Raw genomic sequence first — 57522 nt, forward strand, 5'->3', positions numbered from 1 at the left:
ACCAACTGAGCTAATCGCCCAATCTCAATTCTTATCTACACTGCGAGTCTACCGAAGTAGATGGTGGGTGATGACGGGCTCGAACCGCCGACCCCCTCCGTGTAAAGGAGATGCTCTACCAACTGAGCTAATCACCCCCGCTGTGTGGAGTCGCATTATAGGGAGAGTTGAAAATGAGTCAACGCATTTTCTAAAGTTTTTATTCGTTCGTCGTAAAATTAAACAAAACGATCGCAAAACGGGCGGTGGCGCATGATTTCTAAACAAAAACAGCAAACTCCGCCACGATAAAGGGATCGACATTGAGGAATCCCCCCACAGTGATAGAATATTGCCCATCTTTTTTTCCCCGGGATTTGCCGATTGCCGGCATCTTTATAACGTAAGGCCATTTCATGAAAATCAAAACTCGCTTCGCGCCGAGCCCGACAGGCTATCTGCACGTCGGTGGTGCTCGTACTGCTCTCTATTCCTGGCTTTTTGCACGCCACAACCAAGGTGAGTTCGTGCTGCGTATAGAAGATACCGATCTTGAGCGCTCCACGCCGGAAGCAATTGAAGCCATTATGGATGGTATGAACTGGCTGAACCTGCAGTGGGACGAAGGCCCGTATTTCCAGACCAAACGTTTTGACCGCTATAACGCTGTTATTGATGAGATGCTTGTCGCGGGCACGGCGTATAAGTGCTACTGCTCCAAAGAGCGTCTGGATGCGCTGCGTGAAGAGCAGATGGCGAACGGTGAAAAACCGCGCTATGACGGCCGCTGCCGCCACGACCACAGCGAGCATGCCGCTGATGAGCCATGCGTGGTGCGTTTTGCTAACCCGCAGGATGGCTCGGTGATTTTCGACGACCAGATCCGTGGCCCGATCGAATTCAGCAACCAGGAGCTGGACGATCTGATCATACGCCGTACCGACGGTTCCCCAACCTATAACTTCTGCGTCGTGGTTGATGACTGGGATATGGAAATTACCCACGTTATCCGTGGTGAAGACCATATCAACAATACCCCACGCCAGATCAACATCCTGAAAGCGCTGAATGCACCTGTTCCGGTCTATGCGCACGTCTCCATGATCAACGGCGACGACGGTAAAAAGCTGTCTAAACGTCACGGTGCGGTCAGCGTCATGCAGTATCGCGACGACGGCTATCTGCCGGAAGCGCTGCTGAACTATCTGGTGCGTCTGGGCTGGGCTCACGGCGACCAGGAGATCTTCAGCCGCGAAGAGATGATCGAACTGTTCTCTCTGAGCTCTGTGAGCAAATCTGCCAGCGCATTCAACACCGACAAGCTGCTGTGGCTCAACCATCACTACATCAATACCATGCCGCCGGAATATGTGGCGACTTACCTGCAGTGGCACATTGAGCAGGCAAACATTGATACCCGCACTGGCCCTGAGCTGGCGGACCTGGTAAAACTGCTCGGCGAGCGCTGCAAAACGCTGAAAGAAATTGCCGAAAGCTGCCGCTACTTCTATGAAGAGTTTGATGAGTTCGACGCCGACGCCGCGAAGAAGCACCTCCGCCCGGTTGCGCGTCAGCCGCTGGAAGTGGTGCGTGACAAGCTGGCTGCGCTCACCGAGTGGACCGCTGAGAATGTGCATCACGCCATTCAGGCGACCGCAGACGAACTGGAAGTGGGCATGGGCAAAGTCGGTATGCCACTGCGCGTTGCGGTGACCGGCGCGGGTCAGTCTCCGGCGCTGGACGTGACTGTCCATGCCATCGGCAAGTCACGCAGCGTGGCGCGCATCAACAAGGCGCTGGATTTTATTGCAGAACGTGAAAATCAGCAGTAATTAAGCCATCTATAAGAAAAACGGCAGGGTATCCTGCCGTTTTTTTTGCCTTTTATTCGGCAATACCCAGACGAGCAAGAAAACCGCGTATGCCTTCGCGCTTCAGTAAGGTATCCAGACGCTGCTGTTCAAGCTCAGTCATACTCTCCAGCGTTTCGATAATGCCCGGACGCAGACGTGAAGGCTGTTCATTGTAGGATGAGGCCACCTCAGCCAGATGATAAACCGCCTGGCGGTTACGGATAGCCGGGAGGCTCATAATATGCTCCTTCACGCGTGCATCAACGTGAATGAGCCGCGCCCGACCGCCTTTTACACCATTGAGTCCTTCGGTTTTCCACCCCTGCTGCCGTATCCAGCGATTTACCGTTTGTCTGGCAACACCCAAATTCTCCGCCAGCTCTTCCGTGGTCATTTTGCTACGTAGTCTTTTCATATTAATTCTGGTCGCGAATCCCTAAACGTTGCAACAAACCGGTAATCCCTTCCCGCAATAGCAGCGATGTCATCTGCTTCTGCTCTTCCGGCGTCATTTCATTGGCCAGCGTCAGGAGTAGGGTATGCAGCGAACCGTCAGTGCTAATGCCCTCAGGCATAGCGGATGTTTCCGTTGCCCGGCGTGCGCTGCGGATAAAGTCACGCACCTTTTCGTTCACATGCACCAGACGCGCTTTACCCCCCTGGACACCGGGCTTAGGCGACGTTATCCAACCCTCTTTGCGTACCCATTTATTGATGGTCTGTCGGCTATAGCCAGTGAGCAGGGCTAACTCTTCCGGCGTCATTCGTTCCTTGATCATGCAATTTCCTGAATATTCGTGGGGTTAATTAACGGCTCATTTTATAGCACCGTTTTACGTGAAAACGTGACAGGCTTAACTCATGACTGCGAGCAGGCTCGCAAAGTGATTCATTTGCATGATTTTTCGGCGATTGAACCGCGGCTATTGATTTTGCCGTTGACACTCCGCGGCGGAATTCATATTATGCCGCCCGTCAACATGACAGCTTTACGATGGGGCTATAGCTCAGCTGGGAGAGCGCCTGCATGGCATGCAGGAGGTCAGCGGTTCGATCCCGCTTAGCTCCACCAAACTCTGAACCCAACAGAGTGTGGTTAGTAAAGTAACATGTGGGGCTATAGCTCAGCTGGGAGAGCGCTTGCATGGCATGCAAGAGGTCAGCGGTTCGATCCCGCTTAGCTCCACCAAAATTTTAAACCCTCGTCAAAAGACGAGGGTTTTTTTTATGTTTTTGTAACACCCCTAAACGTATTTTGTTGCCAAAATGGTTTTTTTCCATATCCCACCTCAACCGAAATCAATAAATCAGTCTATAAATAGACTTCAACTTGATTCGCGTAATTAATAAACCTATTATCCATGCGGTCAATGATATGAATGGATAATAATCTCCCCCAGCTTAATGAATAGAAAATCGTATAATAATGTAAAGATATTTATAATTGCTCTGGCGATCTGTCTGATTGCGGTTCCCGTTTCCCGTTATCTCTCCCCGCGTGCAATTGTTAATGAACACGACGTTTATTTAGCGTGGCTCCCGTTAAGCGTTATGCTGGCGATTATGCTGTTATTGGGGCGCCGCGGTATTCTGCCTATTCTGATAAGTTTTATGGTTGCTAATATATTTAACGTTAATTTAGCACCGCTACAATATTCAGTATTACTGTTCTGTCAGACTTTCTCCGTATTCGCTGCCTGCGGTGTTCTGCGCCTTCTGCTGGGCCGGCGCTGGCGCTACTGTATGCCCAACAGGCACATTGGGTTACGCATATTTTGGCTCGGCTTTATGGTGCCGATAGGCATTAAAATGTCGATGTATCTAGCTGGCTATTTCTTTGATTTTCCGGTCACAATCTCAACTTTCTTCGGCGAAGGAACGGTAATTTATAACGTTGTTGATATTCAAAGCCTGATATGCGCGGCGATGATTTTTACCATGATGTTCTATTATCCGTTAAGAATGATTATTAATCCTCGTTATGCCATCAAGTTCTGGCGGCGAAGTGTGAAGCCCGTGTTTTTACACAAGAAATCATTATATATATTCGTCTGGCTGATGCTGTTAATCGCCATCATCGCAATTTTATGTGCGCCTTTTGAGTCGCCTGTTATTGCGGGCTATTTGATGCCGATTATTTTCATTCTCTTTACGTTAGCGATTAGCCGTCTGAGCTATGCGCTTATCTCTCTGCTGTGGGCCACTTCTGCGCTTCTGCTGTTGACCTACAACTACAACTTTCTAAACGGAGTGGAGTCGGGCCATTCGCTCTCCTTTATCCTGTCGGTACTGATCTCTTTTGCTATCTGCCTGCTTTATATGTCGCGTATCTATCAGCGAAGCGAATGGTTGAAGCAGGGCTGGCAGGACAGAGCGCTCACCGATCCGCTGACCGGATTACCCAACATTCGTGCGCTGGAAGATTTTCTCCTCGACCACCCGGATGCCAAAGTGTGTTGCCTGAGAATGGATAATCTGGAGTTTTTGAGCCGCCATTACGGCATTCTCATGCGGGTGCACTGCAAACGAATGATCACGTCCTCTCTCCAGCCGCTGTTGCAAAAAGATGAGACGCTTTTCCAGCTGCCGGGAAGCGAGCTGGTGCTGGTATTGCTTGGGCAGGGAACGGCCGAGCGCCTCCAGCATATGGTTGATCGGCTGAACAGTCGTAAGATTTTCTGGAACAATACCGGGCTGGATATCGAATTTGGCGCGTCCTGGGGAATGGTCGAAAACGGTGAGAAACTGCACCACACGCTGGGGCAACTGAGCTGGCTGGCCGAGCAATCCTGCGGAGCGCACAACGTTCTTGCGCTGACGAATAGCCTGGAAGCTGCATCAGGACAAACAACGGAGCGTGTCCTGATGCTGGCGCGGATTAAGCACGCCCTGGAGGGGGGGCAGTTCCATTTGTATGCGCAGCCGATCCAGAAGGCGGACGGTAGCGGGTACTACGAAATTCTGGCGCGTATGGAGAGCGAGGGCGAGATCATCACCCCTGACCGCTTTATTCCCCTGATTGCCCAGTTCAACCTCAGCCACCGGTTTGATATGTGCGTCATGGAAAAATTACTGCTGTGGCTGCGCGATCACCCAGCGACGCAGGCTGGCACCCGTTTCTCTGTCAATCTGATGCCGCTTACGCTGATGCAAAATGAGGTGGCGACTGAGATTTGTGCGCTCTTTGAACGGTACGGCGTTGCGCCTCAGGCTGTCGTGATTGAGATCACCGAAGAGCAGGCCTTCTCCAATTCCGGCTGCAGCATCCACAATATTCAGCAGCTGCGGGATTACGGTTTCAGGATTGCCATCGATGATTTTGGTACCGGCTACGCCAACTACGAGCGTCTGAGACGCCTGCAGGCAGACATCATTAAAATTGACGGCTGCTTCGTGAAAGATATTTGTACTGATGATATGGACGCAATGATCGTCCAGTCGATATGTAATCTGGCGAAGACGAAATCACTGTGCGTGGTGGCAGAATATGTTGAGACGCCAGCGCAGCGGGAGATGCTGCTACGCTTCGGCGTGGACTATCTCCAGGGCTACCTGATAGGCAAACCCAAACCGCTGGAAGAATTGCGGGCATAAAAAAACCGGGAGCAAGTCTCCCGGTTTTTTTTTTACGCTAAACGTTACAGAACCAGCGCAGCAATAGAAGCAGACAGGACGCTCACCAGGGTGGAGCCGTAAACCAGTTTCAGGCCAAAGCGAGAAACCACGTTACCCTGTTCTTCGTTCAGGCCTTTAATCGCACCGGCGATAATCCCGATGGACGAGAAGTTCGCGAAGGAGACCAGGAATACGGACAGAATGCCTTCCGCACGTGGAGAGAGCGTGCTGGCGATTTTCTGCAGATCCATCATCGCAACGAATTCGTTAGAAACCAGCTTGGTCGCCATGATACTGCCTACCTGCAGCGCTTCGTGAGCCGGAACACCCATCACCCATGCGACAGGGTAGAAGATGTAGCCCAGGATGCCCTGGAAGGAGATGCCCAGCACTGCGGCGAACAGGGCGTTCAGTGCGGAGATCAGGGCGATAAAGCCGATCAGCATCGCGGCAACGATAATCGCCACTTTGAAACCGGCCAGGATGTACTCACCCAGCATTTCGAAGAAGCTCTGACCTTCGTGCAGGTTAGACATCTGGATGTTCTCTTCGCTGGCGTCAACGCGATACGGGTTGATCAGCGACAGAACGATAAAGGTGCTGAACATATTCAGAACCAGCGCTGCAACCACATATTTTGGCTCCAGCATGGTCATGTACGCGCCCACGATAGACATGGAAACGGTAGACATCGCGGTTGCCGCCATGGTGTACATGCGGTTACGGGACATTTTGCCGAGGATATCTTTATACGCGATGAAGTTCTCAGACTGACCGAGGATCAGGGAACTTACGGCGTTGAAAGATTCCAGCTTGCCCATGCCGTTTACTTTGGATAACAGGAAACCAATGCCACGAATAACGAACGGCAGAACGCGGATGTGCTGCAGAATACCGATCAGCGCGGAGATGAAGACGATTGGGCACAGTACCTTCAGGAAGAAGAATGCCAGACCTTCGTCGTTCATTTTACCGAAGACAAAGTTTGTCCCTTCGTTGGCGAATCCGAGCAGTTTTTCGAACATTTCGGAGAAGCCTTTCACGAAGCCGAGGCCTACGTTGGAGTTCAGGAAGAACCACGCAAGTAAAACTTCAATGACCAGCAGCTGGACAACATAACGAATACGAATTTTTTTGCGGTCTGTGCTGACCAGCAATGCGAGTGCAGTAACGACAACAAGTGCCAGGACAAAATGAAGGACGCGGTCCATATTTGCTCCAAATATGAGGCAGGTTTAATTTTCGTGCACATTCTATGTAACAAGCGAAAAGAAAACGAGATCAGGGACACACTATAGTTACATCCTGTGACGAGTCTCAAAATTAGTGATCCACAATACATTTTTGTTATGTTAGGTAAATGAGTGAAAAGTTAAGTTTGTGTGCTACGCTTCACAAATGACCGCGCATTTTCACATTCTGTGATGTCGCACCACCTGCCCGTCTATTGTTCTTAGCTATCAGAGAAATCATTTTAAACTCTCTAAATGATCTTGATAATCATTCTCATTTTGATAGCATTAAACATAGCAAAGGCTATATTTCCAGAGGCAGATAATGACAAACAGTCGCGTAGAGGGTAGCAGTGATAGAGCCGCGCGCAAGTTGCGGTTCGCATTAATGGGACCTGCTTTTATTGCTGCCATCGGCTATATCGATCCGGGTAATTTTGCGACCAATATTCAGGCCGGGGCCAGTTTCGGCTATAAGCTGCTGTGGGTGGTCGTCTGGGCAAACCTGATGGCGATGCTGATTCAGATGCTCTCTGCAAAACTGGGGATTGCCACGGGTAAAAACCTGGCGGAGCAAATTCGCGACCATTATCCTCGTCCGGCGGTGTGGCTCTACTGGGTTCAGGCGGAAATTATCGCCATGGCAACCGATCTCGCTGAATTTATCGGGGCAGCGATCGGCTTTAAGCTGATTCTGGGCGTGTCGCTGTTACAGGGAGCGGTGCTGACCGGGATTGCCACATTCCTGATCCTGATGTTACAGCGTCGGGGGCAAAAACCGCTGGAGAAGGTCATTGGTGGCCTGCTGCTGTTTGTTGCTGCGGCGTACATCGTCGAGCTGATTTTCTCACAGCCGAATCTGGCGCAGCTCGCGAAAGGCATGGTGATCCCAAGCCTGCCAACCTCGGAAGCGGTTTTCCTGGCCGCCGGGGTACTTGGGGCGACCATTATGCCGCATGTCATTTATTTGCACTCCTCGTTGACCCAGCATCTGCACGGCGGGACGCGTAAAGAACGCTACTCGGCAACCAAATGGGATGTGGCAATCGCCATGACCATCGCGGGTTTTGTGAATCTGGCGATGATGGCCACCGCAGCCGCCGCTTTCCACTTTAACGGTCATACTGGCGTCGCCGATCTCGACCAGGCTTACCTCACGCTCGAGCCGTTACTGAGCCATGCTGCTGCCACGATATTTGGTCTGAGCCTGGTTGCCGCCGGTCTCTCCTCCACGGTGGTGGGGACGCTGGCAGGGCAGGTGGTGATGCAGGGATTTGTTCGCTTCCATATTCCATTGTGGGTGCGTCGTTTTATCACCATGCTTCCGTCGTTTATCGTGATTCTGATGGGGCTCGATCCAACGCGAATTCTGGTGATGAGCCAGGTGCTGCTGAGCTTTGGTATTGCGCTGGCGCTGGTGCCGCTGCTGATTTTCACCAGCAATAAAACTCTGATGGGTGAGCTGGTTAATACGACGCTGGTGAAACGGGCCGGGTGGGCCATCGTGGTGGTCGTCGTAGCGCTAAATCTGTGGCTGTTGATTGGCACCGCGCTGGGGCTATAAAAGAAAAAGGAGCCGGGAGGCTCCTTTTTGCATTAATGATGACCGTGACCGTGACCGTGACCACCGCGTCCTTTTCCGCCGTGACCCCAGCCGCCGCGGCGGTCGTCACGATCTTTCCAGCCTTCGCGGTAGCCGCGCTCATAAGCGTTGTTTTTATACCAGCCGCGATGCAGGCCGTTATCGTGCCTGCGCCAGCGGTCACCCCGCCATTCATAATGACGGTGCCAGTAATCACGGTCGCGCCAGTAGCCACCGTCCCAGTATCTGCCGTAGTCGTCACGATCGCCAATTTGTAATTTTACTGATGGCAACAGGGTGATTTCGCCCGCAGTGGCGACGAGCGGGGCCGAAGCCAGTAATACCGCTGCAAGAATCAGTGACCTGAACATACTCTTTCTCCTTCACGATCGGGGCCTTCGTGGGGCCTGTTAACGCAATATTACGAGTTGGTAAAGGATCGTTTCATCGCCTCAACTCCGAATTCCCGAGGGAGAGCACTTTTTGCTAAAAGTGGTTTTATTTTGAACTGCTCGGGATCTGGTCGATTAGAGAAAGTTCTTCTGCGGTAAACTGGCGGTTTTCCAGCATACCCACGGCATCATCAATCTGAGCCGTTTTGCTGGCACCGATCAGTACCGACGTGACCTCCTCATGGCGTAACACCCAGGCAAGCGCCATCTGCGAGAGTTTCTGGCCGCGGCTTTCTGCCAGGGCGTTTAGCTGGCGCACCTTCTCAAGCTTCTCTTCGGTGATCTGTTCCGGGTTAAGGAATTGACTGCCGCTTGCCGCACGGGAATCGGCGGGAATACCGTTAAGATACCGGTTGGTCAACTGTCCCCCTGCCAGCGGCGAGAAGGGAATACAGCCGACCCCTTTTTCCTGCAGAACATCCAGCAAACCCTCTTCCGGCGAACGTTCGAACATCGAGTATTTCGGCTGGTGGATCAGGCAGGGCGTGCCCAGGTCATTCAGGATATCAATCGCTTTTCGCGCCAGCTCGGCAGGATAGTTGGATAACCCGACATACAGGGCTTTGCCCTGGCGCACCAGATGGTCAAGCGCTTTCATGGTTTCCTGCAGCGGCGTTTCCGGGTCAGGACGGTGATGATAGAAGATATCGACATATTCCAGCCCCATGCGCTTCAGGCTTTGATCGAGGCTTGCCAGCAGATATTTACGCGATCCCCAGTCGCCGTAAGGGCCGTCCCACATGGTATATCCCGCTTTCGTGGAGACGATCAGCTCGTCGCGCCAGGGCAGGAAATCCTCCTGCAAAATACGGCCGAAATTACGCTCGGCAGACCCCGGCGGGGGACCATAGTTATTGGCAAGGTCGAAATGCGTAATACCCAGATCGAACGCGCGCTGTAAAAGTTGACGGCTATTTTCGATGAGCGTGGCGTCACCAAAGTTATGCCACAGCCCCAGCGAGACCGCGGGCAACCTGAGTCCGCTTCGCCCACAGCGGCGATACTCCATTGTCTGATAACGATTTTTGTCCGGCTGATAACCCATTCGTATGACCTCTCGTGCTGAAGAGAAAAATCAGTGTATACGTTTACATTAACGTGAAAAAAAGCAGCATAGCCCAGCATTTTTTGTAAAGCATTCTTTCCATAGCCTTCTTATCACCAATTCTGGACAGCCATCACGCTTATTTAATACTCAAAGTGAGGTCAACATCAGAAGGATACCTGTTTATGCGTACCCCGTACTGCGTCGCCGATTACCTGCTGGACCGTCTTACAGATTGTGGAGCCGATCATCTGTTTGGCGTGCCGGGCGACTATAACCTGCAGTTTCTCGACCACGTAATAGACAGCCCGGATATCTGCTGGGTGGGCTGTGCCAACGAGTTAAACGCCTCTTATGCCGCTGACGGATATGCCCGCTGTAAGGGCTTCGCCGCGCTGCTGACGACGTTTGGCGTCGGCGAATTAAGTGCCATGAACGGCATTGCGGGCAGCTATGCCGAGCACGTTCCGGTGCTGCATATTGTTGGCGCGCCGGGTATGGCGTCTCAACAAAGGGGGGAACTGCTGCACCATACGCTGGGCGATGGTGAGTTCCGTCATTTTTACCAAATGAGCGAGCCGATCACCGTTGCACAGGCGATCCTGACCGAACAAAACGCCTGTTATGAAATCGACCGGGTACTGACGACGATGCTCCGGGAACGTCGCCCCGGCTATTTGATGTTACCTGCCGATGTGGCAAAAAAAGCCGCTACGCCGCCTGTAAACGCTCTCACACTTCGGCATGCCCATGCCGATAGCGCCTGCCTGAAAGCGTTCCGGGATGCTGCGGAGCGTCAACTGGCAGCGAGTAAGCGTACCGCGCTGTTAGCGGATTTTCTTGTCCTGCGCCATGGGCTGAAGCACGCGCTGCAGAAGTGGGTGAAGGATGTGCCGATGGCGCATGCCACGATGCTGATGGGCAAAGGCATATTCGACGAACGTAACGCCGGTTTTTACGGCACCTACAGCGGTTCAGCCAGTGCCGGTCCGGTAAAAGAGGCGATAGAGGGAGCGGATACGGTGCTGTGCATCGGCACGCGTTTTACCGATACTCTGACGGCCGGGTTTACCCATCAGTTAACGCCTGCACAGACGATAGAAGTCCAGCCTCATGCCGCCCGCGTCGGCGATATCTGGTTTACCGGCATCCCGATGGCCCAGGCCATTGAAGCGCTGCTGGAGCTGTGCAAACAGCATATTCACGATAAGCCTGTTCCGGCATCGCACAGCGCGATGAATTTCCCTCAGCCGGACGGCTCACTTACGCAGGAGAATTTCTGGCAAACGCTGCAAACGTTTATTCGCCCGGGAGACATCATCCTGGCCGATCAGGGCACCTCGGCCTTCGGCGCGATTGACCTGCGTTTGCCTGCCGACGTGAATTTTATCGTCCAGCCGCTGTGGGGCTCGATCGGCTACACCCTGGCCGCGGCGTTCGGTGCGCAAACGGCATGCCCGAACCGGCGGGTGATTGTGCTGACGGGGGATGGCGCGGCACAGCTGACCATTCAGGAGCTCGGGTCAATGTTGCGTGATAAACAACATCCCATCATTCTGGTGCTCAACAACGAAGGATACACGGTTGAAAGGGCAATTCACGGGCCGGAACAGCGTTACAATGACATTGCGCTATGGAACTGGACGCAAATCCCGCAGGCCCTGAGCCTCGATCCTCAGGCTCAGTGCTGGCAAGTCAGTGAAGCGGAGCAGCTGGCGGACGTGCTGGAAAAAGTGGCGCACCACGAGCGGCTCTCGCTAATTGAGGTGATGCTGCCAAAAGCGGATATCCCGCCGCTGCTGGGGGCGATTACAAAAGCGCTGGAAGCGCGCAATAGCGCCTGATTATTTGTCGTTTCGCCAGGCCATCATCATCGGTTTGCCCGCCAGCAGGAGCCAGGCGGGCAACATCACGATGCAGAGCAGCGGGAACAGCGTCGAATCCGGCACCACCACCGCCGCCATAAACAGGCTCAGCCATGCATCGCGCGTCACCACCAGTACCAGCCCCAGAATAGAGCAGGATACGGTAATCGCCGCCGGAACCGCGTCGACATGCTCGTGCAGCATCAGCCCCAGCGCCACGCCGACAAACACCGCCGGGAAGATACGCCCGCCGCGGAAACCGCACGCTGCAGCAACGACAAGCACCGCCAGCTTGATGACGGCAAACAACAGGTAATCGGACACGCTAAATACCTGGCTGAAGGCCAGCTGCTGCATCTCGTCCAGACCTTTGAACAGGGTCACCGTTCCGCCAATTGCGCCTAAAACACCGAGGATTAGCCCCCCTGTTCCCAGAATCAATACCGGATGTTTGAGTTTATGCACCAGCCGGTGCAGGCGCGGAAGACACCATACCGCCACCATGCCCAGCGCGATGGCGATCGCGACGACGATGGCGCCGCTGAATATATCTGCAATCCGCATCTCTCCGTAGTGCGGCAGAGAGAGGGAAAAATGGGGATGGAAAAACAGGCTTGTCGTCAGCGCGCCGGCAGCCGCGGCCATCAGCGGAGCGAACAGCTTATCCCAGAGCGGGACGTCGTTATCACTGGCCAACGTCTGAGAAAAGATCAGGGCAGCAGCAACAGGCGTGCCAAAAAGCGCCCCGATGGTGCCTGCGGAGGCGAGGATGGTCCAGTCCAGCGCGCCGACGCGAGGCAGAATGCGTGCGCCGAGGAACACCGCCAGGCCAATATTCACCGCCATAATCGGATGCTCGGGACCCAGGCTGACGCCGCCCGCCAGGCCCACGATCAACGCGACGATCAGCCCCGGCAGTGCAGAGGGGGGAACCGGAGCGCCAATCAGGGGTTCCAGCGCCGGGTCCGGTCCGGCGTGGCCGGGACTGAAACGGATCGCCAGACCCACCGCAATACCGGTTAACGTCAGCATCAGGATGATCCACGCCGAAGAATCCGCGGTGACCCCCAGTTTTGCCGGAAGCGCTGTCCATAAGAGAGTTTGCAGCACCGACGCGATTTTCATCACGACGATAAGGACCAGGCTTGAGGCCACGCCAATGATCAGCGCCGGAATTGCCAGCAACAGCATGGTTCTGGCTCGCGGGTGGAGCATGATGATTTCCTTGTACAAAATGCAATGACGTTACTTTGCATATTAAGCCTTATGGCAATAGTGCAAAAGGTGCTGAAACGGTAAAGTTATTCTGTGACGAAGATCGATAATCCACGGGCATTCACCTTCCGGTCGTTGTTGTTATCACGCCTTGAATTTACAGTGTCCGAAAGATTTATTCTGACTTTAGCGGAGCAGTAGAAGAATGACAAAGTATGCTTTGGTAGGCGATGTGGGCGGCACGAACGCGCGTCTCGCACTATGCGATGTAAGTAGCGGTGAAATTTCCCGGGCGAAGACCTACTCAGGGCTGGATTACCCAAGCCTTGAGGCCGTTGTTCGCGTCTATCTGGAAGAGCATCAGGTGAGCGTCGAAGACGGCTGCATCGCCATTGCCTGCCCGATAACCGGCGACTGGGTCGCAATGACCAACCATACCTGGGCATTCTCCATCGCAGAGATGAAAAAGAATCTCGGTTTTGCGCATCTGGAAATCATCAATGACTTCACCGCGGTGTCCATGGCGATCCCGATGCTCAAGCCGGAGCACCTGATTCAGTTTGGCGGCGCTGAACCTGTCGAAGGCAAGCCGATTGCGGTTTACGGGGCCGGTACCGGCCTGGGCGTGTCTCACCTGGTGCATGTTGCTCAGCGCTGGGTGAGCCTGCCGGGTGAAGGCGGCCATGTGGACTTTGCGCCAAACAGCGAAGAAGAGGGCATTATCCTCGAAGAATTGCGCGCGGAGATCGGCCACGTTTCCGCCGAGCGCGTCCTGTCAGGGCCGGGGCTGGTGAACCTGTATCGTGCGATTGTGAAGTCAGACGGTCGTCTGCCGGAAAATCTGCAGCCGAAAGACGTCACTGAACGCGCGCTGGCGGACAGCTGCATCGACTGCCGTCGCGCTCTTTCGCTGTTCTGCGTCATTATGGGACGGTTCGGCGGCAACCTTGCGCTAACGCTGGGCACCTTTGGCGGGGTCTATATTGCGGGCGGGATCGTGCCGCGCTTCCTCGACTTCTTTAAAGCCTCCGGTTTCCGCGGCGGGTTTGAAGATAAAGGGCGTTTCAGAAGCTACGTACAGGACATTCCCGTTTATCTCATCGTGCATGATAACCCAGGCCTTCTGGGTTCGGGTGCCCATCTGCGTCAGGTTCTCGGCCAAATCCTCTGATGCCTCATTACCCTCTCCCGCGGGAGAGGGCTCTTTCGTTACAGGTGCATCAGCTGGCGGAACTCTTTCACTTTGCTGCGGCTCACCGGCACCTGAAAATCCAAATCCTTCAGGCGCAAAATATAGGTGTTGTTAAACCACGGTTCGATCTCGCGGATCTTGTTTAAATTGACGCAATACGAACGGTGGCAACGGAAAAAGTGGGCTGCCGGAAGCTTGCTGCAGAATTCGGTAATGTTCATCGCCATGACATACGATTCCCGCCGCGTATAGACAAACGTCATCTTTTCGTGCGCTTCGGCGTAGTAGATATCGTTGACCGGGGTCACGATGATGCGCTCATCTTTGACCAGATTAATGGTGTCGTTTTCCCGTATCGTCGGGCTGGCGGTAGCCGGAGCGCTCTGTTGCTGCCATGCGGCCTCCAGCTTTTGCAGCATGCTGACAATTCGCGACTCCTGGTAAGGCTTCAGAATATAGTCAAATGCCTCCAGCTCGAAGGCTTCTACGGCATGCTCTTTCCACGCGGTAACGAACACAATAAACGGCTTATGGGCAAACTGATTGATATTTTGCGCCAGCAGCACGCCGTCCAGCGAGGGAATATTGATATCCAGAAAAATCGCGTCAACCCGGTTATGCTGCAGAAACTTCAGCACGTCCAGACCATCATCAAACGTACCCACAATCTCCATCTGGCTGTGGGTTTTGATAAGCCAGGTTAGTTCCTGTTGAGCCAGGAATTCATCTTCAACGATGATGACTTTCATATTACTCACCCTGAGGTAATAAAGATGTCGCCGCATGAACAGGGGAGCGCTCATTCGGGACGTAAAAAGCGATTTCAGTGCCTGGTTCAAGACGATGAATATGCAGCCCGTCGCCGTAGAGAAGCTTGACTCTGTGGTGCACGTTCAGCAGCCCGATTTTATTCCCGGGCATCTCGTTAGACTCCACGCGCTCAATGACTTTTGGGTCAATCCCGTGGCCGGTATCGCGTACCGCAATTCGTACCCGGTTGCCGCTTTCGGTGATGCTGATGGTGACCACCCCTTTGCCTTTACAGGGCTGAATACCGTGAACAATCGCGTTTTCAACCAGCGGCTGGATCAGCAGGCTCGGGATCACGCAGTTGACCTCTTCATCAATATCGTAAATCACCGTGAGCTTGTCGCCAAAGCGCGCCTGCTCAATCGCGATATAGTCTTTGATCTGATAAAGCTCTTTTTTAATGTCGATCTGCTCGTCATCTTTCAGTTCGATGTTGTAGCGCAGATAGCGCGACAGGTTAAAAATCAGCTGGCGCGCGGTGTCCGGATTCAAACGAATGGAAGAGGAGATAGCGTTGAGCGCGTTAAACAGGAAATGGGGATTAATTTTGCTCTGCAGCGCGCGCAGCTCTGCCTTATTTGCCATCTCACGCAGCTGTTCTGCCCGGGAGACCTCAAGCTGAGTAGAGATAATCTGCGACAGGCCAATGGCCATCTCCTGCAGCGTGGAGGTGATCTGATGCGCGTGGCAGTAATAAATTTTCAGCGTGCCCGTCACAACGCCTTTTTCCCATAGCGGGATCACCAGCATTGAGTGAATTTCCGGCGTTCGGTGAGCTTCATCATTGTTTTTAATGATGATTTTTCCGTAGTTAATCGCCTGTCTGGTGGTCGGACTAATGGTGTCATCACTGTCGCGATAGTTGTGCTCCCCGACGCCTACGTAGGCCAGCACGTGGTCGATATTGGTGATGGCGACGGCGTCAGCGTGAATGTCGTGGCGGATAATCTCGCAGACCTGGCGCAGCGACTCCGCGTTAACGTGGCGAAAGAGCGGCAGCGTTTTGTTGGCAATATCCAGCGCCAGCTTGGCCTGACGGGCGGCGCTGGCCTCTTTTTCCCCTTCAACGCTCTGCACCAGCAGCACGATAAAACCGATGCAGACGCTGCCCAGGATCATGGGAATACCGATTTTCGAGACGATATCCAGCCCCAGCGCGGTGGTGGGGGCCCAGACGACGACCAGGATCATGGTCAGCGTTTCGCACACCATGCCCGCAGCAATCCCGGCGCGCCAGCGCTGTTTTTTGGGGATCTTGCGGCCGATCCAGCCGGAAAGCACCCCGGCGATAATGCTGGTGATAAAGCATGGCACTGCCGTTACGCCACCGATATCAATCAGGTAGCGATGGGTCCCGGCAATCACGCCGGTGATGACACCCACCCACGGGCCAAACAAAATTCCGCCGGACATGACGGCGATAATGCGCACGTTAACCAGCGAACCCTCTACCGGCACCCCGGACCAGGTGCTGAACAGTGCGAACAGGGAAAAGATGGCGGTAACCGCCAGCAGCTCTTTCGGCGAGTGTGCGGATTTATGCAAAAGCTCGCGAAACAGGCGAATGCGAATCAGGAAGAACAGGCAAATCAGCATTAATGCCGCACGGTCAAAAACCGCCAGCAGCATAGTTAATATCTCGTGCACGGAGCAGACCTGGGCAAACGGGAAAGAACCATGATAAAAAACCTGGGGCGTATTGACCAGCTATCCGTCGGGTTTATCAAATGAGGAAAAACCATAGTTTACAAAGGGGATTGTCAGGTGAGGATTGATGCTACCCGATTTTTTCTCAGCGCCAAATCACCAGGTAACTGTTTTGATATCATTGTGTTAAATAACGGCTAACGGAAAGCCAATATCAGAACCCTGCTTTAACTTTCATGTATTGCAGTGTTCCGGTTTTCACGTGGGCGCTTTTTTTTCATTTCCCTCTCGACAGCGTGATTTTTTTCAGGTTATTTTCTAAGCACGCCACATCGGTGGCAGCGTCGCTCGGACGGTCCGGGCGCTAACGTTAATCTGAGGAATCTATGGCTGAATTCAGTCCTGAACGCCGTTTTACGCGTATCGATCGTCTCCCCCCTTATGTTTTCAATATCACTGCTGAACTGAAGATGGCTGCGCGTCGGCGCGGCGAAGATATTATCGATTTCAGCATGGGTAACCCTGACGGCCCAACGCCACCGCATATCGTTGAAAAGCTCTGCACGGTTGCCCAGCGTCCGGATACGCACGGCTACTCAACCTCGCGCGGTATTCCCAGGTTACGTCGCGCGATCTCGCGCTGGTATCAGGATCGTTATCAGGTTGATATCGATCCTGAAAGTGAGGCGATTGTCACCATCGGCTCGAAAGAAGGGCTGGCACATCTGATGCTGGCCACGCTGGATCACGGTGATACGGTGCTGGTACCCAATCCAAGTTACCCAATCCATATCTACGGCGCGGTGATTGCCGGGGCGCAGGTTCGCTCTGTTCCGCTGGTGGAAGGCGTCGATTTCTTTAACGAACTGGAACGTGCCATTCGCGAAAGCTACCCGAAACCCAAGATGATGATCCTCGGTTTCCCGTCGAACCCAACGGCCCAGTGCGTGGAGCTTGATTTCTTCGAGAAAGTTGTCGCTCTGGCCAAGCGTTATGACGTGCTGGTGGTTCATGATTTAGCCTACGCCGATATCGTCTATGACGGCTGGAAAGCTCCGTCGATAATGCAGGTTCCGGGCGCGCGTGACGTGGCGGTGGAGTTCTTTACCCTGTCGAAAAGCTACAACATGGCGGGCTGGCGTATTGGCTTTATGGTGGGTAACAAAACGCTGGTAAGTGCACTGGCGCGCATCAAGAGTTACCACGATTACGGTACCTTCACGCCGCTGCAGGTTGCCGCTATTGCCGCTCTGGAGGGCGATCAGCAGTGCGTTCACGACATTGCTGCTCAGTATAAACGTCGCCGCGACGTACTCGTAAAAGGGTTACATGAGGCTGGCTGGATGGTGGAGATGCCGAAAGCGTCCATGTACGTCTGGGCGAAAATTCCGGAACCGTACGCAGCGATGGGTTCGCTGGAGTTTGCTAAAAAGCTGCTGCAGGACGCGAAGGTGTGTGTGTCCCCGGGCATCGGCTTTGGTGATTATGGCGACACCCACGTGCGCTTTGCTTTAATCGAAAACAGCGACCGTATTCGTCAGGCGGTGAGGGGCATCAAGAGTATGTTCCGGGCCGATGGCCTGCTCTCAGCAAAGAGCGTTGCTGAAAACCCCGTGTCCTCATGACAAAAAAACAGGAGCCAAATGGCTCCTGTTTTTTTGACTGCATGTTCTCACTAGATCATCAGGGCAAAGGTTCCGGCCCAGACTAAAACGATCACCGAAATGCCCATAAAGAAATATTTCACGTTTCATCGCTCCGCGTATCTTGTGGTACGCATTTAAAAACAGAGTCCAACTGATTATAGAGAACTGAAATCCCGGCTAAACAGAAATGAGAATTTTCCCGTTACGCCGATGACTCCCGCTCAGAATTCTGTGCTTTCCTGGTGCCAGACGGCGCTAATGTACGCTTAAAAATGAGGGGTGACAAGAGGGATTTTTTTAAATAATTTCCGCCACTTACGAGTGTCGTGGAACGGCGACAGTTTGATTTCACAGCGCAATAAATTCACTTTGGGCGACGCCATCAAAGACGGTTTTGCAGTGAGATGACAGGTGCTTGAAAAGGCTAGTTTCTTAGCGAAACTAACCTTCATGTAGGGCTTAAATATAGAGGGAGGCTTCGCCAAGAGGACGCGTTTTGAAACGGCGATGCATCCAGAGATATTGCTCCGGTGCGCGCATGATTTCAGTTTCGATGACCTTATTGATAAACGCTGCCGCTTCACACTCGTTTTCCGGATAGTTAGCCATTTCCGGAGAGATGTGCAGACGGTAGCCTGACTTATCCGCTTTTCTCACCATCGTCACGGTCAGCATGGAGGCACCTGACAAACGCGAAATGACGAAAGTCCCGTTGGTCGTCGCTACATCCTTCACGGCAAAGAAGGGGGCAAAGCTGCTGCCTTTGCGTCCGTAATCCTGGTCAGGAGCGAACCAGACGGCCTCACCTTTCTTCAGGGCGCCAACCATACCGCGCAGGTTGTTACGGCTGATCATCGCTTTATTGGAGCGCATGCGGCCTCGCGTCTGAACCCACTCCATCAGTGCACTGTTGTGCGGTCTGTAGGTTGCCATCATTGGCTGACAAAGGCCCATCACGCGCCCGCCAAGCTCCAGGGACATAAAGTGCACGCCAACAACCATCACGCCGCGTTTTTGCAGCTGAGCGCGTTTAAGGTTGTCCAGTCCTTCTACATCAAACCATTTGCGGACGCGTTCATCCGGCCAGAACCAGGCCATGCCGGTTTCAAGCAGCGCCATGCCGATGGATTTAAAGTTTTCAGAGATCAGTTTTTCGCGCTCTTCAGCATTGTACTGTGGAAAGCAAAGCTCGATGTTTTTACGCGCGATAGATTCGCGACGCTTCAGGAAATAGCGGGATGCGCTGCCCAGTTTCGACCCCAGCATACGCAGCACAGGGTAGGGGAGCTGTACCAGCAGCCAGAGAACGCCAAGACCAAACCATGTAAACCAGTAACGCGGGTGTAAAAACGCGCGTTGAAATTTGGATTGAGACAAAATAGAGAAACCTATGTAGAGCCGGTGAAAGTAACGCTTAGTGCGATACCACGTGCCTATTAGACCGTAGTACAAGGTCATGGTTGCAGGCTTTACCGATCTTTACGGCGTTACCTGGCCATAGCTGACGTTGGGTGGGCGGTATAATGTAACACCGTTATACGATATGTGCTATTACTCGTTTTTGATTAAAAAAGCGACGATCCAGGAGGTGTTTGATTTTACAGATTTTATAAACAGCCGCATTGAGAGCATCCCTCCTTCTTGCGCGACGAGCTGAAGCCTCTGTGCAAGGATAAAGTCAATTCACGAGCAAGCACGGTATTAATGATTGACGACTCGTTAAGTATCCGGAAATGAATTTTTTACTACATATAATAAATAAGAATTTTCACAAGGAAAAATCTTATATATTATTCATGCCATCAATAAAATATTCACTTTTCATACTTCTTTCGTATCTTCTTTTTTGCGTCCCTCAATAGCTTCTTTCAGTTAATTCATGCTTTTTTGACAAGGTGTCGTGATGCAAATCAAAATAAGTTGTTTTTATTAGTATCTCACTGGTTGCGATCCTTTTAACGATATAAATATTTGGTTTGCGCGAAAAGAGTAGTTCCTTTTTCTGCCTTGGCAGGGCATTACACAATAATAGTTTAGCAGAAAATTCTTAAGAAATTTCTCATTGCGGGTTAATGATCTGCGTATTTGATTTTGTGTCGATCATTATTCTATGATTGCGCATCAACGCGATACCGTGAAGTTGGCATAGCAAAACCAAAGAGGGATGATGAGATGGCTGACAGTTTTCAGAATGAAGTGCCTAAGGCACGTATTAACCTAAAGCTTGACCTGCATACTGGCGGAGCAAGCAAGAAAATGGAATTACCATTGAAATTGCTTGTTGCGGGTGATTTTAGTAATGGGCAGGACACAGCGCCAATATTTGAGCGCGAAAAGGTTAATATCACGAAGAACAATTTTGATAGCGTTCTTTCCGAATATTCCCCAAAAGTTAATCTGACCGTTAAAAATACGCTGGCTGATGATGGCGGTGAGGACAACATTCAGCTGACTTTCCAGAGCATGAAAGATTTCACGCCAGAGCAGGTGGCTGCTCAGATACCGCAACTGAAGGCGATGCTGGCGATGCGCAACTTGCTCCGTGATTTGAAAGCCAACCTTTTGGACAACCAGACTTTCCGAAAAGAGCTGGAAAAAATCGTTCTTGACCAGTCGCTTAGCGCTGAGTTGCGAAATGAATTATCCGCACTGGCGTCAAAAAAATCCTAACCATCAGGCTGTTTTAACGGATTAATCAAGGAATGCTCATGTCTGTACAAAATAATATTACTGGCGGTGAAAGCGTGGTGCTGGAGCGCCCAGCAGCGGGTGGGGTTTACGCTTCCCTGTTTGAGAAGATCAATCTGAGCCCGGTCTCTGAGTTGAGCGCGCTGGATATCTGGCAAGATGCGCAGGCGATGTCGGATGCCACCGCCGATGAACGTCTGACTGCAGGTATGCAGGTCTTTCTGGAGTGTCTGACCAAAGCAGGCTCGAAAGTCGAAAAACTGGATAAAAGCCTGATTGATCACCATATCGCTGAGCTTGATTTTCAGATCAGCCGCCAGCTGGACGCTGTAATGCACCATGATGAATTTCAGGCGGTTGAGAGCCTGTGGCGTGGGGTGAAGTCGCTGGTGGATAAAACCGATTTTCGCCAGAACGTGAAAATTGAGCTTCTGAGTATGTCTAAAGAAGACCTGCGCCAGGACTTTGAAGACTGTCCGGAGGTGATCCAGAGTGGTCTTTATAAACACACCTACATCGACGAATATGATACCCCGGGCGGCGAGCCGATTGCGGCGCTGATTTCCGCTTACGAGTTCGACGCTTCAGCGCAGGATGTCGCTCTGCTGCGCAATATCTCTAAAGTCTCTGCTGCGGCACATATGCCGTTTATTGGCTCGGCAGGCCCGAAATTCTTCCTCAAGGAGTCAATGGAAGACGTTGCGGCGATTAAAGATATTGGTAACTATTTTGACCGCGCCGAGTACATCAAGTGGAAATCGTTCCGCGATACGGACGACGCGCGCTACATCGGTCTGGTGATGCCCCGCGTACTGGGACGTTTGCCGTATGGCCCGGATACCGTTCCGGTTCGCAGCTTCAATTATGTCGAAGAGGTCAAAGGTCCGGATCACGACAAATACCTGTGGACCAACGCATCGTTTGCTTTTGCGTCCAACATGGTGCGCAGCTTCATCAATAATGGCTGGTGTGTACAGATCCGTGGGCCACAGGCTGGTGGTGCGGTTCAGGACCTGCCTATCCATCTGTACGATCTCGGTACTGGCAATCAGGTAAAAATCCCGAGCGAAGTGATGATTCCTGAAACCCGTGAATTCGAATTCGCGAATCTGGGCTTCATTCCTTTGTCCTATTACAAAAACCGCGACTACGCCTGCTTCTTCTCGGCTAACTCCACGCAGAAACCGGCGCTGTATGACACCGCAGATGCAACGGCGAACAGCCGCATCAATGCGCGTCTTCCGTACATCTTCCTGCTGTCGCGTATCGCCCACTACCTGAAGCTGATTCAGCGCGAAAACATTGGCACCACTAAGGATCGCCGACTTCTGGAGCTGGAGCTGAACACCTGGGTCCGCAGTCTGGTGACCGAAATGACCGATCCGGGCGATGAACTTCAGGCGTCTCACCCACTGCGTGACGCGAAAGTGGTGGTGGAAGATATTGAGGATAACCCGGGCTTCTTCCGCGTGAAATTGTATGCGATTCCGCACTTCCAGGTGGAAGGGATGGACGTCAATTTGTCGCTTGTTTCACAGATGCCGAAAGCGAAAGCGTAAAAACAGGCAGGAAGCCGATGAAAACGGAACAACCGTTATGGGGTAGGGGCATTATGGTCTCTCCCCAGCATTTTCAGCAACAGGTCGCGTATGCGGCCTGGTCTGCCGAATGTATTGCCCGGCTGGGACTCATCTCACCCTGGGGGGTCATTGACGCCACTTTCGAACCGGAATCTCTCAAGCTTGGACGTCTCCAGGCCCGTCATCTGCATGTCCGTTTTCAGGACGGAACGCTGATTGATACAGACAATGCAGATTCTCTGCCGCCTGTGTTGTCGCTTGAAAGTGAATCGCAGGAGGTGACGGTGATGCTGGCGCTTCCGCTACTGCGGGCGAATGGCGGTAACTGCCTTAAACCCGATGAAGTGGCCGAGCGCCCGGTGCGTTATCGCCAGCGCTGGCGGGATGTGCGCAATGCGTATGGAGAAGACACCCGTCAGATTGCGGTAATGCAGCCGGAACTGACCCTGCGTTTTGCGCATCAGAACAACAGCGATTACCTGACTTGTCCGGTCGCCCGGCTGGAGCAAGATTCGCAGGGTGCATGGCAATTAGATGAGACGTTTCTCCCCCCTCTGTTGGCCATTCAAGGCAGCCGCTGGCTGGTGACGCAACTGGAACAGTTGATGACCCAGTTACGGGCCCGACTCTGTCGTCTGATGGCAATGCGGCGCGAAAGCAATGAGCGTATGGCTGACTTTGCCGTGGCTGATGTCTCTCTGTTCTGGCTGCTCAACGCGCTGAATAGCGCTGAGCCCGTACTGGGTCAGTTCCAGCGTAATCTGCAAAGCCCGCCGGAACGTCTGTATCCGGAGCTTTCTCGCCTGGCGGGGAGCTTGCTGACATTTTCTCTGGAGCACCAGGTGAACGCCATTCCGGTCTGGCATCATGAGCAACTCAACGCGGTATTTCCGCCGTTGTTTGATTTACTTAGCGATCTGCTTGAAGCCAGTCTGCCGTCCCGCGTGGTGGCTCTGACGCTCGACTATGACCCACGACTGCACTTCTGGCAGGCTCGCCTGCATGACCCGCGTCTGCGCGAAGGAGCGGATTACTATCTTTCTGTACGGTCGCCGATACCGGTGGCGCAGTTGCAGGAACAGTTCCCGCGCCAGTGTAAGGTCGGCAGTCCTGACCATGTGCGTGGGATCGTCAACTCATCCCGCGTGGGTGTACCGCTGATGCCGCTGCGTCATGTGCCAGCCGCCATTCCGCTGCGCCTGGAAAATCAGTATTTCAGTCTCGACCTCTCGCATCCTTTGGCGGCCGAAATGCTCCAGAGCGGGACATGCATGTTTTACGTCCCGGGCATGCTTGGTGAGCCTGAACTTGAACTCTTTGCGGTACTGAGAACATGAGTGAGCGTAAACGCGGCATTGCCGTGCCTGTTGATATTGACGCACTGCTGCAGGATACCTGGCTTCAGGTCATCAGCCTTCGCCATGGCCCGTTGTTTCAGGAAGGTGAAGGTCGGGTCTTATGGGAACGCTGTATCGCTGATGTAGAGCGCGTTCAGCGTGAACTAAAAGCGAGTGAGCTCGATGAAGCCAGCTGTAGGCATATCCTCACTGCACAATGTGCATTGCTTGATGAAGCGGTAAAAGGCCGCGGTGTAGAGGATGAAGGGTGGACTGTCTGGCGTGAGTCGAATGCGCCTTGTTCAATTGCCGCATGGGTCACCACCGGCGGTGCGCCTGTGATGCAGCAGCAGGTGCTGATGAATAGCCTGATGAGTTGGTTCCATCAGCATGTCCAGGCGGTATTCATCGATGATAATCCTGATGTTCCGGCCATTGCACCTGCAGCAATGCTGGGGGGAATGGGGCCGATTCTTGCCGGAAGCCTTGCGTCATCGGCCTGGACGGCGTGGTTGTCGCGTCATACCGCCATGCAGCAGGTGTCTGGCTGGCACCCGGTGGGAACGGACAGTACGGTGATCTCCCCACTTCCGGATTTCATCCTGCCACAGCTACCGGAAGGGGGAGGACTCACTCCCCGTGCCCGGACCTGGCGTTGCGTCCTTGGCATTTTCACCCTGGCTGCTATTACCGCGCTGCTTTGTAGTGGCTGGAATAATCGCCAGCTTCGGGAGGATGCGAAAAGCCAGTATCTTGTGGTTGGATGCGTTTCATGCCCCGCTTCACCTGATAGCCTGTTGCCCGCAGGGGAGTCTGCAGTACTGTGGCTGATAGGCGCTGACGCACACGTGGTGATGCCTCGGGGGGAATTTTATGATGCCTCAGATCCAGACAAATTGAGCATCGTCTGCGAACGCGCGGTCACTCAATGTGAACTTAAGGAGGAGCCAGCCGCCTGCATTTTGTTTTCGCATCCTCAAATTCCCCAGATGAACGAGTGTGGCTGGAACACCACCCATAATCTTCAGGATAGCTATTGGGGAGTGCCGGGAAGCATGGAACCTCTTATTGTTATTTCTCTTGCCGCTCTTTTTGCCCAAAACGAAGCACAGCCTTGCGGCTGGATTAGTACCGATCCTCAACATACCCTCGCTCTTGGAATTGTAAAGCCACATGGAAAAGGAAAACGCCCTTAAACCAGACGCAAGTATCTCGACTGCCGTAACGGTGATTATCGCCCTTGCTGTTGTCACTTTGGTGATACTTTGTGGGGGGCTTCTCTACTGGTATTTCGCTGTTGATGTCTCACTGGGCTGGGAATCGGTTCGGCCCCTGCTTATTGTCTGCGGTATTGCCTGGATTGCGTTAGTTTGCCTGATTGTGCTGGGCTTTCTCGGCGTTCAGCTTTGGCAGATATGTCATGTCAAGACGCTTTCGACGCGAGGAGGGAGAGAGAACCACCGTAAGCAAAAAGTAAGACAGCAGGGATTAAAAGCTGAAATCGCGCGCTCTTTGCGCAAGCGCTACACCCTTTTCTGGCGCCATAACGTCCGCCTGCTGCTCGTTGCCGGTGATGATGCCGCGATCGAACAGCTTGTTCCAGGCCTGCAACAGCAGCAGTGGCTTGAAGGCAACCGTACCGTGCTGATTTACGGCGGAAGTCTGACCTCTGAGCCTGACCGAGAGAAATACACCGCGCTACGTAAACTGCGCCGCGGACGCCCTCTGGACGGTATTGTACGCGTATTGCCCCAATCGCTTAATCTGACTCCACAAATCAGCGATAACGATTTACGCGGGCTTGAAAAAATCAGCGAACTGCTGCGCTATTCCGCGCCGGTTTGGTTATGGCAATTTTGCGACAGTAAATGGTCACAGGCTAAACGCACTGAACAGCCGGTCGGGGCCAGTTTCCCGATCCGTGCCAGAGCCGACGACATTACCCGACAGCTTGAAATGATGCTGCCCGAACTACGGGCGCAGGGCGTGAACCAGATACTGGAGAATAACAACCACGATTTCCTGCTGCGTCTTGGCCAGCATCTCAAAGACGGCGGTATCGCCCGCTGGGCTCAGCAACTGCTGCCATGGCTCTCCGACGCTCAGCAGCGCGTTCCGCTGCGCGGCCTGATGTTCAGCCTGCCGGAGAAGAAATCTGCTGATACGTCAGGGGGAAAAGCCGACGCTGAGAAATATGTTCCGGAGTCACAACGCCATGCCCTGACTCTGCCGGTGACATGGCAGGGGATCGTTGACGACTGCACCCGTATACGTGGCCGCCGGGTCGGTATGGCATGGGAACAGACGCTCGCCTGGACGCTGGCGGCCATCATTGGTCTCTGGGGGGCGGGGCTGTTGATCTCGTTTATGCTGAACTATGGACAAATTACCTCTGTAGCAGGAAAAGCCCGCAACCTGGTTGAACATCCTTCGGTACCGGACTGAATGTGAGCACTGTCTCTGCTTCCGTTTCGGACCTGCTGGTGGAGGGAGGGGCTTTTGAGATTTCCGGTATTGTTCTTCGTTATGACGGTCGGGCGGTAAAGTTTATGCCGATCTTTCTGTATGGACAGGGCGTCGCCGGTTGTGTCGAGGTGACTTTCTGTTCCGGAGAAAATGTTATTTCTCAAGGGCGGCTCTTTATGCGGGTAGGGAGGGGAAGTGACTGGATCTTCACTCCCCCAGATACACCATCCCGGTCAGGACAATTATTTGATGAAGGTATTTTTTTCGGTCTGATTTTAGCGCTGTTGCCATAGCGATAACATTATTTCATCAACTGACGAAATCAACTGACACGAATATGCAGGCCCTCCAGAATGACTATAGATATAACGTTAAAAACCGGCGGCGACCCGCGCACGCTTCCGGATTATGCCGCCCTTCGCGATGAACTGAGTAAATTAAGCCATCCCGCTCGACCGGACGTGAATTGGGTATACGTTGAAAAACGCTGCCTTTCATTATTCGAGCAAAACGGTGTTGAGTTGCAGACTGCAGCCTGGTACACCCTCGCCCGTACGCAGCAGTCTGGAGTCGCTGGCCTGAATGAGGGGCTGGCGATCCTGGAGGCTCTGATTAGCCACCAGTGGGAGGTTTTCTGGCCGCATTCGCAACACGTGCGAATGGAAATCCTTAGCAGCCTGAGCCAGCGCCTGCAGCAACTCATGCGTATGCTCACTTTGGATGACAGCAATCTGAGTGAGCTATATAACGCTGAAGCGTTGCTTTCCAGGCTGGGGGCGGTGCTCCAGACCCTTGAGCTTAAACACCTTAGCCAGTTCGAGACATTACGAACGGTGATACATTCTAATGCGGCAAGACTGGAAAAAAATCATGGAATAACAGATTCGCATGAGATGAAGCCCGACAGGGAAGCGCCTTTGGAAAAGGATGAACCGATCCAGGCGGTGAAAAGGGTATATGTTGTCCAGCAGAAAAATGAGCCGAACGGTGAGGAACCTGTGATGCCCTCCCGGATTGCCGGGCAGTGGAAGCCCTTTGTCGCCGGGATGTGTTCTATGCTGGTGGTCTGCGTCGCCGTAGCGTGGGGAGGGGGCTTTCTCTCCAGACCCGATCCCTTAACGACTCAGGCCATTGCCTCGCTGGCGCCGTTACCTGAAGTGCTTACACCTGTTCAGCAAGACGCGTTAACGCAGCGAGGAACGTTACCGTCTACGTTTATCTCAGATACGCAGCAGCAGCTTACACGGCTGGATAAACTGTCTCCTGACTGGAATATTTCCTACAGCCTACAGCTGTTAAAGCAGCTCCAGACATTACGGCCCGAAGAGGCTAACGCGCTGATAATACAGTGGCAAAAAAAGTTTAACGCGACGGCGTTGCCTGTAGACGCAATGAACAGCTGGTATCAGGGGATGATGACGCTTCAGCAACTGAGTGATCGGCTGAGTAGTCTGGATGAGCAAAAAGGAAAATATATAACCGTGAGTGAGCTTAAATCCGTGGTTTTTTCGACTATGCAGTCATTTAACCATGCGATACCCGCTGAAGAGCAGCTCAGGCGCCTGTCGCAGTATCCTGCAGGAAGTGCGCTCCCTGAAGCAGAAAAGACCCAACTTGAGCTTCACCTAAAGCAACTGGCAACGCGTTATGCTCAAATAAAGCAGGATGCTTCTGCTCAATGAGTTTTTGCAGCGAACAGACTAATTTGGGTTAAAAACAGAGGAAGATAAAAGTGTCCCCTGCAGGAATCGAACCTGCAACTAGCCCTTAGGAGGGGCTCGTTATATCCATTTAACTAAGGGGACGAGGCGGCACGAGTATAGCGTTATTTACACTTTGCGTTAAGCGCGTTGCCGCCTGACTGCTCAAAGAGTCACCATTCAGGTTGATTTTTTTGCTGCTTTATCCTTTTCTGCCTGCGCCTTAAGCTCGGCTTTGCGTTTATTCGACATGTCGTTACGGATTTGGGCATGGCTTAACAGCGCGAAGATAAACGTTCCGCCGCAGATATTCCCCGCCAGCGTCGGAATAGCGAACGGCCAGAAAAAATCGCTCCAGTGAAGCGTGCCATTAAAGACCAGGTAGAGTATCTCAACGGTACCGACCACGATATGCGTGGTATCCGCCAGCGCAATTAACCAAGTCATGAGTATGATCACCACGATTTTAGCGCTACCGGCAGAAGGGAACATCCACACCATTGTGGCGATAATCCACCCAGAGATGATGGCATTAGAAAACATTTCGACTGGCGTGTTTTTCATCACATCCATACCGATCTTCACAAACGCGTCCCGGGTGGGTTCATCAAATATCGGCATATATTCAAATGCCCAGGCCGCGATGCCCGTGCCGATGATATTTCCCAGCAGAACCACGCTCCAGAGCCTCATCAATAAACCAAAATTGCCGAGGGTAGGGTTTTGCATCACCGGCAGTACGGCGGTCACCGTGTTCTCAGTAAACAGCTGCTGGCGGGCCATGATGACGATAATAAAGCCGAAGGTGTAGCCGAGGTTCTCCAGTAAAAATCCGCCGGGAACGCCCTCCAGCTGCACATGAAATATCCCTTTAGCAAGCAGCGAGGCGCCCATTGATAATCCAGCCGCGATAGCTGACCAGAAGAGGGCCATGGCATCGCGCTCCATCTCCTTTTCGCCGTCCTGGCGTATATGTTCGTGAATTGCCATCGCGCGGGAGGGGAGGCGATCCTCATCAATCTCTATCTCCTCACCGCGCGCTTTCTCCTCGCTTTCAATTTCATGTTCCTCATTACTTTCGCCAATTTTGTCTTCACCCACTTCTTTCATATCTGCTCCCGGAGGTTGATCTTTCTTTTAAGCGTAGCGGCTTTTATCGGGATGCCTGTGGGGATGCTCTTAAATTGGCGGGAATGACAACAAAGGTGATACATCTTGTTCAAAGACATTATAAAATTGCCAGCGAAACGAATTCCAAAAGTCAGGCTATGCTGAGATCAGAGTCACGGTGATTACTGCCCGTAACTGTACTCATAGACATCGGTAAACGTGCTGTTACAATCACTTGCACGTTTTCAGACGGAGCGCCAGATGCTCCGTTACGGATGGCAATCAACGATAGCCATACTGAACAGGGAGATATTTATGAAACTTCGGCTGTCGGCGCTTGCGCTGGGCGCGACGATGCTTGTGGGCTGCGCCAGCTCCGGGGAGCAAACGGGACGCTCCGATCCTCTCGAAGGATTTAACCGCTCTATGTATAGCTTCAACTACAACGTGCTGGACCCGTATGTAGTTCGCCCGGTGGCAGTAGCATGGCGCGATTACGTTCCACAGCCCGCGCGTAACGGGTTAAGCAATTTTACCAGCAACCTCGAAGAGCCTGCGGTGATGGTCAACTATTTCCTGCAGGGCGATCCGTATCAGGGGATGGTGCACTTTACGCGCTTCTTCCTGAACTCCCTGCTGGGTATGGGTGGTTTTATCGATGTTGCAGGTATGGCAAACCCGAAACTGCAGCGTGAACAGCCGCACCGTTTCGGCAGTACGCTGGGGCATTATGGTGTCGGTTACGGTCCTTACGTCCATCTGCCGTTCTATGGCAGCTTCACCGTGCGTGATGATGGCGGCGATATGGTCGATACGCTGTATCCGGTTCTGTCGTGGCTGACCTGGCCGCTGTCGGTGGGTAAATGGACGGTGGAAGGGATTGAAACCCGTGCGCAACTGCTTGATTCAGACGGTCTGCTGCGCCAGTCGTCCGATCCGTACATTATGGTGCGTGAAGCGTACTTCCAGAATCATGACTTTATCGCCAACGGCGGCAAGCTGAAGCCGGAAGATAATCCAAACGCGAAGGCAATTGAAAACGAACTCAAAGATATTGATTCGGAATAAATAAAAAAGGTGAGCAACGCTCACCTTTTTTGATCCCTGCGCGATTAGAACGCGTAGTTGAAGTTAGTACCGAACAGCCAGGCTTTACCTTCAGAGGTAAATTCGTACGGGCCTTCCTTGAAGGTCACTTTCTGGCCATGCATATAAGATACGCCCGCATCGACAGAAGCATTCTCGTTGAACGCGTAGGTTGCACCAGCACTCACCCAGAAGCGGTCCTGATCCGGAATGGAAATGGAGCGCTTATCAGCCGGTACCGGGCTGTCATCGAATGCGATACCGGTACGGAATGTCCAGTTGTCATCCATATAGTAGGTGGTACCCAACGCAATGCGATAGGCGTCGTGGAAGCTCTCGTCCTTATAGAACAGCGTTTGACCGTTGGTGCCGGTCGCTTTCAGCTCCTGGAACTGGCTCCAGCTGGTATAGGCCAGGCTATAGTGAATAGCCCACTGTGGCGCTACGCGGTTGTAACCCGAGACTTCCCACATTTCTGGCAGATGCAGTGACAGTGAGCCAGGGACAGTTTGACCAGAAGTCCCCCACGGGATAGTGGTACCCGCACCAGGGACCAGGCTGTTGACCGGCGTCAGGATGCCGCTCTTGTAATCGCCGTCGAAGTCAATTTTTACTTCGGAACGATAGGTCAGGCCCCAGCGGTTGTTTTTGTCCAGCTCGTACAGAATACCGGCGTTCCAGCCATAGCCCCACTCATCGCCCTTCAGGCTGGCAATTTTGTTGCTGTTTTTCGGCAGGCGAGCCGTTTGTTCACCGGCGTAACGCTCAATTTTTGCATCGGCGTAGACGGCATCAAAGCCCAGACCGAAGCTCCAGCTGTCGTTCAGACGATAAGCACCGCTCAGGTTCAGGTTTAGCGTTGTCAGGTCTGTTTTACCGCCGTATTCGCCTGCCGGGTAGTTGTTGTTGAACTCGGTAGCAAGGCCATAGTTAGACGTGACGGATGCGCCCCAGCCAAATTGTTCATTGATTGGTGCAACGAAGTGCAGGTTAGGTACCCACGCCGTTGGCGCAATGTTATCTGCTTTCAGGCTCGCACCAGAAGGTGACGTGCCGGAAATGTTGACATCAGGATCGATATACACCGCACCAGCAGAGAAGGTCGGGCGATCGAACATCATGATTAATGCAGGGTTACGGCTTGCGTTACCCGCATCATCAGCGATTGCACCTTCCCCTGAATACGCGCGGCCAAGGCCAGAGGAAGAAAATTCGTTTAGCTGAAAGCCCGCTGACCAGGCGGAAGTAGAGACGATTGCCACTGCGACTGCCAGCGCAGTCTTGTTGAACAGGGTTTTCTGGCTCATGACCATAACCTCATTGAGTTATTTTTATTCAATAATTGTTACATACCGTAACAGGAGCGCGAAGTGTAGGGTCTGAGGTATGACAGACAAATCAGACCAATGGCCAGAGTATAGGTCCGACCAGCCTGAATGTTGCAAGTTTGTTTATTAATATTTTCAAATATGTTTCTTGAAACGAGATCTGGTTGGCAAAATTGTGACCATCGCGGCTCACCCAAAAGGGTGGTTTTTGTTTTAGATCATTTTTTAGTGTGATATCGGTCACTTATCCGATTTTGCGCCATTAACGGCTGGAGAGAGCCAGCGCTGGGGCGTAAAATATCAGCATCGTGTTTATCTCGCGCGCTGCGCGAATACAGAGGAAATTGAGCTATGAGTAAATGCAGTGCTGATGAAACCCCGGTTTGCTGCTGTATGGATGTTGGCACCATCATGGACAACACCGATTGCACCGCGTCTTACAGCCGTGTGTTCACCAACCGCGCCGAAGCCGAAGAAACGCTGGCCGCGCTGAGCAAGCGCGCGCGTGATGTGGAGTCCGATCCGTGTGAAATCAAATCTACCTTCACGGAAGTGGACGGCGGCGTGAAGCTGGATATCGACTTTGTGTTTGCCTGCGAAGCTGAAACGCTGATTTTCCAGCTCGGTCTGCGTTAATCCTTTTTGCCCAGCGGCGCTTCGCTTGCACGGGCCTACGATCGTGTAGGCCGGGTAAGGCACCGTCGCCACCCGGCAACAAACCGCACAATTGCCTCTGCCATGCAGGGGCATTTTCTTTTTCTTCTCTGTGTTTTACCTCGCATTTTTAAGCTTCCCCGATTGGCTGAATGTAAAAAAATGGTTAAGACTGTTATCAGGTCAGACCACTTTATAGTCATGTAAAATTTTTCACAGGGGAAGGTTATGAGTCAGGCATTACCGCTAATCACCCGACAAGGTGACCGCATTGCCATTGTCAGCGGTCTGCGTACGCCGTTTGCACGTCAGGCGACGGCGTTTCACGGTATACCGGCTGTCGATCTGGGGAAAATGGTAGTGGGGGAGATGCTGGCTCGCAGCGAAATTCCGCCTGAGGTCATCGAACAACTGGTCTTCGGCCAGGTGGTACAGATGCCTGAAGCCCCTAACATTGCGCGTGAGATTGTTCTCGGTACCGGCATGAACGTTCATACCGATGCCTACAGCGTTAGCCGCGCGTGCGCGACCAGCTTCCAGGCGGTAGCAAACGTGGCGGAAAGTCTGATGGCGGGCACCATTCGCGCCGGGATCGCAGGTGGCGCCGATTCTTCCTCCGTACTGCCGATTGGCGTCAGTAAAAAGCTGGCCCGCATTCTGGTGGATGCCAATAAAGCCCGCACCACCGGTGCGAAGCTCAAACTCTTCTCGCGTTTACGCCTGCGCGATCTCATGCCCGTGCCACCTGCCGTCGCGGAATACTCTACCGGCCTGCGAATGGGCGATACCGCCGAGCAGATGGCCAAAACCTACGGCATCACCCGCGAGCAGCAGGATGCGCTGGCGCATCGCTCGCATCAGCTGGCAGCGAAAGCCTGGTCGGAGGGCAAACTCACCGACGAGGTCATGACCGCCTACACGCCTCCCTATCGAGAGCCTCTTACTGAAGACAACAATATTCGTGGTACCTCGACGCTGGCGGATTACGCCAAACTGCGTCCGGCGTTTGACCGCAAGCACGGCACCGTGACGGCGGCCAACAGTACGCCGCTGACCGATGGTGCTGCTGCGGTGATCCTGATGACGGAGTCGCGTGCAAAAGAGCTGGGCATCACGCCGCTGGGCTATTTGCGCAGCTATGCCTTTACCGCCATTGATGTCTGGCAGGACATGCTGTTAGGTCCGGCGTGGTCCACGCCGCTGGCGCTGGATCGCGCGGGGCTAACCCTGGCGGATTTAACCCTGATTGATATGCACGAAGCCTTTGCCGCGCAAACCCTGGCAAACGTCCAGCTGCTGGCAAGCGAGCGTTTTGCACGCGACGTGCTGGGCCGCGCCCATGCCACCGGCGAAGTGGATCAGAGCAAGTTCAACGTGCTGGGTGGGTCGATCGCCTACGGCCATCCGTTTGCGGCCACGGGCGCGCGAATGATCACCCAGACACTACACGAACTCCGTCGCCGCGGCGGCGGGTTTGGTCTCGTCACCGCCTGCGCGGCGGGCGGCCTTGGTGCAGCAATGGTTCTGGAGGCTGAATAATGGATATGCCATCTGCATTTAATCTGACGGTTCGCCTCGATAACGTCGCGGTTATCACTATTGATGTGCCTGATGAAAAGATGAATACCCTGAAGGCTGAATTCGGCACTCAGGTTCGCGCCATGCTCAAGCAGATCCGCGAAAATAAAGCGATTCGTGGTCTGGTCTTTATCTCGGCTAAGCCGGATAACTTTATTGCCGGGGCCGATATCAACATGATCGCCCGAGCGAAAAGCGCGCAGGAAGCTGAAGATCTGGCGCGTCAGGGACAGCAGGTGATGGCTGAAATCAACGCTCTGCCGATTCCGGTTATTGCCGCGATCCACGGTGCCTGCCTGGGCGGCGGGCTGGAGCTGGCGCTGGCCTGTCACAGCCGTATCTGCACTGACGATCCGAAAACCGTTTTAGGGTTGCCAGAAGTGCAGTTAGGCCTGCTGCCGGGATCGGGTGGAACACAGCGTCTGCCGCGTCTGGTTGGGGTTAGCACCGCCCTGGAGATGATCTTAACCGGCAAGCAGCTACGCCCCCGTCAGGCACTGAAAGTGGGGTTGGTTGACGACGTCGTTCCGCACACCATTCTACTGGACGCTGCCGTTGAGCTGGCGCTGAAGGGACGTCAGACAAAACGTCCTCTCCCCGTACGCGAGCGCGTGCTGGCAGGGCCACTGGGGCGCGCGCTCCTGTTCAACATGGTAGGCAAAAAAACCGAGCAAAAAACCAAAGGCAACTACCCGGCGGCAAAGCGCATTCTGGAAGTGATGGAAACCGGGTTGTCGCAGGGCAGCAGCAGCGGCTATGCCGCTGAGGCCAAAGCCTTTGGAGAACTGGCGATGACGCCGCAGTCGCAGGCGCTGCGCAGCATCTTCTTCGCCAGTACTGAGGTGAAAAAAGATCCGGGCAGCGAGGCAGAGCCTGCGCCGCTGCGCGCCGTTGGCGTGCTGGGCGGTGGGCTCATGGGCGGCGGAATCGCGTTTGTTACCGCCAGCAAAGGCAAATTGCCCGTACGTATCAAAGACATCAGCGCAAAGGGCATCAACCACGCGCTGCAGTACAGCTGGCAGAACCTTGATCGGAAGGTCAAACGCCGCCATATCAAGGCAAGCGAGCGTGATAAAACCCTGGCGACGATCTCCGGCACGACGGATTACAGCGGTTTTGCGCACCGGGACCTGGTGATTGAAGCCGTATTTGAAGACCTGGCGCTTAAGCAGCAGATGGTGGCCGACGTAGAGCAGCACTGCGCGCCGCACACTATTTTCGCCTCAAACACCTCGTCTTTACCGATTGGCGATATCGCGGCGAAAGCTGCTCGTCCGGAGCAGGTCATTGGTCTGCACTTTTTCAGTCCGGTCGAAAAAATGCCGCTGGTGGAGGTGATCCCGCACGCCACGACCAGCCCGCAGACCATCGCCACCGTGGTGAAGCTGGCGAAAAAACAGGGTAAAACCCCGATTGTGGTCGCGGACAAGGCTGGCTTCTACGTCAACCGTATTCTGGCACCCTATATCAACGAAGCGATGCGGCTGCTGACGGAAGGGGAGAAAATCGAGCACGTCGACGAGGCGCTCGTAAAGTTTGGCTTCCCCGTCGGTCCAATCCAACTTTTGGATGAGGTGGGAATAGACACCGGCACTAAAATTATACCTGTGCTGGAAGCGGCTTATGGCGATCGTTTTACCCCGCCTGCAAACATTGTTTCTGCAATTTTGAAGGACGATCGCAAAGGCAGAAAAAATGAACGCGGTTTCTATCTTTACGGCGCGAAAGGGCGTAAAAGCAAGAAACAGGTCGACCCTTCGGTTTATGGGCTTATTTCGGCCACCGGTCAGGGAAGACTGTCTGCCGTTCAGTGCGCAGAACGTTGCGTCATGATGATGCTCAATGAAGCGGCGCGCTGCTTTGGTGAACAGGTGATCAAGAGCGCACGCGATGGCGACATCGGCGCGGTATTTGGTATTGGTTTCCCGCCGTTCCTTGGCGGCCCGTTCCGTTACATGGATACGCTCGGTGCGGGTGAAGTGGTTGTCATTTTGCAACGTCTGGCCTCGCAATACGGTCCGCGGTTTACACCGTGTGACGAATTATTGCAGATGGCGGAGCGGGGCCAGACATTCTGGCCTGCAAGGGAAACTGATTTCGTAAACTGAAGTCAAAGAAGGGTAAATCCTGAGGTGAATGAACCTGTTCTGGCGATTTTGTAAACAGAGATTGACTATACTTACGCCATTGAGGTAAAAAACAGCGTTTCATTCACTGAATGGATCAGGCACAATGCCCGGCCATCGGGTTTTCTACCTCAGAGCATTAATCGCGGGTAGTTAACGCCGGTGATTCTGGTTAACAAAAGCGGTGCAATATGCAAGTTTTTATCATGCGTCACGGCGACGCGGCACTCGATGCCGCCAGTGACTCAGTACGTCCTTTAACCGTCTGTGGCTGTGACGAATCCCGTCAAATGGCGACGTGGCTTAAAGGTCAAAAAGTGGACATTGAACGTGTTCTGGTGAGTCCGTTCCTGCGTGCAGAACAGACGCTGGACGTGGTAGGGGAGTGTATGAACCTGCCATCAAGCGTGGACGTTCTCCCTGAGCTGACGCCATGCGGCGATGTCGGTCTTGTCAGCGCTTACCTTCAGGCGCTGTGCAATGAAGGTGTCGCTTCCGCACTGGTCATTTCCCACCTGCCGCTGGTCGGCTATCTGGTATCTGAGCTGTGCCCGGGCGAAACGCCGCCAATGTTCACCACTTCCGCCATTGCCAACGTCACTCTCGACGAAACCGGCAAAGGGGTCTTCAACTGGCAAATGAGCCCGTGCAACCTGAAGATGGCAAAAGCCATCTGACGTGACGTGTGACAGGGCGGGGTACTACGTGTTTCCCGCCCTTCTGTCAGGGCAACTCTGGCGGCTGCCACTCCTCAACTTCAATCAACACCAGCAATGCGGCATCGCCGCCGTACTCTTTCGGTGCCTGATGAAACGCCATCACGTGCGGGTGCTGAGCCAGCCACAGCGGCGTCTGTTGCTTCAGAATGTGTTTACCGTGGCCGTGCATCACGCAGGCGCAAAAAACATGTTCGCGGCGACAGGCGGCAATCAACGCCCCCAGCTCCTGTTTCGCCTGCATCTGGGTTAAGCCGTGCAGATCGAGAAACAGCTCCGGCGAATAATCTCCGCGTCGTAACTTTTTCAGCTCAAAATGGCTGACGTCTTCGCGCACGTACTTCACAGCCCCTTGCGTATTGAGCAGCGGCTGAAATTCATCTGAAAAATAGTGGCTGTTATCCGCCTGCTCCTGGAGCAGCCGTTTGACCGGAACTTCGCTGATTTTTTTACGCTGCGGACGGTGGACAATCGTGTCCTGCGCGATTTTCCGCGTCCCGGTCATTAGCTGGCGGAAGAGCGCCTGATCCTCCTCGCTGAGCGATGTTTTCTTTTTCATTCGTCATTCTCATCTCGTATTTCCGATAGTGTACCCGACTAAACGCATTTTTTAACCTCAAGCGGTACGCGTCATTGCTGATTTATCGCCGTCTTCATGGCAAACTAGCCGCCGAAAATTATGCGAGCATGCCCTGGAGGAAAGAGTGGATAAAATATTTGTCGATGAAGCAGTAAACGAGCTGCATACCATACAGGACATGTTGCGCTGGTCGGTTAGCCGCTTCAGCGCCGCTAATATCTGGTACGGTCACGGTACCGATAACCCGTGGGACGAGGCCGTTCAGCTGGTGCTGCCGTCTCTTTACCTGCCGCTGGACATTCCGGAAGACATGCGCACCGCGCGCCTGACCTCCAGCGAAAAACATCGCATCGTTGAGCGCGTGATCCGTCGCGTAAACGAGCGCATTCCGGTTGCTTACCTGACCAACAAAGCCTGGTTCTGCGGCCACGAGTTTTACGTCGATGAACGCGTGCTGGTACCGCGCTCGCCGATTGGTGAGCTGATCAACAACCACTTTGAAGGCCTGATTAACCATCAGCCGCAGCACATTCTCGATATGTGCACCGGCAGCGGCTGCATCGCTATTGCCTGCGCCTACGCTTTCCCTGAAGCGGAAGTGGACGCCGTCGATATCTCCACCGACGCGCTGGCCGTGACCGAACACAACATCGAAGAGCACGGCCTGATCCATCACGTCACGCCAATCCGCTCTGACCTGTTCCGCGACCTGCCGACGCTGCAGTACGATCTGATCGTCACTAACCCGCCGTACGTCGATGCAGAAGACATGTCCGATCTGCCTAACGAATATCGTCACGAGCCGGAGCTGGGCCTGGCGTCAGGCTCGGACGGCCTGAAGCTGACCCGCCGCATTCTGGCCTGCGCGCCGGATTACCTGACCGATGACGGCGTTCTGATTTGTGAAGTGGGCAACAGCATGGTACATCTGATAGAGCAGTACCCGGATGTGCCGTTCACCTGGCTTGAGTTCGACAACGGCGGTGACGGCGTCTTTATGCTGACCAAAGCGCAGCTGCTCGACGCGCGCGAACACTTCAGCATCTATAAAGATTAATCCAGCGGGCTTCGGCCCGTTTCACAACGCTCAAACACAAACAACAACATCGGAGCCGTGATGGCAGGAAACAGTATTGGACAGTTATTCCGCGTGACCACCTTTGGCGAGTCGCACGGGCTGGCGCTGGGCTGTATCGTTGATGGCGTACCGCCAGGCATCGAACTGACCGAAGCAGATTTACAGCACGACCTTGACCGCCGTCGTCCGGGCACCTCTCGCTACACCACGCAGCGTCGCGAGCCGGACCAGGTCAAAATTCTCTCCGGCGTTTTTGAAGGCCGCACCACCGGCACCAGCATTGGTCTGCTGATTGAAAACACCGATCAGCGCTCTCAGGACTACGGTGCTATCAAAGACGTGTTCCGCCCGGGCCATGCCGACTACACCTACGAGCAAAAGTACGGCTTTCGCGACTATCGCGGCGGCGGACGCTCTTCCGCGCGTGAAACCGCGATGCGCGTGGCCGCTGGCGCGATTGCTAAAAAGTATTTGCAGCAGAAATTTGGCATCGTCATTCGCGGCTGTCTGACCCAGATGGGCGACATTCCGCTGGCGATCAAGGACTGGGATCAGGTCGAGCAAAACCCGTTCTTCTGCGCCGATGCGGATAAGCTTGACGCGCTGGACGAACTGATGCGCGGCCTGAAAAAAGAGGGCGACTCCATTGGCGCGAAAGTCACCGTGGTGGCAGATGGCGTCCCGGCTGGCTGGGGCGAGCCGGTATTTGACCGTCTCGACGCCGATATCGCCCACGCGCTGATGAGCATCAACGCGGTGAAGGGCGTCGAGATTGGCGACGGCTTCGACGTGGTGGCGCTTCGCGGCAGCCAGAACCGCGACGAAATCACGAAAGCGGGCTTCCAGAGCAACCATGCGGGCGGCATTCTCGGCGGTATCAGCAGTGGACAGCAGATTATTGCCAACATCGCGCTGAAGCCGACCTCAAGCATCACCGTGCCGGGCCACACGATTAACCGCTCAGGCGAAGAAGTTGAGATGATCACCAAAGGTCGTCACGATCCGTGCGTGGGGATCCGCGCGGTGCCGATCGCGGAAGCGATGCTGGCGATCGTGCTGATGGATCACTTCCTGCGCCAGCGCGCGCAGAACGCGGACGTGACGACCACCATTCCACGCTGGTAAACATGAAAAAAACCGCAATTGCTCTGCTGGCGCTGCTGGCCAGTGGAGCCAGTCTGGCCGCCACGCCGTGGCAAAAAATCACCCATCCGGTGGCGGGAAGCGCGCAGTCCATCGGCGCCTTCTCTAACGGCTGTATCGTGGGCGCGCAGGAGCTGCCGCTGCAATCAGATACCTATCAGGTGATGCGTACCGACCAGCGTCGTTACTTCGGCCACCCTGATCTGGTGCTGTTCATTCAGCGACTGGGGAACCAGGTGCATAACCTGGGGCTGGGGACGATGCTGATTGGCGATATGGGGATGCCTGCCGGTGGCCGCTTTAACGGCGGGCACGCCAGCCACCAGACCGGACTGGATGTCGACATCTTCCTGCAGCTGCCGAAAACGCGCTGGACGTCTGCGCAGCTGCTGAAGCCGCAGGCGCTGGATCTGGTGTCGCGCGACGGCAAAAGCGTGGTGCCATCACTGTGGTCACGGGATATTTCGAGCCTGATCAAGCTGGCGGCGAAAGATAACGACGTCACGCGGATTTTCGTCAACCCGGCGATCAAGCAGCAGCTTTGTCTGGATGCGGGGACGGATCGCGACTGGCTGCGCAAAGTGCGCCCGTGGTTCCAGCATCGTGCGCATATGCACGTGCGTCTGCGCTGCCCGGCGAACAGCCTGGAATGTGAAGATCAGCCGCTACCGCCGCCAGGCGATGGCTGTGGTTACGAACTGCAAAGCTGGTTTGAGCCGGCAAAACCTGGAACCTCTAAGCCTGAGAAGAAGACACCGCCTCCGTTGCCGCCTTCCTGCCAGGCGCTACTGGATGAGCATGTACTTTAATGGATAATTTCGTCGATCTGTTTATGGTGTCACCGCTGCTGCTGGTGGTGCTGTTCTTTGTGGCCATGTTGGCCGGTTTTATCGATGCACTCGCGGGCGGCGGCGGGCTGTTAACCGTGCCCGCGCTGCTGGCGGCGGGCATGAGCCCGGCGCAGGCGCTTGCCACCAATAAGCTGCAGGCCTGCGGCGGCTCGCTTTCGGCGTCGCTCTATTTTATCCGCAGCAAGGTGGTGAATCTCGCCGATCAAAAGCTCAATATCCTGATGACCTTTATCGGCTCAACGTCGGGCGCGCTGCTGGTGCAGCACGTGCAGTCGGATATTTTGCGCCAGATCCTGCCGATTCTGGTTATCTGCATCGGTCTCTATTTCCTGCTGATGCCTAAGCTCGGTGAGGAAGACCGGGCGCGGCGGCTGCACGGCCTGCCGTTTGCGCTGATTGCCGGTGGCTGCGTCGGCTTTTACGACGGCTTCTTTGGCCCGGGGGCAGGCTCGTTTTACGCACTGGCGTTCGTGACGCTGGCCGGCTTTAACCTCGCCAAATCCACCGCCCACGCTAAGGTGCTGAATGCGACCTCGAACGTCGGCGGCCTGCTGCTGTTTATCATTGGCGGCAAGGTTATCTGGGCAACCGGGTTTGTGATGATGGCAGGGCAGTTTTTGGGCGCGCGCGCAGGCTCGCGTCTGGTATTAAGCAAAGGGCAAAAGCTGATCCGCCCGATGATTGTTGTCGTCTCGGCGGTGATGAGCGCCAAACTTCTTTATGACAGCCATGGACAGGAGATCCTCACCTGGTTGGGGATGAACTAATGAACAGTACGCATAAATACGAACAGCTGATTGAGATCTTCGATAGCTGTTTTGCTGATGATTTTAATACCCGTCTGATTAAAGGCGACGACGAACCGATCTATCTTCCTGCTGATGCAGAGGTTCCGTACAACCGCATCGTCTTTGCCCACGGCTTTTACGCCAGCGGTTTGCACGAGATCTCGCACTGGTGCATCGCGGGGAAAGCGCGTCGCGAGCTGGTGGACTTCGGTTACTGGTACTGTCCGGACGGGCGCGACGCCGCCACCCAGGGCCAGTTTGAAGACGTGGAAGTGAAGCCGCAGGCGCTGGAATGGCTGTTCTGCGTGGCGGCGGGTTTCCCGTTCAACGTGAGCTGTGACAACCTTGAAGGTGACTTTGAGCCAGACCGTATCGTCTTCCAGCGCCGCGTGCATGCGCAGGTGATGGAGTATCTTGAGAAAGGCATCCCGGAACGTCCGGCGCGCCTGATCGAGGCTTTACAGAATTATTACCACACGCCGGAGATCACGGCGGAATGCTTCCCTTGGCCGGAAGATCTTTAACAGAGGAAAGAAGATGATCGCAGAATTTGAATCACGCATTCTGGCGTTAATTGATGACATGGTGGAACACGCCAGTGATGATGAGCTGTTCGCCAGCGGTTATCTGCGTGGTCACCTGACGCTGGCGGTAGCCGAGCTGGAAGCAGGTGACGATCACTCTGCCGACGCCGTTCACGCTGAAGTCACGCGCAGCCTGGAAAAAGCCATTCTGGCCGGGGAGCTCTCTCCGCGCGACCAGTCTCTGGTGCTGGGGATGTGGGACAATTTATTCCAGCAGGCTAAACGCTAAGCCGCTGCCCTCTCTTCCCTCTCCCCTTTGGGGAGAGGGGATTCGACCGCACCCTACTTAACCATTTTCCCCTTCAGCAGTTTCCGTACCCACAGTCGATTCGGGTTCAGCCCCGCAAGCGTGGTTCTGTCCAGCGGAACAGGCTCATTACTCATTTGCGCGGCTAACGTTTCAGCCAGCAGCGGCGCGGAGCACAATCCTCGCGATCCTAATCCGCCCAGCATGAACAGTTCCGGATAAACCGGGGCACTTACCGCCGTTTCCTTGTTTTCTGCCAGATCCTGATAGAGTTCAAGCGTGGCTTCATAGTCCGGCACGTTTCCCGCCATCGGCAGGTGATCGCGGGTCGCGCAGCGCACGCCGCAGCGCGCTTCGCCCTCGCTCACGTCAACCTCTTTCGCCCACGCCGCGTCCGGGAAGCAGTCAATCAGGCGCTGGCGGTTTTGCTGCTGATCCGCTTCGCTGTAGCGCATATCCGCTTCGCCACGATGATAGCTGGCGCCGATGCAGTGATGTCCGTTAGACGGATTTTGTGGCGTCAGATAGCCGTCATAGCACAGCACCTGGCGCAGCTTGCTCAGTTCGGGCGCGGTCGGGATATGGCTTACCTGGCCGCCGACCGGATAAACCGGCAACGTCTCGGTCTGGATAAACTGGCTGATGTTATGTCCGTTTGCCAGCACAACGCTGGCATGGTGTGCCGCTTTGCCATCAGCAAAATGCAGAGTCCACCGTTCTGACCGGCTAAGCGATTCAACCTTATGAGCATAATGCACCCTCAGCCCGCGTGACTGCGCCAGGCTAATCGCCGCCGCGGTCAGTTCAGCCGGGCACAGCCAGCCGCCGAGCGGATATTGAATGCCGCCACAGCCGGTTTCCACGCCCGCCGTGTCTGCCACCTCTTGCGCACTGGCCGCGCGGGCAATCTCCTCCGGCAGACCCAGAGACAGCATCTGGGCGATTTTTTGCTGGCTCTTTTCATCCCAGCCGAGCTGCGTCACGCCGCACCAGTCATGGTCGAATGCCACTGGCAGCGCGTCGTACAGGCGACGGGCGAAGGTAAAGGCCGCGGGGAAAAACTGGAACAGGGCCGGGTCGTGCGCGCTTAAAAGCGGGTAAAGCGCGCCCTGGCGGTTGCCGGACGCGCCGCTGGCTGGTGCCTCGTCAGCGCAGTAGAGCGTCACCTGCCAGCCCCGGTGCAGCAGCGCGAGAGAGAGCAGGGCGCTGGCAATTCCTCCGCCAACGATCGCCACTTCGCGCGATGCGCTGGCGCTGCGCGCAAACCAGGGAGCCCGAGCGGGAACGTCCAACGTCCGTTCCATCGTGCCGACCAGCATGTCGCGCTTGCGGCCAAAGCCTTTGGTCTTCTGCATGGTAAAGCCCGCGTCCTGCAGGCCGCGGCGAACAAAGCCGGCCGAGGTAAAGGTGGCGAGCGTTGCGCCGGGACGCGCCAGCCGGGCCATCGCGCTAAACAGATGCTGGCTCCACATGTCCGGGTTCTTGGCGGGCGCAAAGCCGTCAAGGAACCACGCGTCCACCGTCTGGTTCATCGCGTCGTCGAGCGTATCGGTCAGGTCGTTAATGTCGCCCAGCCATAAATCCAGCGTCACCCGTCCGCCGTCCAGAATCAGACGGTGGCAGCCGCCGATATGCGGCGGCCACTGCGCCTGAAGCTGCTCCGCCCAGGCTGCAAGCTCCGGCCAGCGCTGGTGGGCGAGCCGCAGATCGTGCGCGGTAAGCGGAAATTTTTCAAAACTGATGAAATGTAATCTTTGTAGCGTAGCCTCAGGGTGCGCAGCGTGAAACTGGTCAAACGCCTGCCAGAGGGTTAAAAAATTGAGCCCGGTGCCGAATCCGCTTTCCGCAACAACGAACAGACTGCGCGGGTGCGCAGGGAAGCGGGCGCTGAGCTGGTTTCCCTCGAGGAAAACATAGCGGGTTTCTTCGAGTCCGTTATCATTAGAAAAGTAGACGTCATCAAAATCTCGGGAAACAGGTGTACCCTCAGCGTTGAATTCGAGGTTGGCGGGTTGTATCGCGTTTTGTTTCACGTAAGTTACTCGTCTGACAGGCAGTGGCACGATCTTAACGATGTGAGTCCATCGGTGCAAATTTCCGCAGAAAATGTCTGATCGGACTTGTTCGGCGTACAAGTGTACGCTATTGTGCGACTCGAAACTTTTTATAGTGCGACTTACAGAGGTATTGAATGAAACGTGCAGTGATTACTGGCCTGGGCATTGTTTCCAGCATCGGTAATAACCAGCAGGAAGTCCTGGCATCTCTGCGTGAAGGACGCTCCGGGATCACTTTCTCTGAAGAGTTTAAAGATTCAGGTATGCGTAGCCACGTATGGGGTAACGTCAAACTGGACACCACCGGTTTGATTGACCGTAAAGTGGTTCGTTTCATGAACGATGCCTCTATTTATGCTTATCTCTCCATGCAGGAAGCGATCAAAGATTCCGGCCTGAGCGAAGAGGTTTATCAGAACAACCCGCGCGTGGGCCTGATTGCCGGTTCCGGCGGTTCCTCTAAAGCGCAGGTATTCGGTGCTGACGCCATGCGCAGCCCGCGTGGTCTGAAAGCGGTAGGTCCGTACGTGGTGACTAAAGCCATGGGTTCTGCGGTTTCCGCGTGCCTGGCGACCCCGTTCAAAATCCACGGTGTGAACTACTCCATCAGCTCCGCGTGTGCGACTTCCGCACACTGTATCGGCAACGCGGTTGAGCAGATCCAGCTGGGTAAACAGGACATCGTATTTGCTGGCGGCGGCGAAGAGCTGGGCTGGGAAATGGCCTGTGAGTTCGACGCGATGGGCGCACTGTCCACCAAGTACAACGAAACCCCAGACAAAGCCTCCCGTACTTATGACGCGCACCGTGACGGTTTCGTCATCGCGGGCGGCGGCGGTATGGTTGTGGTTGAAGAGCTTGAGCACGCGCTGGCGCGTGGCGCGCACATCTACGCTGAGATCGTGGGCTACGGCGCAACGTCCGACGGCGCCGACATGGTTGCGCCGTCCGGCGAAGGCGCGGTGCGCTGCATGAAGATGGCGATGCACGGCGTTGATACCCCAATCGACTACCTGAACTCCCACGGTACCTCTACTCCGGTAGGTGACGTGAAAGAGCTGGGTGCGATCCGCGAAGTGTTCGGCGACAACAGCCCGGCTATCTCTGCCACCAAAGCCATGACCGGTCACTCTCTGGGTGCGGCGGGCGTGCAGGAAGCGATCTACTCTCTGCTGATGCTGGAAAACGGCTTTATCGCCCCAAGCATCAACATCGACGAGATGGACGAGCAGGCGGCTGGCCTGAACATCGTGACCAAACCAACGGAAGCGACGCTGACCACCGTCATGTCCAACAGCTTCGGCTTCGGCGGCACCAACGCCACGCTGGTTATGCGCAAGCTGAAAGCATAAGCGTTTGAATGTATAATAGAAGGGAGCCGGAAGGCTCCCTTTTTTTATGCCTGAACACGGAGTTATGCATGAAGGCTGTTACCCCCGAGAAGGGCACTCCTTCCGGGAACCTTTCTCTTTTCCGCATCGCCTTTGCGGTATTCCTGACCTACATGACCGTTGGCCTGCCGCTGCCGGTGATCCCACTGTTCGTTCATCAGGAACTCGGCTATGGCAACACCATGGTCGGCATTGCTGTGGGCATTCAGTTTTTAGCCACGGTATTAACCCGCGGCTACGCAGGACGGCTGGCCGATCAGCACGGTGCAAAACGCTCGGCGCTGCAGGGCATGTTTGCCTGCGGTCTGGCGGGGGGCGCGTGGCTGCTGGCCGCTCTCCTGCCGGTCGACGCCGCGTATAAATTTGCGCTGCTGGTGGTGGGCCGTTTAATCCTTGGCTTCGGTGAAAGCCAGCTGCTGACCGGTACCCTGACCTGGGGGATGGGGCTGGTGGGGCCTGCGCGCTCCGGCAAAGTGATGTCATTGAACGGGATGGCGATTTATGGCGCACTGGCTGCAGGCGCGCCGCTGGGTTTGCTGATCCACAGCCAGTTTGGTTTTGCGGTACTGGCAGCAACCACCATGGTATTACCGCTGCTGGCGTGGGCTTTTAACGGTTCGGTACGCAAGGTGCCCGCCCATAAAGGCGAACGTCCTTCGCTGTGGAGTGTGGTGGGGCAAATCTGGCAGCCAGGGCTGGGGCTGGCGCTTCAGGGAGTAGGCTTTGCGGTGATTGGTACCTTCGTCTCCCTCTATTTCATGAGCCGCGGCTGGGCAATGGCGGGCTTTACGCTGACGGCCTTTGGCGGCGCGTTTGTCCTGATGCGCGTCCTGTTCGGCTGGATGCCGGATCGCTTTGGCGGCGTGAAGGTGGCGGTGGCATCGCTGGTGATTGAAACCGTTGGGCTGGTGTTGCTCTGGCAGGCGCCGGTCGCCTCCGTTGCGCTGCTTGGTGCGGCGTTAACCGGCTGCGGCTGCTCGCTGATCTTCCCGGCGCTGGGCGTTGAGGTGGTGAAGCGCGTGGCGCCGCAGGTCCGCGGTACGGCGCTGGGCGGCTATGCGGCGTTTCAGGATATCTCATACGGCGTAACCGGGCCGCTGGCGGGTCTGTTAGCCACCTCGTTTGGCTACCCGTCCGTTTTCCTGGCCGGCGCGGTTTCTGCGGTGGTGGGGATCGTGGTGACGCTGGTGGCGTTTCGCAGAAATTAACTGTTGTCGCCGGGTGGCGGCTGCGCCTTACCGGGCCTACGGTTCGAGCCGTTGTAGGCCCGGTAAGCGTAGCGCCACCGGGCAAATCCTCAGGCAACCAGCCAGAAAATCGCCAGCGCAATCAATAATGCAATCAACATTAATCCCGGGCGGGCAGAGAGCGTTCTGAACGTCTCCACAACGGGCGCAAACAGCGGGCTGTAGATCGGCTGAACGTTTCTTACCTCCGGCACGCCGCCTTCCCGCTCGGCGCGGCGAACAAAGATCTGATTCAGCACATCCTGCACCTGCGCGGTGGTCAGTACCGTTTGCGGCGTGGCCTGCCAGTTCTGCTGGGCGTAATCCCGAATCACCTCGAACTCGTGCGGTTCCAGCGGCTGTTTAAGCGCCGCCTGAACGGTATGCAGGGTAGGGGCGCTCTGGGTGCTGAGCGTCTGGCGCGCCTGGAGCCAGGTCACCAGATGGGTAAACTGTTTGGCCGGAATCAGCTCGCCCGCCTTCACGCCGGACAGTTCCAGCATGGATTGCCAGATAAGCTTCGTCGACTCGCCGGTGGCGGCGGCCAGTTTGGTCACCATCTGGTTCAGCGTGTTGTGCTCGGCAGGCTGCAGCGGGCGCTCGGTTGAGGGGCGCACCTGAGGCTGCGGAATAGACAACTGATTGTTCTGCAACAGCGTCAGCACGGTTTTAAGCTGGTCTGGCGTCAGCTGGCTCAGGGCGGTTTGGCCATACTGCTGACGGATAAAGTCACTGACAGCCTGACGGTTATTTCCCTGGCCCAGCAGCTCGGTCAACTGCGTGACAATCTGACGCGTGGTGTGGTTCTGCTGCGCGGTCGTAATACGCTGGTTGAGATTTTGCTCGGCGGCAGGGAAATGGCGCGACTGCAGCGGTGCGTCGTTCCTCACGCCTAAATCATGCTTTACCCCGGCCCAGACTTCCGCGTTTTGCTGCGAAGTCAGCGCTATCAGGCGCGTGATCAGTCGCTCCAGCACGGTGCGCTGTTGCGTGGATAGTGGCTGTTCACCGGCAACGTTTGGCGTGACAGGGCCTTCACCCGGAGGGCGTGGCGGCGTACCTGAAATGGGCTGCATCGTCAAAAATCCTTAAAGTCAAAACTCAGCGTAAACCCGGCATACGTATATGCCTGGCGGCCAGATTATGGCACACTTGGCAGGTTTTCTTCCTCTCAAACAGGTACTCAGACGTGAAAATCCTCGTTGATGAAAATATGCCTTACGCCCGCGAGCTGTTTAGCCGCCTCGGCGACGTTAAGGCTGTCCCTGGTCGCCCGATCCCGGTTAACGAACTGGATGACGCAGACGCGCTGATGGTGCGCTCGGTGACCAAAGTAAATGAGGCGTTGCTTGCCGGTAAAGCGATTAAGTTTGTCGGAACCGCAACGGCAGGGACCGATCATGTGGATGATCAGTGGCTGAAGCAGGCCGGAATCGGTTTTTCCGCCGCGCCGGGCTGTAACGCCATTGCCGTCGTGGAATACGTTTTCTCCTCGCTGCTGATGCTGGCCGAGCGCGATGGTTTTGCGCTGAAAGACCGCACCGTGGGAATTGTCGGCGTGGGTAACGTCGGCGGACGTCTGCAAAAGCGCCTTGAAGCGTTAGGTATCCGCACGCTGCTGTGCGATCCGCCGCGTAAAGACAACGGTGACGACGAGGATTTCCGCGCGCTGGATGAGCTGGTTGAACAGTGCGATGTGCTGACGTTCCACACGCCGCTGTTTAAAGAGGGGCCGTATAAGTCCCTGCATCTGGCGGACGAGGCGCTGATTCGCCGTCTGAAGGCTGGCACTATTCTGATTAATGCCTGCCGTGGCCCGGTGGTGGATAATGCCGCGCTGCTGAAATGTCTGAATGAAGGACACGATCTCAGCGTGGTGCTGGACGTCTGGGAGCCGGAGCCGGATCTCAACGTTGAGCTGCTGAACAAGGTTGACGTTGCCACCGCGCATATCGCGGGCTATACGCTTGAAGGCAAAGCTCGCGGCACGACGCAGGTGTTTGAAGCCTACAGCGCCTTTATCGGCCATCCGCAGCAGGTGGCGCTTGATACTCTACTCCCCGCGCCTGAATTTGGCCGCATTACCCTGCATGGCCCGCTCGATCAGGCAACGCTGAAAAGGCTGGTGCATTTGGTGTATGATGTGCGCCGCGACGATGCGCTGCTGCGTAAGGTGGCGGGGATCCCGGGTGAATTTGATAAGCTGCGCAAGAACTACGTTGAGCGCCGCGAGTGGTCTTCCCTGTATGTGATGTGCGACGACGCAGCGGCTGCGACGTTGCTCAAGAAACTGGGTTTTAACGCCGTTCATCACCCGGCGCATTAATGTCTTCTTAATGCTCCCTGTCGGATACGCCGACAGGGACGCTTTTTTATTTCTGGAGTAAACCACCATGTCTGAAGGCTGGAACATTGCCATTTTAGGTGCCACGGGTGCCGTGGGCGAAGCCCTGCTCGAAACTCTTGCCGAGCGTCAGTTCCCGGTGGGAGATATCTATGCGCTGGCGCGCACCGACAGCGCGGGCGAACATCTGCGTTTTGGCGGTAAATCCGTGATGGTTCAGGATGCGGCCGCGTTTGACTGGACCCAGGCGCAGTTGGCGTTTTTTGCCGCAGGTGCTGAAGCCACGGCGTCTTATATTGAAGAGGCGACCAATTCGGGCTGTCTGGTGATCGACCTGAGCGGTCTGTTCTCCCTGGAGCCGGACGTGCCTCTGGTGGTCCCGGACGTCAATCCGTTTGTGCTGGCTGACTACCGCAACCGTAACGTTATCGCGGTACCGAACAGCCTGACCAGCCAGCTGCTGACCGCGCTGAAGCCGCTGATTGACGACGGAGGCCTGTCGCGCATTACCGTCACCAGCCTGCTGTCCGCGTCGGCGAACGGTAAAAAGGCCGTTGACGCGCTGGCCGGGCAGAGTGCGAAGCTGCTGAACGGCATCCCGATCGACGAAGATGATTTCTTTGGCCGCCAGCTGGCGTTCAACATGCTGCCGCTGCTGCCGGATCGTGAAGGTTCCGTGCGCGAAGAGCGTCGTCTCGTCGACGAAGCGCGCAAGATTCTGCAGGACGAGGGGCTGATGATTTCCGCCAGCGTCGTACAGTCCCCGGTCTTCTACGGCCACGCGCAGATGGTTGGTTTTGAAGCCCTGCGCCCGCTGGCAGCAGAGGAAGCGCGCGACGCGTTTGGCCGCGGTGAAGATATCGTCCTTTCCGAAGAGAGCGAGTTCCCGACCCAGGTGGGCGACGCCACCGGCAGCGCGCATCTTTCCGTTGGCTGCGTGCGTAACGACTACGGTATGCCGGAGCAGGTCCAGTTCTGGTCCGTTGCCGATAACGTTCGCTTTGGCGGCGCGCTGATGGCGGTCAAGATCGCCGAGAAGCTGGTGCAGGAGTATCTGTACTGATGTCCGAAGTGGATCAAAAGCCGGTTCATAAAATTGCCCTCGGTATTGAGTACGATGGCAGTAAATATTATGGCTGGCAGCGTCAGAATGAGGTGCGCAGCGTTCAGGAAAAGCTGGAGAAAGCGCTCTCTCAGGTGGCAAACGAGCCGATTAACGTCCTGTGCGCAGGACGTACGGACGCGGGTGTTCATGGCACGGGGCAGGTGGTTCACTTTGAAACCACCGCCGTGCGTAAGGATGCCGCTTGGACGCTGGGTGTAAATGCGAATTTACCTGGTGACATCGCTGTGCGTTGGGTGAAAGCTGTGCCGGATGATTTTCACGCGCGCTTCAGCGCAACGGCGCGTCGCTATCGCTATGTCATCTACAACCAGCGTCTGCGCCCGGCGGTGTTAAGCCAGGGTGTGACGCATTTTTATGAACCGCTCGATGCAGAACGTATGCATCGCGCGGCGCAGTGTCTGATTGGTGAAAATGACTTTACGTCGTTTCGTGCGGTGCAGTGTCAGTCCCGTACGCCGTGGCGTAACGTCATGCACATTAACGTCAGTCGTTATGGCGCGTATGTGGTGGTGGATATCAAAGCCAATGCCTTTGTACATCATATGGTGCGGAATATTGTAGGCAGCCTGATGGAAGTGGGCGCCGGACACCAGCCGGAGAGCTGGATTGCAGAACTGCTGGCAGCGAAGGACAGAACGCTTGCGGCAGCAACGGCGAAAGCGGAAGGGCTTTATCTGGTCTCGGTAGACTATCCGGATCGGTTTGACCTGCCAAAACCGCCAATGGGCCCGCTGTTTTTAGCGGACTAAACAAAGGTGCAATTAAGGCTTAGACAATATGGACGTAATACGTTTTCTGATTGATTTCATTCTGCATATTGATGTTCACCTGGCGGAGCTGGTCGCACAGTACGGCGTCTGGGTTTACGCCATTCTGTTCCTGATTCTGTTCTGTGAAACCGGTCTGGTCGTTACCCCGTTCCTGCCGGGAGACTCGCTGCTGTTTGTGGCCGGTGCGTTGTCGGCGCTGCCCACCAATGATTTGAACGTGCATCTGATGGTGGTGTTGATGGTGATTGCCGCGATTGTCGGGGATGCGGTCAACTATACGATTGGCCGGGTGTTCGGTGAGCGGTTGTTCAGTAATCCGGACTCGAAAATTTTCCGCCGCAGCTATTTAGACAAGACCCATGCCTTCTATGAACGTCATGGTGGAAAAACCATTATCCTTGCGCGTTTTGTGCCTATTGTGCGCACATTTGCACCGTTTGTGGCGGGAATGGGCCATATGTCCTATCGTCATTTTGCAATGTATAACGTGGTGGGCGCACTGCTTTGGGTGTTGCTCTTTACCTATGCAGGCTATCTGTTTGGCGACTTGCCGGTGGTTCAGGAAAACCTTAAGTTACTGATTGTAGCGATTATTGTGCTTTCCGTTCTGCCGGGTGTTATCGAAATCATTCGTCACAAACGCGCGGCAGCAAAGCAAGCGAAGTAAATGCACGCTGGCGGTTCGACCACTTTTTTATCCAAAGTTTCGGGCTGTTATGTTTTAATGTGCAACATTCATGGTCTGTTGGAGGCAAAAATGGCATTATTCGCCTCTTATAGCAAAACTGGCATACGACCAGGTTCAGGCAGAAAGGTTATCAATGAGCTGGATTGAACGAATTAAAAGCAACATTACCCCGACGCGCAAAGCGAGCATTCCTGAAGGGGTATGGACGAAGTGTGATAGCTGCGGCCAGGTTCTGTATCGCGCAGAGCTGGAACGCAATCTTGAGGTGTGTCCGAAGTGTGACCACCACATGCGTATGTCGGCGCGCAACCGCCTGCATAGCCTGCTGGACGAAGGTTCTCTGGTAGAACTGGGCAGCGAGCTTGAGCCAAAAGACGTGCTGAAGTTCCGCGATTCCAAAAAATACAAAGATCGTCTGGCCTCTGCACAGAAAGAGACCGGCGAGAAAGACGCGCTGATCGTCATGAAGGGCACCCTGCACGAGATGCCGGTGGTTGCCGCTGCGTTTGAGTTCTCCTTTATGGGCGGCTCAATGGGCTCCGTGGTCGGCGCGCGTTTCGTGCGTGCCGTAGAGCAGGCGCTGGAAGACAACTGCCCGCTGATCTGCTTCTCCGCCTCCGGTGGTGCGCGTATGCAGGAAGCGCTGATGTCTCTGATGCAGATGGCGAAAACCTCTGCAGCGCTGGCGAAAATGCAGGAGCGCGGTCTGCCGTACATCTCCGTGCTGACCGACCCAACCATGGGTGGCGTCTCCGCAAGCTTCGCGATGCTGGGTGACCTGAACATCGCTGAGCCAAAAGCGCTGATCGGCTTTGCCGGTCCTCGCGTCATCGAGCAGACCGTTCGTGAAAAACTGCCGCCGGGCTTCCAGCGCAGTGAGTTCCTAATTGAGAAAGGCGCTATCGATATGATCGTCCGCCGTCCGGAAATGCGCCTGAAACTGGCCAGCATTCTGGCGAAGCTGATGAATCTGCCAGCGCCTAACCCGGATGAGCCGCGCGAAGGCGTGGTGGTACCGGATCAGGAACCCGAGGCCTGATAACTGAAAAGGGCAGGGCCAGATGGCGCTGCCCTTTTGCTTTATAACCTGTTAATGACAACCGGGCATTATGGAAAATAAAAGCATTCCCCAAGCCACGTCGCCCCTGGCCGCGTGGCTTTCTTATCTGGAAAACCTGCACAGTAAAACCATCGATATGGGCCTTGAGCGCGTAAGCCAGGTTGCCGCGCGTCTCGATGTGCTGAAACCGGCTCCGTTCGTGTTCACCGTTGCAGGTACTAACGGTAAAGGGACGACCTGCCGCACGCTGGAGTCAGTCCTGATGGCGGCGGGGTACCAGGTTGGCGTTTACAGCTCACCGCATCTGGTGCGCTATACCGAGCGCGTGCGGGTGCAGAACACCGAGCTGGCGGAATCTGCCCATACGGCATCGTTCGCGGCTATCGAAGCGGCGCGCGGGGAAACCTCATTAACCTATTTTGAATACGGCACCCTGTCGGCGCTGTGGCTGTTCAAACAGGCGCAGCTGGACGTGGTGATCCTGGAAGTGGGGCTGGGCGGGCGTCTGGATGCCACCAATATGGTGGATGCGGACGTGGCGGTGGTCACCAGCATCGCGCTGGATCATACCGACTGGCTGGGCCCGGACCGTGAAAGCATTGGCCGCGAAAAGGCCGGTATTTTCCGGGCGAATAAGCCCGCCGTGGTGGGCGAGCCGGACATGCCGCATACCATTGCCGACGTGGCGAAAGAGAAGGGCGCACATCTGTTGCGCCGAGGCGTTGACTGGCAGTATGAGGTGCAGGGTAATGGCTGGCGCTTCAGCGATGCGCAGGGCGTGCTGGAGAATCTGCCGCTGCCGCAGGTGCCACAGCCTAACGCGGCAACCGCGCTGGCGGCACTGCGCGCCAGCGGATTAGCTGTAAGTGAGCAGGCGATCCGTGACGGCATTCAGAATGCGCTGCTGCCGGGTCGTTTCCAGATAGTCAGCGAGTCACCGCGTCTGATTCTGGACGTGGCGCACAACCCGCATGCGGCGGCGTATCTCGCAGGACGTCTCAAATCGTTACCAAAAACCGGGCGCGTGCTGGCGGTTATCGGTATGCTTCATGATAAAGATATCGGCGGCACGCTGGCCTGCATGGAGAGTGTGGTCGATAGCTGGTATTGTGCTCCTCTGGAAGGGCCGCGCGGTGCGACTGCTGAGCAGTTGATGGAACATCTCGGTAAAGGTGCAATCTACAGTAGCGTGGCGCAGGCCTGGCATGCCGCGATGGCGGATGCTAAACCAGAAGATACCGTGCTGGTGTGTGGCTCTTTCCACACGGTGGCACATGTCATGGAAGTGATAGACGCGGGGAGAACCGGTGGCGAGTAAGTTTCAGAACCGTTTAACAGGAACCATTGTGCTGGTCGCGCTCGGGGTGATTATTCTTCCCGGGCTGCTCGACGGGCAGAAAAAACATTATCAGGACGAGTTTGCAGCCATTCCGCTGGTGCCGAAGCCGGGCGACCGCGATGAGCCGGATATGCTGCCTGCGGCGACTCAGGCGCTGCCTGCTCAGCCGCCTGAAGGGGCGGCGGAAGAAGTTCGCGCGGGCGATGCCGCTGCACCGTCACTCGACCCGTCGCGTCTGGCGGCGAATAACAACATCGAGATCGATCCGGTACCGGTAGAGAAGCCTAAGCCTGTTGAAAAACCGAAGCCGGTAGAAAAACCGCAGCCGAAGCCTCAGCAACAGCGAGATAAAGCAGCAGAGCAGCTGGCTGCAGCGTCTGAAACCCCACCACCTGCGAAGCAAGACGCAGCGCCGACCGGCAAAGCCTACGTTGTGCAACTGGGGGCGCTGAAAAACGCCGATAAAGTCAACGAGGTTGTGGGTAAACTGCGCAGCGCGGGCTATCGCGTTTACACTTCACCTTCCACGCCGGTACAGGGTAAAATTACCCGTATCCTCGTGGGGCCGGAGGCGTCGAAAGACAAGCTGAAAGGGTCGCTGGGCGAGCTGAAGCAGATCTCCGGGCTGAGTGGTGTGGTGATGAGCTACAGCGCGAACTAAGTACGACCTGCTCCTTTAGAGAGAGGCGATAAGCCACGGCGTTGAACATTTTTTCAGCGCCTTTTTTATTTACGCGCGGGAAGGAAATCCCTACGCAAACGTTTTCTTTTTCTGTTAGAATTCGCCCCGAACTGGATGACAGGGCGTTTAATCGTGGGACACATATGGTCTGGATTGATTACGCCATCATTGCGGTGATTGGTTTTTCCTGTCTGGTTAGCCTGATCCGTGGCTTTGTTCGTGAAGCGTTATCGCTGGTAACCTGGGGTTGTGCTTTCTTTGTTGCCAGTCATTACTACACTTACCTGTCTGTCTGGTTCACGGGCTTTGAAGATGAACTGGTCCGAAATGGAATCGCCATCGCGGTGCTGTTTATCGCGACGCTGATTGTCGGCGCTATCGTGAATTACGTGATAGGTCAGCTGGTCGAGAAAACCGGTCTGTCAGGAACGGACAGGGTACTCGGGATCTGTTTCGGGGCATTACGAGGCGTGCTGATTGTGGCCGCGATCCTGTTCTTCCTGGATACCTTCACCGGGTTCTCCAAAAGCGAAGACTGGCAAAAATCGCAGCTCATTCCAGAGTTCAGCTTCATCATCAGATGGTTCTTTGACTATCTGCAAAGCTCGTCGAGTTTTTTGCCCAGGGCATAAACCCTGAGATGTGGCTTAACGAGGAAAAGACGAATGTGCGGTATTGTCGGTATCGCCGGTTTCATGCCGGTAAACCAGTCGATTTATGACGCGTTAACGGTGCTTCAGCACCGTGGGCAGGATGCTGCGGGTATCATCACCATTGATGCAAACAACTGCTTCCGTTTACGTAAGGCCAATGGCCTGGTAAACGATGTGTTTGAAGCCCGCCATATGCAGCGTCTGCAAGGTAATATGGGGATCGGTCACGTTCGTTATCCTACTGCTGGCAGTTCCAGCGCCTCTGAGGCACAGCCTTTCTACGTCAACTCACCGTATGGCATCACGCTTGCCCATAACGGCAACCTGACCAACGCTCATGAGCTGCGTAAGAAGCTGTTCGAAGAGAAACGTCGCCACATTAACACCACCTCTGATTCAGAAATCCTGCTCAATGTGTTCGCCAGCGAGCTGGATAACTTCCGTCACTACCCGCTGGAAGCAGACAATATCTTCGCTGCCATTGCCGCGACCAACCGCCAGATCCGCGGTGCGTACGCCTGCGTGGCGATGATCATCGGTCACGGCATGGTCGCCTTCCGCGATCCAAACGGCATTCGTCCGCTGGTGCTGGGCAAGCGCGACCTCGGCGATGGCCGTACCGAATATATGGTTGCCTCTGAGAGCGTGGCGCTGGATACCCTGGGCTTCGAATTCCTGCGCGACGTTGCGCCGGGCGAAGCGGTGTATATCACCGAGAAGGGCCAGCTGTTCACCCGTCAGTGTGCCGACAACCCGGTCAGCAACCCGTGCCTGTTTGAATACGTCTATTTTGCCCGTCCGGATTCGTTCATCGACAAGATTTCCGTCTACAGCGCGCGCGTCAATATGGGCACGAAGCTCGGCGAGAAGATTGCCCGCGAGTGGGACGATCTCGACATTGACGTGGTGATTCCTATCCCGGAAACCTCCTGCGATATCGCCCTGGAGATCGCCCGCATTCTGGACAAGCCGTACCGTCAGGGCTTCGTGAAGAACCGCTACGTTGGCCGCACGTTTATCATGCCGGGCCAGCACCTGCGCCGTAAGTCGGTGCGCCGTAAGCTGAACGCCAACCGCGCAGAATTCCGCGACAAAAACGTTCTGCTGGTGGATGACTCCATCGTTCGCGGCACCACCTCTGAGCAGATTATCGAGATGGCGCGCGAAGCGGGTGCGAAAAAAGTCTACCTGGCGTCTGCCGCGCCGGAGATTCGCTTCCCGAACGTGTACGGCATTGATATGCCAACCGCCAACGAGCTGATTGCTCACGGCCGTGAAGTGGATGAGATTCGCCAGATCATCGGTGCCGACGGCCTTATTTTCCAGGATCTGAACGATCTCATCGACGCGGTGCGCGCCGAGAATCCGGAGATTCAGCAGTTCGAATGCTCCGTGTTCAATGGCGTCTACGTGACGAAAGACGTTGACCAGCAGTACCTCGACTACCTTGATTCGCTGCGCAACGACGATGCGAAAGCCGTTCAGCTGCAAAACGATCTCGAAAGCTTAGAGATGCACAACGAAGGTTAATCTCTCCGCAGGTGAGGGCGCTCGCCCTCACTTGCAACTCCCCGCAAAATCCTGCACAGTCAGCCCAGAATTCAGCAAGGGCGAAATCATGAAACGACTCATAATAGGCATCAGCGGTGCCAGCGGCGCGATTTACGGCGTACGCCTGCTACAGGTTTTGCGTAACGTGGCAGAAGTGGAAACGCATCTGGTGATGAGCCAGGCGGCGCGGCAAACCCTCTCCCTTGAAACGGATCTCTCCCTGCGCGATGTCCAGGCGATGGCGGACGTGGTTCACGATGCCCGCGATATCGCCGCCAGCATCTCCTCAGGCTCGTTTAAAACCGCCGGTATGGTGATCCTGCCCTGTTCAATCAAAACGCTCTCCGGGATTGTGAACAGCTATACCGACACGCTGGTAACGCGCGCAGCGGACGTGGTGCTGAAGGAGCGCCGCCCGCTGGTGCTCTGCGTGCGGGAAACGCCGCTGCACCTGGGCCATCTGCGCCTCATGACCCAGGCCGCCGAGCTGGGTGCAGTGATCATGCCGCCGGTGCCGGCGTTCTATCACCGACCGCAGTCGCTGGACGATGTGATCAATCAGACCGTCAATCGCGTGCTGGATCAGTTTGACATCGACCTGCCCGAAGACCTCTTCACCCGCTGGCAGGGAGCCTGATTCTGTGCACAAATGCTGTGCATGAAAAGAGACGTTGCCCTGTTTCAGGGCAATTATGCAACGGCGATCATATCCTCGACATTTAATTCGCTTTTTCCCTTTTTCTCTTTCCGGTTCGTTCGGCAGACCTGCTATCTTTCACCATTAAGGCAATATCGCAACGTTTTATTAACATATTTAACGTCGAACTTTTGACCAGACGGCAATGTGGCATAAGACCTGCAA

The 57522-nt window shown here is 55.0% G+C and carries 49 protein-coding genes, 4 tRNA genes and 2 pseudogenes; 38 read left to right on the forward strand and 17 right to left on the reverse strand.

The annotated features are described in order from the left end of the window. Positions 1-61 precede the first annotated feature (61 nt). Positions 62-137, reverse strand: a tRNA-Val gene (locus INF77_RS09310). A 258-nt stretch (positions 138-395) separates the two neighbouring features. Here INF77_RS09310 and gltX point away from each other — a divergent pair. After that, on the forward strand, positions 396-1811 hold the full coding sequence (gene gltX / locus INF77_RS09315; protein ID WP_045631029.1) for a glutamate--tRNA ligase: 1416 nt from the start codon (positions 396-398) through the stop codon (positions 1809-1811). A gap of 52 nt (positions 1812-1863) precedes the next feature. On the opposite strand, the gene INF77_RS09320 is transcribed toward gltX, so the two are convergent. Both INF77_RS09320 and INF77_RS09325 read right to left on the reverse strand, forming a co-directional pair. Continuing rightward, on the reverse strand, positions 1864-2247 hold the full coding sequence (locus tag INF77_RS09320; protein WP_032644902.1) for a YfeC-like transcriptional regulator: 384 nt from the start codon (positions 2245-2247) through the stop codon (positions 1864-1866). A 1-nt stretch (position 2248) separates the two neighbouring features. After that, positions 2249-2611, reverse strand: a complete 363-nt coding sequence (locus INF77_RS09325; protein WP_088204738.1) for a YfeC-like transcriptional regulator — start codon at positions 2609-2611, stop codon at positions 2249-2251. A 217-nt stretch (positions 2612-2828) separates the two neighbouring features. Between INF77_RS09325 and INF77_RS09330 the strand changes: the two genes are divergently transcribed. The 3 genes from INF77_RS09330 (at position 2829) to INF77_RS09340 (ending at position 5426) form a co-directional block, all read left to right on the forward strand. Further along, positions 2829-2904, forward strand: a tRNA-Ala gene (locus tag INF77_RS09330). Between the two features lie 41 nt (positions 2905-2945). Continuing rightward, positions 2946-3021 (forward strand) — tRNA-Ala (locus tag INF77_RS09335). A gap of 215 nt (positions 3022-3236) precedes the next feature. Beyond that, positions 3237-5426: an EAL domain-containing protein gene (locus INF77_RS09340; protein ID WP_100169903.1), complete on the forward strand. Its 2190-nt coding sequence runs from the start codon at positions 3237-3239 to the stop codon at positions 5424-5426. A 44-nt stretch (positions 5427-5470) separates the two neighbouring features. Here INF77_RS09340 and INF77_RS09345 read toward each other — a convergent pair whose 3' ends face one another. Beyond that, positions 5471-6658: a NupC/NupG family nucleoside CNT transporter gene (locus INF77_RS09345; protein ID WP_008501591.1), complete on the reverse strand. Its 1188-nt coding sequence runs from the start codon at positions 6656-6658 to the stop codon at positions 5471-5473. 346 nt (positions 6659-7004) lie between these two features. On the opposite strand from INF77_RS09345, the gene INF77_RS09350 reads away from it, so the two are divergent. Beyond that, complete coding sequence (locus INF77_RS09350) at positions 7005-8243, forward strand: Nramp family divalent metal transporter (protein ID WP_193532294.1); 1239 nt, start codon at positions 7005-7007, stop codon at positions 8241-8243. A gap of 32 nt (positions 8244-8275) precedes the next feature. Here the strand turns inward: INF77_RS09350 and INF77_RS09355 are convergent, their stop codons facing one another. Further along, the gene (locus INF77_RS09355; protein WP_049138779.1) at positions 8276-8632 is read right to left on the reverse strand and encodes a DUF2502 domain-containing protein; all 357 of its coding nucleotides are present in this window, start codon (positions 8630-8632) and stop codon (positions 8276-8278) included. Positions 8633-8759: 127 nt separating this feature from the next. Continuing rightward, on the reverse strand, positions 8760-9758 hold the full coding sequence (gene mgrA / locus INF77_RS09360) for an L-glyceraldehyde 3-phosphate reductase (RefSeq protein ID WP_193532295.1): 999 nt from the start codon (positions 9756-9758) through the stop codon (positions 8760-8762). Between the two features lie 185 nt (positions 9759-9943). Between mgrA and ipdC the strand changes: the two genes are divergently transcribed. Beyond that, a complete protein-coding gene (gene ipdC / locus INF77_RS09365; protein WP_193532296.1) occupies positions 9944-11602 on the forward strand; it encodes an indolepyruvate decarboxylase in 1659 nt (552 codons plus the stop codon). Here ipdC and INF77_RS09370 read toward each other — a convergent pair whose 3' ends face one another. Next, positions 11603-12838, reverse strand: a complete 1236-nt coding sequence (locus INF77_RS09370; RefSeq protein ID WP_193532297.1) for an ion channel protein — start codon at positions 12836-12838, stop codon at positions 11603-11605. 205 nt (positions 12839-13043) lie between these two features. Between INF77_RS09370 and glk the strand changes: the two genes are divergently transcribed. After that, positions 13044-14009 (forward strand): glucokinase, encoded by a 966-nt coding sequence (gene glk, locus INF77_RS09375; protein ID WP_028013981.1) that lies wholly within the window; start codon positions 13044-13046, stop codon positions 14007-14009. Positions 14010-14047: 38 nt separating this feature from the next. On the opposite strand, the gene INF77_RS09380 is transcribed toward glk, so the two are convergent. Together INF77_RS09380 and INF77_RS09385 are read right to left on the reverse strand one after the other, a co-directional pair. Then, a complete protein-coding gene (locus INF77_RS09380) occupies positions 14048-14779 on the reverse strand; it encodes a LytTR family DNA-binding domain-containing protein (protein ID WP_150144493.1) in 732 nt (243 codons plus the stop codon). Between the two features lies 1 nt (position 14780). Next, positions 14781-16487 carry a sensor histidine kinase gene (locus tag INF77_RS09385; protein ID WP_193532298.1) on the reverse strand — a complete coding sequence of 569 codons (1707 nt, stop codon included), beginning with the start codon at positions 16485-16487 and terminating at the stop codon, positions 14781-14783. 386 nt (positions 16488-16873) lie between these two features. Here INF77_RS09385 and alaC point away from each other — a divergent pair, with 386 nt between their 5' ends. Then, on the forward strand, positions 16874-18112 hold the full coding sequence (gene alaC / locus INF77_RS09390) for an alanine transaminase (protein ID WP_028013978.1): 1239 nt from the start codon (positions 16874-16876) through the stop codon (positions 18110-18112). Positions 18113-18162: 50 nt separating this feature from the next. On the opposite strand, the gene ypdK is transcribed toward alaC, so the two are convergent. Together ypdK and lpxP are read right to left on the reverse strand one after the other, a co-directional pair. Next, positions 18163-18234: a membrane protein YpdK gene (gene ypdK / locus INF77_RS23455; protein WP_099458937.1), complete on the reverse strand. Its 72-nt coding sequence runs from the start codon at positions 18232-18234 to the stop codon at positions 18163-18165. Positions 18235-18592: 358 nt separating this feature from the next. Then, a complete protein-coding gene (gene lpxP, locus INF77_RS09400; protein ID WP_028013977.1) occupies positions 18593-19513 on the reverse strand; it encodes a kdo(2)-lipid IV(A) palmitoleoyltransferase in 921 nt (306 codons plus the stop codon). Positions 19514-20305: 792 nt separating this feature from the next. Between lpxP and tssB the strand changes: the two genes are divergently transcribed. The 7 genes and pseudogenes from tssB (at position 20306) to INF77_RS09440 (ending at position 27886) form a co-directional block, all read left to right on the forward strand. Further along, positions 20306-20803 (forward strand): type VI secretion system contractile sheath small subunit, encoded by a 498-nt coding sequence (tssB, locus tag INF77_RS09405; protein WP_041908834.1) that lies wholly within the window; start codon positions 20306-20308, stop codon positions 20801-20803. 32 nt (positions 20804-20835) lie between these two features. Then, a complete protein-coding gene (tssC, locus tag INF77_RS09410; RefSeq protein WP_047368046.1) occupies positions 20836-22380 on the forward strand; it encodes a type VI secretion system contractile sheath large subunit in 1545 nt (514 codons plus the stop codon). A 17-nt stretch (positions 22381-22397) separates the two neighbouring features. Then, a complete protein-coding gene (tssK, locus tag INF77_RS09415; protein ID WP_150144491.1) occupies positions 22398-23738 on the forward strand; it encodes a type VI secretion system baseplate subunit TssK in 1341 nt (446 codons plus the stop codon). Further along, a pseudogene (locus tag INF77_RS09420) lies at positions 23735-24019 on the forward strand (DotU family type IV/VI secretion system protein); the annotation flags it as partial. The gene tssK and the pseudogene INF77_RS09420, both read left to right, overlap by 4 nt. Positions 24020-24911: 892 nt before the next feature. Further along, positions 24912-26180: pseudogene (locus INF77_RS09430) on the forward strand (type VI secretion protein VasK); the annotation flags it as partial. Positions 26181-26185: 5 nt separating this feature from the next. Beyond that, positions 26186-26497, forward strand: coding sequence for a hypothetical protein (locus INF77_RS09435; RefSeq protein ID WP_370529631.1), 312 nt, complete (start codon positions 26186-26188; stop codon positions 26495-26497). 60 nt (positions 26498-26557) lie between these two features. Beyond that, entirely contained in the window at positions 26558-27886 is a 1329-nt protein-coding gene (locus INF77_RS09440) for a VasL domain-containing protein (protein WP_193532299.1), read from the forward strand. A gap of 51 nt (positions 27887-27937) precedes the next feature. Here INF77_RS09440 and INF77_RS09445 read toward each other — a convergent pair. Beyond that, positions 27938-28009, reverse strand: a tRNA-Arg gene (locus INF77_RS09445). A 75-nt stretch (positions 28010-28084) separates the two neighbouring features. Beyond that, positions 28085-29014 carry a formate/nitrite transporter family protein gene (locus INF77_RS09450; protein ID WP_041908869.1) on the reverse strand — a complete coding sequence of 310 codons (930 nt, stop codon included), beginning with the start codon at positions 29012-29014 and terminating at the stop codon, positions 28085-28087. 315 nt (positions 29015-29329) lie between these two features. On the opposite strand from INF77_RS09450, the gene mlaA reads away from it, so the two are divergent. After that, positions 29330-30082 (forward strand): phospholipid-binding lipoprotein MlaA, encoded by a 753-nt coding sequence (gene mlaA / locus INF77_RS09455; RefSeq protein WP_041908870.1) that lies wholly within the window; start codon positions 29330-29332, stop codon positions 30080-30082. Positions 30083-30126: 44 nt separating this feature from the next. Here the strand turns inward: mlaA and fadL are convergent, their stop codons facing one another. Next, positions 30127-31407, reverse strand: a complete 1281-nt coding sequence (fadL, locus tag INF77_RS09460; protein ID WP_041908871.1) for a long-chain fatty acid transporter FadL — start codon at positions 31405-31407, stop codon at positions 30127-30129. 372 nt (positions 31408-31779) lie between these two features. On the opposite strand from fadL, the gene INF77_RS09465 reads away from it, so the two are divergent. The 4 genes from INF77_RS09465 to sixA all read left to right on the forward strand — a co-directional run bounded on the left by INF77_RS09465 (position 31780) and on the right by sixA (position 36463). Then, positions 31780-32064 (forward strand): YfcZ/YiiS family protein, encoded by a 285-nt coding sequence (locus INF77_RS09465; protein ID WP_028013973.1) that lies wholly within the window; start codon positions 31780-31782, stop codon positions 32062-32064. 246 nt (positions 32065-32310) lie between these two features. Then, positions 32311-33621 carry an acetyl-CoA C-acyltransferase FadI gene (gene fadI / locus INF77_RS09470; protein ID WP_041908875.1) on the forward strand — a complete coding sequence of 437 codons (1311 nt, stop codon included), beginning with the start codon at positions 32311-32313 and terminating at the stop codon, positions 33619-33621. Next, entirely contained in the window at positions 33621-35768 is a 2148-nt protein-coding gene (gene fadJ, locus INF77_RS09475) for a fatty acid oxidation complex subunit alpha FadJ (RefSeq protein ID WP_047364131.1), read from the forward strand. The genes fadI and fadJ overlap by 1 nt, the downstream gene beginning before the upstream one ends. Positions 35769-35977: 209 nt before the next feature. Continuing rightward, a complete protein-coding gene (gene sixA, locus INF77_RS09480) occupies positions 35978-36463 on the forward strand; it encodes a phosphohistidine phosphatase SixA (RefSeq protein ID WP_003861375.1) in 486 nt (161 codons plus the stop codon). A gap of 46 nt (positions 36464-36509) precedes the next feature. Here the strand turns inward: sixA and smrB are convergent, their stop codons facing one another. Beyond that, positions 36510-37061, reverse strand: coding sequence for an endonuclease SmrB (gene smrB / locus INF77_RS09485; RefSeq protein WP_008502613.1), 552 nt, complete (start codon positions 37059-37061; stop codon positions 36510-36512). 145 nt (positions 37062-37206) lie between these two features. Between smrB and prmB the strand changes: the two genes are divergently transcribed. The 6 genes from prmB to INF77_RS09515 are packed head-to-tail and all read left to right on the forward strand — an operon-like array spanning position 37207 to position 41755. After that, positions 37207-38139 (forward strand): 50S ribosomal protein L3 N(5)-glutamine methyltransferase, encoded by a 933-nt coding sequence (prmB, locus tag INF77_RS09490; protein ID WP_023312578.1) that lies wholly within the window; start codon positions 37207-37209, stop codon positions 38137-38139. 60 nt (positions 38140-38199) lie between these two features. Next, positions 38200-39285, forward strand: a complete 1086-nt coding sequence (aroC, locus tag INF77_RS09495; protein WP_028013970.1) for a chorismate synthase — start codon at positions 38200-38202, stop codon at positions 39283-39285. Positions 39286-39287: 2 nt separating this feature from the next. Continuing rightward, a complete protein-coding gene (gene mepA / locus INF77_RS09500) occupies positions 39288-40112 on the forward strand; it encodes a penicillin-insensitive murein endopeptidase (RefSeq protein ID WP_041908880.1) in 825 nt (274 codons plus the stop codon). Next, positions 40112-40921 (forward strand): sulfite exporter TauE/SafE family protein, encoded by an 810-nt coding sequence (locus INF77_RS09505; protein WP_193532300.1) that lies wholly within the window; start codon positions 40112-40114, stop codon positions 40919-40921. The genes mepA and INF77_RS09505 overlap by 1 nt, the downstream gene beginning before the upstream one ends. Then, a complete protein-coding gene (locus INF77_RS09510; RefSeq protein ID WP_045259677.1) occupies positions 40921-41466 on the forward strand; it encodes an elongation factor P hydroxylase in 546 nt (181 codons plus the stop codon). Before INF77_RS09505 ends, INF77_RS09510 begins: the two co-directional genes overlap by 1 nt. Positions 41467-41479: 13 nt before the next feature. Then, entirely contained in the window at positions 41480-41755 is a 276-nt protein-coding gene (locus tag INF77_RS09515) for a YfcL family protein (RefSeq protein ID WP_028013966.1), read from the forward strand. A gap of 53 nt (positions 41756-41808) precedes the next feature. Here INF77_RS09515 and mnmC read toward each other — a convergent pair whose 3' ends face one another. After that, positions 41809-43806 carry a bifunctional tRNA (5-methylaminomethyl-2-thiouridine)(34)-methyltransferase MnmD/FAD-dependent 5-carboxymethylaminomethyl-2-thiouridine(34) oxidoreductase MnmC gene (gene mnmC, locus INF77_RS09520; protein WP_193532301.1) on the reverse strand — a complete coding sequence of 666 codons (1998 nt, stop codon included), beginning with the start codon at positions 43804-43806 and terminating at the stop codon, positions 41809-41811. Positions 43807-43964: 158 nt separating this feature from the next. Here mnmC and fabB point away from each other — a divergent pair, with 158 nt between their 5' ends. Both fabB and INF77_RS09530 read left to right on the forward strand, forming a co-directional pair. Beyond that, positions 43965-45182, forward strand: coding sequence for a beta-ketoacyl-ACP synthase I (gene fabB / locus INF77_RS09525; protein ID WP_023336433.1), 1218 nt, complete (start codon positions 43965-43967; stop codon positions 45180-45182). 68 nt (positions 45183-45250) lie between these two features. Next, positions 45251-46429: an MFS transporter gene (locus INF77_RS09530; RefSeq protein ID WP_193532302.1), complete on the forward strand. Its 1179-nt coding sequence runs from the start codon at positions 45251-45253 to the stop codon at positions 46427-46429. An 89-nt stretch (positions 46430-46518) separates the two neighbouring features. Here the strand turns inward: INF77_RS09530 and flk are convergent, their stop codons facing one another. Beyond that, complete coding sequence (gene flk / locus INF77_RS09535; protein WP_028013964.1) at positions 46519-47523, reverse strand: flagella biosynthesis regulator Flk; 1005 nt, start codon at positions 47521-47523, stop codon at positions 46519-46521. A gap of 113 nt (positions 47524-47636) precedes the next feature. Between flk and pdxB the strand changes: the two genes are divergently transcribed. From pdxB to INF77_RS09585, 10 genes are all read left to right on the forward strand, one after another. Further along, complete coding sequence (gene pdxB, locus INF77_RS09540; protein ID WP_045631484.1) at positions 47637-48773, forward strand: 4-phosphoerythronate dehydrogenase PdxB; 1137 nt, start codon at positions 47637-47639, stop codon at positions 48771-48773. Positions 48774-48840: 67 nt separating this feature from the next. Beyond that, complete coding sequence (locus INF77_RS09545) at positions 48841-49854, forward strand: aspartate-semialdehyde dehydrogenase (RefSeq protein WP_028013962.1); 1014 nt, start codon at positions 48841-48843, stop codon at positions 49852-49854. After that, a complete protein-coding gene (gene truA, locus INF77_RS09550) occupies positions 49854-50666 on the forward strand; it encodes a tRNA pseudouridine(38-40) synthase TruA (RefSeq protein WP_028013961.1) in 813 nt (270 codons plus the stop codon). The genes INF77_RS09545 and truA overlap by 1 nt, the downstream gene beginning before the upstream one ends. A 28-nt stretch (positions 50667-50694) precedes the next feature. Further along, a complete protein-coding gene (locus INF77_RS09555; RefSeq protein ID WP_008502599.1) occupies positions 50695-51354 on the forward strand; it encodes a DedA family protein in 660 nt (219 codons plus the stop codon). Between the two features lie 154 nt (positions 51355-51508). Further along, positions 51509-52414, forward strand: a complete 906-nt coding sequence (gene accD, locus INF77_RS09560) for an acetyl-CoA carboxylase, carboxyltransferase subunit beta (protein ID WP_003861408.1) — start codon at positions 51509-51511, stop codon at positions 52412-52414. A gap of 70 nt (positions 52415-52484) precedes the next feature. Further along, positions 52485-53753 carry a bifunctional tetrahydrofolate synthase/dihydrofolate synthase gene (folC, locus tag INF77_RS09565; RefSeq protein ID WP_193532303.1) on the forward strand — a complete coding sequence of 423 codons (1269 nt, stop codon included), beginning with the start codon at positions 52485-52487 and terminating at the stop codon, positions 53751-53753. Next, the gene (gene dedD, locus INF77_RS09570; protein WP_045259684.1) at positions 53743-54435 is read left to right on the forward strand and encodes a cell division protein DedD; all 693 of its coding nucleotides are present in this window, start codon (positions 53743-53745) and stop codon (positions 54433-54435) included. Before folC ends, dedD begins: the two co-directional genes overlap by 11 nt. Before the next feature lie 164 nt (positions 54436-54599). Beyond that, the gene (gene cvpA / locus INF77_RS09575) at positions 54600-55088 is read left to right on the forward strand and encodes a colicin V production protein (protein WP_000262116.1); all 489 of its coding nucleotides are present in this window, start codon (positions 54600-54602) and stop codon (positions 55086-55088) included. Between the two features lie 33 nt (positions 55089-55121). Further along, entirely contained in the window at positions 55122-56639 is a 1518-nt protein-coding gene (gene purF / locus INF77_RS09580; protein WP_014884664.1) for an amidophosphoribosyltransferase, read from the forward strand. Positions 56640-56727: 88 nt separating this feature from the next. Continuing rightward, positions 56728-57297 (forward strand): UbiX family flavin prenyltransferase, encoded by a 570-nt coding sequence (locus tag INF77_RS09585; protein WP_028013957.1) that lies wholly within the window; start codon positions 56728-56730, stop codon positions 57295-57297. Positions 57298-57522: the final 225 nt, after the last annotated feature.

It is taken from the genome of Enterobacter cloacae complex sp. P1B (genome assembly GCF_014982345.1).
GTDB classification, from domain to species: domain Bacteria; phylum Pseudomonadota; class Gammaproteobacteria; order Enterobacterales; family Enterobacteriaceae; genus Enterobacter; species Enterobacter bugandensis.

Bases quoted from the DNA above. Each gene is read 5' to 3' on its own strand.
- gltX (WP_045631029.1), top strand. From the start codon at position 396: ATGAAAATCAAAACTCGCTTCGCGCCGAGCCCGACAGGCTATCTGCAC.
- INF77_RS09320 (WP_032644902.1), bottom strand. From the start codon at position 2,247: ATGAAAAGACTACGTAGCAAAATGACCACGGAAGAGCTGGCGGAGAAT.
- INF77_RS09325 (WP_088204738.1), bottom strand. From the start codon at position 2,611: ATGATCAAGGAACGAATGACGCCGGAAGAGTTAGCCCTGCTCACTGGC.
- INF77_RS09340 (WP_100169903.1), top strand. From the start codon at position 3,237: ATGAATAGAAAATCGTATAATAATGTAAAGATATTTATAATTGCTCTG.
- INF77_RS09345 (WP_008501591.1), bottom strand. From the start codon at position 6,658: ATGGACCGCGTCCTTCATTTTGTCCTGGCACTTGTTGTCGTTACTGCA.
- INF77_RS09350 (WP_193532294.1), top strand. From the start codon at position 7,005: ATGACAAACAGTCGCGTAGAGGGTAGCAGTGATAGAGCCGCGCGCAAG.
- INF77_RS09355 (WP_049138779.1), bottom strand. From the start codon at position 8,632: ATGTTCAGGTCACTGATTCTTGCAGCGGTATTACTGGCTTCGGCCCCG.
- mgrA (WP_193532295.1), bottom strand. From the start codon at position 9,758: ATGGGTTATCAGCCGGACAAAAATCGTTATCAGACAATGGAGTATCGC.
- ipdC (WP_193532296.1), top strand. From the start codon at position 9,944: ATGCGTACCCCGTACTGCGTCGCCGATTACCTGCTGGACCGTCTTACA.
- INF77_RS09370 (WP_193532297.1), bottom strand. From the start codon at position 12,838: ATGCTCCACCCGCGAGCCAGAACCATGCTGTTGCTGGCAATTCCGGCG.
- glk (WP_028013981.1), top strand. From the start codon at position 13,044: ATGACAAAGTATGCTTTGGTAGGCGATGTGGGCGGCACGAACGCGCGT.
- INF77_RS09380 (WP_150144493.1), bottom strand. From the start codon at position 14,779: ATGAAAGTCATCATCGTTGAAGATGAATTCCTGGCTCAACAGGAACTA.
- alaC (WP_028013978.1), top strand. From the start codon at position 16,874: ATGGCTGAATTCAGTCCTGAACGCCGTTTTACGCGTATCGATCGTCTC.
- tssB (WP_041908834.1), top strand. From the start codon at position 20,306: ATGGCTGACAGTTTTCAGAATGAAGTGCCTAAGGCACGTATTAACCTA.
- tssC (WP_047368046.1), top strand. From the start codon at position 20,836: ATGCTCATGTCTGTACAAAATAATATTACTGGCGGTGAAAGCGTGGTG.
- tssK (WP_150144491.1), top strand. From the start codon at position 22,398: ATGAAAACGGAACAACCGTTATGGGGTAGGGGCATTATGGTCTCTCCC.
- INF77_RS09440 (WP_193532299.1), top strand. From the start codon at position 26,558: ATGACTATAGATATAACGTTAAAAACCGGCGGCGACCCGCGCACGCTT.
- INF77_RS09450 (WP_041908869.1), bottom strand. From the start codon at position 29,014: ATGAAAGAAGTGGGTGAAGACAAAATTGGCGAAAGTAATGAGGAACAT.
- mlaA (WP_041908870.1), top strand. From the start codon at position 29,330: ATGAAACTTCGGCTGTCGGCGCTTGCGCTGGGCGCGACGATGCTTGTG.
- fadL (WP_041908871.1), bottom strand. From the start codon at position 31,407: ATGAGCCAGAAAACCCTGTTCAACAAGACTGCGCTGGCAGTCGCAGTG.
- INF77_RS09465 (WP_028013973.1), top strand. From the start codon at position 31,780: ATGAGTAAATGCAGTGCTGATGAAACCCCGGTTTGCTGCTGTATGGAT.
- fadI (WP_041908875.1), top strand. From the start codon at position 32,311: ATGAGTCAGGCATTACCGCTAATCACCCGACAAGGTGACCGCATTGCC.
- fadJ (WP_047364131.1), top strand. From the start codon at position 33,621: ATGGATATGCCATCTGCATTTAATCTGACGGTTCGCCTCGATAACGTC.
- sixA (WP_003861375.1), top strand. From the start codon at position 35,978: ATGCAAGTTTTTATCATGCGTCACGGCGACGCGGCACTCGATGCCGCC.
- smrB (WP_008502613.1), bottom strand. From the start codon at position 37,061: ATGAAAAAGAAAACATCGCTCAGCGAGGAGGATCAGGCGCTCTTCCGC.
- aroC (WP_028013970.1), top strand. From the start codon at position 38,200: ATGGCAGGAAACAGTATTGGACAGTTATTCCGCGTGACCACCTTTGGC.
- mepA (WP_041908880.1), top strand. From the start codon at position 39,288: ATGAAAAAAACCGCAATTGCTCTGCTGGCGCTGCTGGCCAGTGGAGCC.
- INF77_RS09505 (WP_193532300.1), top strand. From the start codon at position 40,112: ATGGATAATTTCGTCGATCTGTTTATGGTGTCACCGCTGCTGCTGGTG.
- INF77_RS09510 (WP_045259677.1), top strand. From the start codon at position 40,921: ATGAACAGTACGCATAAATACGAACAGCTGATTGAGATCTTCGATAGC.
- INF77_RS09515 (WP_028013966.1), top strand. From the start codon at position 41,480: ATGATCGCAGAATTTGAATCACGCATTCTGGCGTTAATTGATGACATG.
- fabB (WP_023336433.1), top strand. From the start codon at position 43,965: ATGAAACGTGCAGTGATTACTGGCCTGGGCATTGTTTCCAGCATCGGT.
- INF77_RS09530 (WP_193532302.1), top strand. From the start codon at position 45,251: ATGAAGGCTGTTACCCCCGAGAAGGGCACTCCTTCCGGGAACCTTTCT.
- flk (WP_028013964.1), bottom strand. From the start codon at position 47,523: ATGCAGCCCATTTCAGGTACGCCGCCACGCCCTCCGGGTGAAGGCCCT.
- INF77_RS09545 (WP_028013962.1), top strand. From the start codon at position 48,841: ATGTCTGAAGGCTGGAACATTGCCATTTTAGGTGCCACGGGTGCCGTG.
- truA (WP_028013961.1), top strand. From the start codon at position 49,854: ATGTCCGAAGTGGATCAAAAGCCGGTTCATAAAATTGCCCTCGGTATT.
- INF77_RS09555 (WP_008502599.1), top strand. From the start codon at position 50,695: ATGGACGTAATACGTTTTCTGATTGATTTCATTCTGCATATTGATGTT.
- accD (WP_003861408.1), top strand. From the start codon at position 51,509: ATGAGCTGGATTGAACGAATTAAAAGCAACATTACCCCGACGCGCAAA.
- folC (WP_193532303.1), top strand. From the start codon at position 52,485: ATGGAAAATAAAAGCATTCCCCAAGCCACGTCGCCCCTGGCCGCGTGG.
- cvpA (WP_000262116.1), top strand. From the start codon at position 54,600: ATGGTCTGGATTGATTACGCCATCATTGCGGTGATTGGTTTTTCCTGT.
- purF (WP_014884664.1), top strand. From the start codon at position 55,122: ATGTGCGGTATTGTCGGTATCGCCGGTTTCATGCCGGTAAACCAGTCG.
- INF77_RS09585 (WP_028013957.1), top strand. From the start codon at position 56,728: ATGAAACGACTCATAATAGGCATCAGCGGTGCCAGCGGCGCGATTTAC.